This is a genomic window from Candidatus Poriferisocius sp. (assembly GCF_965208475.1).
Taxonomy (GTDB): domain Bacteria; phylum Actinomycetota; class Acidimicrobiia; order Acidimicrobiales; family Bin134; genus Poriferisocius.
Genome location: NZ_OZ242338.1, coordinates 2,225,988 through 2,282,716, shown reverse-complemented (window position 1 = coordinate 2,282,716; position 56,729 = coordinate 2,225,988). Strand labels below are relative to the sequence as shown.

The 56,729-nt window shown below is 65.4% G+C and carries 55 protein-coding genes and 1 riboswitch (2 of these 56 cut by a window edge); of the genes, 24 read left to right on the top strand and 31 right to left on the bottom strand.

Annotated features, from left to right (window positions below; translation table 11 throughout):
* Positions 1-996, bottom strand: the 5' portion of a protein-coding gene (locus ACOGXA_RS10715) for an ATP-binding protein (RefSeq protein WP_419923864.1). It extends 174 nt beyond the left edge of the window; the window shows 996 of its 1,170 coding nt (coding positions 1-996); the start codon lies at positions 994-996; the stop codon falls past the left edge of the window.
* 140 nt (positions 997-1,136) lie between these two features.
* Positions 1,137-1,574: a very short patch repair endonuclease gene (locus tag ACOGXA_RS10710; protein WP_419923863.1), complete on the bottom strand. Its 438-nt coding sequence runs from the start codon at positions 1,572-1,574 to the stop codon at positions 1,137-1,139.
* A 187-nt stretch (positions 1,575-1,761) separates the two neighbouring features.
* Between ACOGXA_RS10710 and ACOGXA_RS10705 the strand changes: the two genes are divergently transcribed.
* Genes ACOGXA_RS10705 through ACOGXA_RS10685 form a run of 5 tightly spaced genes read left to right on the top strand, consistent with a single transcriptional unit; the run spans position 1,762 to position 5,746 of the window.
* Complete coding sequence (locus ACOGXA_RS10705) at positions 1,762-2,484, top strand: DNA methyltransferase (RefSeq protein WP_419923862.1); 723 nt, start codon at positions 1,762-1,764, stop codon at positions 2,482-2,484.
* A complete protein-coding gene (locus ACOGXA_RS10700; protein WP_419923861.1) occupies positions 2,469-2,984 on the top strand; it encodes a hypothetical protein in 516 nt (171 codons plus the stop codon). The genes ACOGXA_RS10705 and ACOGXA_RS10700 overlap by 16 nt, the downstream gene beginning before the upstream one ends.
* The gene (locus ACOGXA_RS10695) at positions 2,959-4,161 is read left to right on the top strand and encodes a DNA cytosine methyltransferase (RefSeq protein WP_419923860.1); all 1,203 of its coding nucleotides are present in this window, start codon (positions 2,959-2,961) and stop codon (positions 4,159-4,161) included. Before ACOGXA_RS10700 ends, ACOGXA_RS10695 begins: the two co-directional genes overlap by 26 nt.
* Positions 4,158-4,370: a DUF4928 family protein gene (locus tag ACOGXA_RS10690; RefSeq protein WP_419923859.1), complete on the top strand. Its 213-nt coding sequence runs from the start codon at positions 4,158-4,160 to the stop codon at positions 4,368-4,370. The genes ACOGXA_RS10695 and ACOGXA_RS10690 overlap by 4 nt, the downstream gene beginning before the upstream one ends.
* A gap of 53 nt (positions 4,371-4,423) precedes the next feature.
* Positions 4,424-5,746, top strand: coding sequence for an ISL3 family transposase (locus ACOGXA_RS10685; RefSeq protein WP_419923858.1), 1,323 nt, complete (start codon positions 4,424-4,426; stop codon positions 5,744-5,746).
* Positions 5,747-5,865: 119 nt separating this feature from the next.
* Here ACOGXA_RS10685 and ACOGXA_RS10680 read toward each other — a convergent pair whose 3' ends face one another.
* Genes ACOGXA_RS10680 through ACOGXA_RS10670 form a run of 3 tightly spaced genes read right to left on the bottom strand, consistent with a single transcriptional unit; the run spans position 5,866 to position 9,022 of the window.
* Positions 5,866-6,984: a prenyltransferase gene (locus tag ACOGXA_RS10680; protein WP_419923857.1), complete on the bottom strand. Its 1,119-nt coding sequence runs from the start codon at positions 6,982-6,984 to the stop codon at positions 5,866-5,868.
* Entirely contained in the window at positions 6,971-7,723 is a 753-nt protein-coding gene (locus ACOGXA_RS10675; RefSeq protein ID WP_419923856.1) for a class I SAM-dependent methyltransferase, read from the bottom strand. The genes ACOGXA_RS10680 and ACOGXA_RS10675 overlap by 14 nt, the downstream gene beginning before the upstream one ends.
* A 33-nt stretch (positions 7,724-7,756) precedes the next feature.
* Complete coding sequence (locus ACOGXA_RS10670) at positions 7,757-9,022, bottom strand: glycosyltransferase family 4 protein (protein ID WP_419923855.1); 1,266 nt, start codon at positions 9,020-9,022, stop codon at positions 7,757-7,759.
* A gap of 74 nt (positions 9,023-9,096) precedes the next feature.
* Between ACOGXA_RS10670 and dtd the strand changes: the two genes are divergently transcribed.
* Positions 9,097-9,534, top strand: coding sequence for a D-aminoacyl-tRNA deacylase (dtd, locus tag ACOGXA_RS10665; RefSeq protein WP_419923854.1), 438 nt, complete (start codon positions 9,097-9,099; stop codon positions 9,532-9,534).
* Here dtd and lnt read toward each other — a convergent pair whose 3' ends face one another.
* Genes lnt through hemE form a run of 3 tightly spaced genes read right to left on the bottom strand, consistent with a single transcriptional unit; the run spans position 9,535 to position 13,544 of the window.
* The gene (gene lnt / locus ACOGXA_RS10660) at positions 9,535-11,022 is read right to left on the bottom strand and encodes an apolipoprotein N-acyltransferase (RefSeq protein ID WP_419923853.1); all 1,488 of its coding nucleotides are present in this window, start codon (positions 11,020-11,022) and stop codon (positions 9,535-9,537) included.
* Between the two features lie 37 nt (positions 11,023-11,059).
* Positions 11,060-12,394, bottom strand: coding sequence for a protoporphyrinogen oxidase (gene hemG / locus ACOGXA_RS10655; protein ID WP_419923852.1), 1,335 nt, complete (start codon positions 12,392-12,394; stop codon positions 11,060-11,062).
* 49 nt (positions 12,395-12,443) lie between these two features.
* Entirely contained in the window at positions 12,444-13,544 is a 1,101-nt protein-coding gene (gene hemE / locus ACOGXA_RS10650) for a uroporphyrinogen decarboxylase (protein ID WP_419923851.1), read from the bottom strand.
* A gap of 44 nt (positions 13,545-13,588) precedes the next feature.
* On the opposite strand from hemE, the gene ACOGXA_RS10645 reads away from it, so the two are divergent.
* Positions 13,589-13,909 carry a hypothetical protein gene (locus tag ACOGXA_RS10645; RefSeq protein ID WP_419923850.1) on the top strand — a complete coding sequence of 107 codons (321 nt, stop codon included), beginning with the start codon at positions 13,589-13,591 and terminating at the stop codon, positions 13,907-13,909.
* A gap of 10 nt (positions 13,910-13,919) precedes the next feature.
* On the opposite strand, the gene ACOGXA_RS10640 is transcribed toward ACOGXA_RS10645, so the two are convergent.
* Positions 13,920-15,086, bottom strand: a complete 1,167-nt coding sequence (locus tag ACOGXA_RS10640) for an HNH endonuclease (RefSeq protein ID WP_419923849.1) — start codon at positions 15,084-15,086, stop codon at positions 13,920-13,922.
* Between the two features lie 114 nt (positions 15,087-15,200).
* Between ACOGXA_RS10640 and ACOGXA_RS10635 the strand changes: the two genes are divergently transcribed.
* From ACOGXA_RS10635 to ACOGXA_RS10595, 9 genes are all read left to right on the top strand, one after another.
* Entirely contained in the window at positions 15,201-16,157 is a 957-nt protein-coding gene (locus tag ACOGXA_RS10635; RefSeq protein ID WP_419923848.1) for a phosphorothioated DNA-binding restriction endonuclease, read from the top strand.
* A 55-nt stretch (positions 16,158-16,212) separates the two neighbouring features.
* Positions 16,213-16,788 carry a hypothetical protein gene (locus ACOGXA_RS10630; protein WP_419923847.1) on the top strand — a complete coding sequence of 192 codons (576 nt, stop codon included), beginning with the start codon at positions 16,213-16,215 and terminating at the stop codon, positions 16,786-16,788.
* Positions 16,789-17,033: 245 nt separating this feature from the next.
* Complete coding sequence (locus ACOGXA_RS10625) at positions 17,034-17,498, top strand: hypothetical protein (protein WP_419923846.1); 465 nt, start codon at positions 17,034-17,036, stop codon at positions 17,496-17,498.
* A 2-nt stretch (positions 17,499-17,500) separates the two neighbouring features.
* Entirely contained in the window at positions 17,501-19,462 is a 1,962-nt protein-coding gene (locus ACOGXA_RS10620) for a hypothetical protein (protein ID WP_419923845.1), read from the top strand.
* Positions 19,459-20,256 (top strand): hypothetical protein, encoded by a 798-nt coding sequence (locus ACOGXA_RS10615; RefSeq protein WP_419923844.1) that lies wholly within the window; start codon positions 19,459-19,461, stop codon positions 20,254-20,256. Before ACOGXA_RS10620 ends, ACOGXA_RS10615 begins: the two co-directional genes overlap by 4 nt.
* Positions 20,253-21,170 (top strand): hypothetical protein, encoded by a 918-nt coding sequence (locus tag ACOGXA_RS10610; protein WP_419923843.1) that lies wholly within the window; start codon positions 20,253-20,255, stop codon positions 21,168-21,170. The genes ACOGXA_RS10615 and ACOGXA_RS10610 overlap by 4 nt, the downstream gene beginning before the upstream one ends.
* A gap of 196 nt (positions 21,171-21,366) precedes the next feature.
* Positions 21,367-23,415 (top strand): HelD family protein, encoded by a 2,049-nt coding sequence (locus ACOGXA_RS10605; protein ID WP_419923842.1) that lies wholly within the window; start codon positions 21,367-21,369, stop codon positions 23,413-23,415.
* Positions 23,416-23,419: 4 nt separating this feature from the next.
* A complete protein-coding gene (locus ACOGXA_RS10600) occupies positions 23,420-23,818 on the top strand; it encodes a pyridoxamine 5'-phosphate oxidase family protein (protein ID WP_419923841.1) in 399 nt (132 codons plus the stop codon).
* Positions 23,815-24,483 (top strand): O-methyltransferase, encoded by a 669-nt coding sequence (locus ACOGXA_RS10595; protein WP_419923840.1) that lies wholly within the window; start codon positions 23,815-23,817, stop codon positions 24,481-24,483. The genes ACOGXA_RS10600 and ACOGXA_RS10595 overlap by 4 nt, the downstream gene beginning before the upstream one ends.
* Here ACOGXA_RS10595 and thiD read toward each other — a convergent pair.
* From thiD to ACOGXA_RS10540, 11 genes are all read right to left on the bottom strand, one after another.
* Positions 24,464-25,294 carry a bifunctional hydroxymethylpyrimidine kinase/phosphomethylpyrimidine kinase gene (thiD, locus tag ACOGXA_RS10590; protein ID WP_419923839.1) on the bottom strand — a complete coding sequence of 277 codons (831 nt, stop codon included), beginning with the start codon at positions 25,292-25,294 and terminating at the stop codon, positions 24,464-24,466. The two genes, ACOGXA_RS10595 and thiD, sit on opposite strands and share 20 nt — an antisense overlap.
* Entirely contained in the window at positions 25,278-25,826 is a 549-nt protein-coding gene (locus ACOGXA_RS10585) for a thiamine phosphate synthase (RefSeq protein ID WP_419923838.1), read from the bottom strand. Before ACOGXA_RS10585 ends, thiD begins: the two co-directional genes overlap by 17 nt.
* A gap of 76 nt (positions 25,827-25,902) precedes the next feature.
* Positions 25,903-26,712 (bottom strand): thiazole synthase, encoded by an 810-nt coding sequence (locus ACOGXA_RS10580; protein WP_419923837.1) that lies wholly within the window; start codon positions 26,710-26,712, stop codon positions 25,903-25,905.
* Complete coding sequence (gene thiS, locus ACOGXA_RS10575; protein WP_419923836.1) at positions 26,709-26,897, bottom strand: sulfur carrier protein ThiS; 189 nt, start codon at positions 26,895-26,897, stop codon at positions 26,709-26,711. Before thiS ends, ACOGXA_RS10580 begins: the two co-directional genes overlap by 4 nt.
* 10 nt (positions 26,898-26,907) lie before the next feature.
* On the bottom strand, positions 26,908-28,080 hold the full coding sequence (gene thiO / locus ACOGXA_RS10570) for a glycine oxidase ThiO (protein WP_419923835.1): 1,173 nt from the start codon (positions 28,078-28,080) through the stop codon (positions 26,908-26,910).
* On the bottom strand, positions 28,073-28,675 hold the full coding sequence (thiE, locus tag ACOGXA_RS10565; protein WP_419923834.1) for a thiamine phosphate synthase: 603 nt from the start codon (positions 28,673-28,675) through the stop codon (positions 28,073-28,075). Before thiE ends, thiO begins: the two co-directional genes overlap by 8 nt.
* Positions 28,672-30,426, bottom strand: coding sequence for a phosphomethylpyrimidine synthase ThiC (gene thiC, locus ACOGXA_RS10560; protein ID WP_419923833.1), 1,755 nt, complete (start codon positions 30,424-30,426; stop codon positions 28,672-28,674). The genes thiE and thiC overlap by 4 nt, the downstream gene beginning before the upstream one ends.
* Positions 30,417-30,527: riboswitch (TPP riboswitch) on the bottom strand. Its footprint overlaps the gene before it by 10 nt.
* 3 nt (positions 30,528-30,530) lie before the next feature.
* A complete protein-coding gene (pgi, locus tag ACOGXA_RS10555; RefSeq protein ID WP_419923832.1) occupies positions 30,531-32,069 on the bottom strand; it encodes a glucose-6-phosphate isomerase in 1,539 nt (512 codons plus the stop codon).
* A gap of 39 nt (positions 32,070-32,108) precedes the next feature.
* Positions 32,109-34,829: an ABC transporter permease gene (locus ACOGXA_RS10550; protein WP_419923831.1), complete on the bottom strand. Its 2,721-nt coding sequence runs from the start codon at positions 34,827-34,829 to the stop codon at positions 32,109-32,111.
* Positions 34,830-34,890: 61 nt separating this feature from the next.
* Entirely contained in the window at positions 34,891-35,652 is a 762-nt protein-coding gene (locus ACOGXA_RS10545) for an ABC transporter ATP-binding protein (protein WP_419923830.1), read from the bottom strand.
* A 37-nt stretch (positions 35,653-35,689) separates the two neighbouring features.
* Entirely contained in the window at positions 35,690-36,319 is a 630-nt protein-coding gene (locus ACOGXA_RS10540; RefSeq protein WP_419923829.1) for a peroxiredoxin, read from the bottom strand.
* A 155-nt stretch (positions 36,320-36,474) separates the two neighbouring features.
* Here ACOGXA_RS10540 and ACOGXA_RS10535 point away from each other — a divergent pair, with 155 nt between their 5' ends.
* A complete protein-coding gene (locus ACOGXA_RS10535) occupies positions 36,475-38,442 on the top strand; it encodes a thiamine pyrophosphate-binding protein (protein WP_419923828.1) in 1,968 nt (655 codons plus the stop codon).
* Positions 38,443-38,518: 76 nt separating this feature from the next.
* Here the strand turns inward: ACOGXA_RS10535 and ACOGXA_RS10530 are convergent, their stop codons facing one another.
* From ACOGXA_RS10530 to ACOGXA_RS10520, 3 genes are all read right to left on the bottom strand, one after another.
* Positions 38,519-39,262, bottom strand: a complete 744-nt coding sequence (locus tag ACOGXA_RS10530) for a hypothetical protein (RefSeq protein ID WP_419923827.1) — start codon at positions 39,260-39,262, stop codon at positions 38,519-38,521.
* Positions 39,263-39,316: 54 nt separating this feature from the next.
* On the bottom strand, positions 39,317-40,219 hold the full coding sequence (locus tag ACOGXA_RS10525; protein ID WP_419923826.1) for a hypothetical protein: 903 nt from the start codon (positions 40,217-40,219) through the stop codon (positions 39,317-39,319).
* 344 nt (positions 40,220-40,563) lie between these two features.
* Entirely contained in the window at positions 40,564-41,073 is a 510-nt protein-coding gene (locus ACOGXA_RS10520; protein ID WP_419923825.1) for a LysM peptidoglycan-binding domain-containing protein, read from the bottom strand.
* 179 nt (positions 41,074-41,252) lie between these two features.
* Here ACOGXA_RS10520 and ACOGXA_RS10515 point away from each other — a divergent pair, with 179 nt between their 5' ends.
* The 3 genes from ACOGXA_RS10515 to ACOGXA_RS10505 all read left to right on the top strand — a co-directional run bounded on the left by ACOGXA_RS10515 (position 41,253) and on the right by ACOGXA_RS10505 (position 44,476).
* Positions 41,253-42,275, top strand: a complete 1,023-nt coding sequence (locus ACOGXA_RS10515; RefSeq protein ID WP_419923824.1) for an NAD(+)/NADH kinase — start codon at positions 41,253-41,255, stop codon at positions 42,273-42,275.
* Entirely contained in the window at positions 42,272-43,939 is a 1,668-nt protein-coding gene (locus ACOGXA_RS10510; RefSeq protein WP_419923823.1) for an N-acyl-D-amino-acid deacylase family protein, read from the top strand. Before ACOGXA_RS10515 ends, ACOGXA_RS10510 begins: the two co-directional genes overlap by 4 nt.
* 117 nt (positions 43,940-44,056) lie before the next feature.
* On the top strand, positions 44,057-44,476 hold the full coding sequence (locus ACOGXA_RS10505) for a hypothetical protein (RefSeq protein ID WP_419923822.1): 420 nt from the start codon (positions 44,057-44,059) through the stop codon (positions 44,474-44,476).
* Positions 44,477-44,579: 103 nt separating this feature from the next.
* Here ACOGXA_RS10505 and upp read toward each other — a convergent pair whose 3' ends face one another.
* On the bottom strand, positions 44,580-45,203 hold the full coding sequence (gene upp / locus ACOGXA_RS10500; protein WP_419923821.1) for a uracil phosphoribosyltransferase: 624 nt from the start codon (positions 45,201-45,203) through the stop codon (positions 44,580-44,582).
* A 77-nt stretch (positions 45,204-45,280) separates the two neighbouring features.
* Between upp and deoC the strand changes: the two genes are divergently transcribed.
* The 4 genes from deoC to ACOGXA_RS10480 are packed head-to-tail and all read left to right on the top strand — an operon-like array spanning position 45,281 to position 49,203.
* Positions 45,281-46,207, top strand: a complete 927-nt coding sequence (gene deoC / locus ACOGXA_RS10495) for a deoxyribose-phosphate aldolase (RefSeq protein WP_419926972.1) — start codon at positions 45,281-45,283, stop codon at positions 46,205-46,207.
* Between the two features lie 28 nt (positions 46,208-46,235).
* Positions 46,236-47,687, top strand: a complete 1,452-nt coding sequence (locus tag ACOGXA_RS10490) for an aldehyde dehydrogenase family protein (RefSeq protein WP_419926971.1) — start codon at positions 46,236-46,238, stop codon at positions 47,685-47,687.
* A complete protein-coding gene (locus ACOGXA_RS10485) occupies positions 47,684-48,559 on the top strand; it encodes an aldehyde dehydrogenase family protein (protein WP_419923820.1) in 876 nt (291 codons plus the stop codon). The genes ACOGXA_RS10490 and ACOGXA_RS10485 overlap by 4 nt, the downstream gene beginning before the upstream one ends.
* Positions 48,556-49,203 (top strand): 5' nucleotidase, NT5C type, encoded by a 648-nt coding sequence (locus tag ACOGXA_RS10480; RefSeq protein ID WP_419923819.1) that lies wholly within the window; start codon positions 48,556-48,558, stop codon positions 49,201-49,203. The genes ACOGXA_RS10485 and ACOGXA_RS10480 overlap by 4 nt, the downstream gene beginning before the upstream one ends.
* Before the next feature lie 5 nt (positions 49,204-49,208).
* Here ACOGXA_RS10480 and ACOGXA_RS10475 read toward each other — a convergent pair whose 3' ends face one another.
* The 7 genes from ACOGXA_RS10475 to ACOGXA_RS10445 all read right to left on the bottom strand — a co-directional run.
* Complete coding sequence (locus ACOGXA_RS10475; RefSeq protein WP_419923818.1) at positions 49,209-49,895, bottom strand: HAD family hydrolase; 687 nt, start codon at positions 49,893-49,895, stop codon at positions 49,209-49,211.
* A gap of 13 nt (positions 49,896-49,908) precedes the next feature.
* The gene (locus tag ACOGXA_RS10470; RefSeq protein WP_419923817.1) at positions 49,909-50,979 is read right to left on the bottom strand and encodes an adenosine deaminase; all 1,071 of its coding nucleotides are present in this window, start codon (positions 50,977-50,979) and stop codon (positions 49,909-49,911) included.
* Positions 50,980-50,989: 10 nt separating this feature from the next.
* Positions 50,990-52,258 (bottom strand): thymidine phosphorylase, encoded by a 1,269-nt coding sequence (locus ACOGXA_RS10465; protein ID WP_419923816.1) that lies wholly within the window; start codon positions 52,256-52,258, stop codon positions 50,990-50,992.
* 49 nt (positions 52,259-52,307) lie between these two features.
* Complete coding sequence (locus ACOGXA_RS10460) at positions 52,308-52,697, bottom strand: cytidine deaminase (RefSeq protein WP_419923815.1); 390 nt, start codon at positions 52,695-52,697, stop codon at positions 52,308-52,310.
* A 15-nt stretch (positions 52,698-52,712) separates the two neighbouring features.
* Positions 52,713-54,023: an ABC transporter permease gene (locus tag ACOGXA_RS10455; RefSeq protein WP_419923814.1), complete on the bottom strand. Its 1,311-nt coding sequence runs from the start codon at positions 54,021-54,023 to the stop codon at positions 52,713-52,715.
* A 67-nt stretch (positions 54,024-54,090) separates the two neighbouring features.
* On the bottom strand, positions 54,091-55,251 hold the full coding sequence (locus ACOGXA_RS10450) for an ABC transporter permease (protein WP_419923813.1): 1,161 nt from the start codon (positions 55,249-55,251) through the stop codon (positions 54,091-54,093).
* On the bottom strand, positions 55,248-56,729 hold the 3' portion of the coding sequence (locus ACOGXA_RS10445; RefSeq protein ID WP_419923812.1) for an ABC transporter ATP-binding protein. It continues 63 nt past the right edge of the window; only the last 1,482 of its 1,545 coding nucleotides appear in the window; the start codon falls outside the window, past its right edge; the stop codon is at positions 55,248-55,250. Before ACOGXA_RS10445 ends, ACOGXA_RS10450 begins: the two co-directional genes overlap by 4 nt.

The following is a 56,729-nucleotide window of genomic DNA, read 5'->3' as shown; positions in this document are numbered from 1 at the left end:
GATCTCGATGGCCCAGAGTTCTTGCCTGACGTTCAAGATCAGATCGATCTCGCGACCGTCAGCGGTGCGCAGGTGCGAAGCGCTGTAGCGCGTCCCGGATTGCTGCAAGGCTGTCAGCACTTGGTCGATTACATGTCCTTCCCAGCTCGCGCCCACCATCGGTTGCCCTGCCACTTCTGAGGCGTCGCCGACTCCCCACAGGCTGTGTAGCAGGCCGCTGTCGCGCCAGTACACCTTCGGCCGCTTGGTGAGTCGCTTGCGCGCATTGGCGTGGTAGGCCGGTAGGCGCCTGAGCAAGAACGCTCCTTCCAGGTAATCCACATAGGCGTTCACCGTGTGGTAGGAGAGGCCCAGGGCGCGGCCCGTCTCGCTGGCGTTCCACTGCTGGCCATGTGATGTGGCCAATAGCTCGAAGAGATGCTGGGTAGTCCGCGAAGTGGCCGGCAGTCCCCAGGACGGTAGATCGCGCTGGGCGAGCAGGCTCAGATAATCGTGCTGCCAGTCGGGAAAGCCCCTGCCGTCGAGCACTCCGCCGTCGGGAAAGCCGCCGTAGTGCCACAACCTCTCGCGGCATTCGCCGGGCAGCTCTAGCCACGACATCGGCGTCAGTTCCACCACGCTTAGACGGCCGGCGAGCGACTCCGAGACGTTCTTCATGAGTGACGGCGAGATTGACCCCAAAAGCAAAAAGCGCCCATTTCGGCGACGGTCTGCGTCGATGGTGCTGCGCAGGCGAGGGAAGATCTCCGGGGCTGCTTGGGCCTCGTCGATGACTACGAGATCTCCACCTTCGGCCATCTCCGCCCACTCGAGATCCAGCCTTAGGCGGTCGGATTCGAGCTCCATGTCGTAGTAGCGGGCTCCGAGCGGCCGAGCGAGTGTGGTCTTGCCGCACTGGCGAGGCCCTACCAGCGCAACCGCCGGGTAGGCGGCGAGGCGGCGCTCCAGCAGCGAGCCGTGTCGGACGTTTGCGATCCTCCGTTCCAGCACCGTCATGCAGGTTAGCGTGGAATTCTGTTTTGAAGAGGTTATTTTTCTATTTTGCAGGATGCTCACTTCTATTGTGACAGATGCCTCGGTGGGCCGGGGACAAGGATCTTCGGGCCAGGTTGGAACTCTTGCAGCGCATCTCGCGGCTAGCGCCGGTTTAGGGCGGCTCGTACCGACTGCTCCACTGCGTCGGCCACGGATTCCGGGCTCTCGTGCTCCCAGAAGCGCATAACCGTCCAGCCCGCATCGGCGAGGTGGGCGTCGGTGTCTTGGTCGCGGGCGATGTTGCCGGTGATCTTGGTTGACCAGTACTCGGGATTGGTGGCGGGCTGGGTGTGATGCTCAGGGCAGCCGTGCCAGTAGCAGCCGTCCACGAACACCGCGATCTTGGCCTTGCGAAACACCAGATCGGCTGTCCTCCGCAGCTCAGGCAACGGCCGAGCCGCCACCCGGTACCGCAGCCCCCGGCGGTGTACTGCAGAGCGCACCGCCAGTTCCGGTTTGGTATCCCGGCTGCGGTTCCCCTGCATCGACTTCCGAGTCGCCTCCGAAGAAGCCCAAGACCCCTCCGGCAGCCCACTCATGGCCCGATAGTAGCGACGTGGCCCTCGTTGTGGCGGTCCCCGCAACTGTCACTAGCCACGGCTATGGTCATTCTGTGCACTCGCATCGGCACTTGGCAGCTGCGGAGTTCTTTGCCGGGATTGGCCTGGTGAGGCCAGCTGATCTCAGACGGCCCGATGCTCGCAAAATGAAGGAGGAAATGGCAACATGAGCACTGTTCAGAGCGACAGCCTGTTTGTCCAGGAGGCGTCAGCACGTCGCGTGCGCAACGGAATGCCAACCAACGACCTAGTGTTCAGCGCATACGCCGAGGGAAACGACGACGTGTTCCCGCGGATAATGGACTTGTACGTGGCGCCGAGCAGTGTTGTCGCTGACGTGACTTTCGGTAAAGGCGTTTTTTGGCGGAACGTTCCAAATGGAATGTATCAATTACTGGCGACGGACATTCAGAACGGTATCGACTGTAGGGCGCTTCCCTACAGCGATGGCGAAATCGACTGTGTTGTGCTCGACCCGCCGTATATGCACTCACCGGGGGGGACAGCGCACACTGCGCACCAGGCGTTTGAGCGCCACTATCGGAACAATGGGACAGGCAACAGGACGAACAAGAAATATCACGAAGCCGTGCTCTCACTGTATGAGGATGCTGGCTCGGAAGCGCACAGAGTGCTCCGTGACAAGGGCGTGTTGATTGTGAAGTGTCAGGACGAAGTGTGCTCCAACCGGCAGCGGTTCACCCACGTCGAGATCATGCAGGCATACGAACAGATGGGTTTCGTAGCCGAAGACCTGTTCGTGGTGATGCGAAAGAATCGGCCCGGCGTGAGCCGTGCGGTCCAGCAAGTTCACGCACGGAAGAACCACTCGTACTTCTTGGTCTTCTGGAAGTCCGATGGCAGTAAGAGAATATGGGAAGCGCCCTGATGGACGCCGTAGAACTCCTGGCGAGCATCATACGCGAGCACAGCCCAGAGGACATCTGGGCGGACTCGCCGCTCATCGGATATCGGATGCTGGGCAACACCAACAGAGGCGAGATTGGTGAGGAGTTCGTCCGCAGATATCTGGGCAACGCAGGATTCAAGATCGGTAATGGCAGTCGAACATCGGAAATCGACATGGTTATCGAGGAGCAGCGAACCGAGGTCAAAACCGCTTCATTGGGCGCGAACGGCACTTTCCAGTTCAACCACGTCCGTTTAGACCGGACCTATTCCTTCTTGCTGTGTCTCGGGGTGTGCCCGGAGCAGGTCGTGTTCAACGTCTGGCACAAGGATGAAGTAATCGACGGCCTAGCGGGACGATTAGTCATGATGGCGCAGGATCAGGACGTCACATACAAGATCACCAAGAAACTTGACGACATGCGCCCTGTTGGCGAGATGATCGACACTCTTCTTGAACGACTGGCGGCATATGATTAGTTGGCTGGCCCCCGAGATCATCACTGGCCACGGCTATGGTCATTCTGTGCACTCGCATCGGCACTTGGCAGCAGCGGAGTTCTTTGCCGGGATTGGCCTGGTGAGGGCGGGTTTGGAGCGGGCGGGCATCGATGTAGTGTGGGCAAACGACATCGAGCCGGTCAAGCATGCGGTGTATGCGTCCAATTTTGATGATGCGCACTATGTCTTAGGGGACATTCGAGATGTACAGGGGTGCTCGGTTCCCAAAGTTGACATCGCGACGGCCAGCTTCCCCTGTGTGGACCTGTCGCTCGCGGGGAATCGGAAAGGGTTGGACGGCGAGCAGTCGGGGCTGTTCTTTGAATTCTCGCGAGTCCTGAGAGAGATGGGAGAGCGAATCCCGCCCGTGGTGATGATCGAGAACGTGTCATCGTTCGTGTCCTCCAGGGGAGGGGAAGACCTCCGAGTCTCGATAGGAGAACTCAACAAGTCGGGATACTTCTGTGACGTGCTGACCGTGGATGCAAGCTGGTTTGTTCCCCAGTCGAGACCCCGCTTGTTCATCATTGGCACTCTCGAACCACTTGGCGGTGAGGCTTCGGGTATGGCTGGACCGCTCCGCTCTGAGTCAGTGGCCGCGTTCGTGAGGGCCAATCAAGATCTGATGCTTCAAGAGCTTTCGGTTCCGATTCCCGTGCAGGCTGATCGCTGGCTCAATGATGTGGTGGAACGTCTCGACGCCAGCGACGAGCGGTGGTGGGACGGTAAGCGGTTTGGGAAGTTCATGGGATCGCTTTCTCCCCTCCATCAAGATCGATTAGCTCTACTTGGGCAGGACAGGATCACCCAGTGGCGCACCGCCTACCGTCGGACTCGCAATGGGATCCCTGTGTGGGAAATCCGCTCAGACGACATCTCCGGCTGTCTCCGCACAGCGCGAGGTGGCTCATCTCGACAGGCAGTTGTCGAAATCTCCCCAGATGGAGTACGAGCAAGATGGATGACGCCCCGCGAGTACGCCCGGCTTCAGGGGGTTCCAGATGGGTTTGACTATTCCGCAGTCACCGATGCCCAGGCGCTGTTTGGCCTCGGCGATGCAGTTTGTGTGCCAGTGATCAAATGGCTCGCTGAACATGCGCTGGTGCCAGCTGCTATGGCGATGGGACGTCAAGAAACCGAAAAGGCTGCTGTGTGAACGCTGAAAGTATTGCCGACGTGCTCGATGCAGACATTGAGCAGTGGTATGAGGCTCAGCGCAACGACGGGACGGTCAACCGCAACGTGATGGCAGTTGGCCTCATCATGTGTGAGCACATGAGCAGCCATTTCCCTCTTGATGAAGATAAGTGGCTCTTCGCGTGGAAGCGGGGACTGGGGTGTTTGTGGGGGTCCGCCACTGGGTAGGGGGCCTCGCCGATTCTTGTGACTGACACAGTCCAAGAGTCAGGAGGCCCCTGGTGGTTCAAGATAGTTCAGCGGTTGAGTTCGGCGCGCTCGGGTTGGAGGTGACCGGCGTTGAAGAGGTGGGCGGCGAGGTGGTTGTGCGGGTCCAGTCCCCGGACGGCCAGGCGGTGTTCTGCGATGGTTGCGGGCGCCGGGCCCGCTCCAAGGGGCGGCGGGAGGTGGTGTTGAGGGACGCTCCTTTCAGCGGCGGGCGCCCGCAGCAGGTGGTGTGGAACAAGCGGGTCTGGGTGTGCCCCGACGCCCACTGCGCGAAGGGGTCTTGGACCGAGCGGTCCGAGCTGGCGGGGCCGCGGCGGGTATTGACCGAAAGAGCCGCGAGGTGGGCTGTGGGCAGGCTGGCAGCTGTGGAGGGGTCGGTGGCGTCTTTGGCCCGCCAGCTCGGTGTCGCCTGGCACACGATGTGGTCCCACATCGCCTCTGCCGCCGAGCAGGCTGCGGCCAGCAGCAGACGGGTTGGGCCGGTTGCCAAGCTCGGATTCGACGAGACGGTGATGGCCTCGGCCTCGCGGCGCCGCCGCCGCCGGTTCATCACCGCCGCGGTTGATGCCGACACCGGGCGGGTCGTCGACGTGTTCGAGGGCCGAGACTCCGCTGACCTCCGTAAATGGGTGTCCAAGCAGGCGCGGGAATGGGTACGGGCCGTCGAGGTGGTTTGCATCGACCCCCACGAGGGCTACCGCAGCGCCATCAGGTCGCTGCGCGGTGATCGCCTGCGGGCCGGCACCCAGATCGCGGTGGATCCGTTCCACGTCGTGCGCTTGGCGAACCAGGCTGTTGACCGGTGCCGCCGCCGCACCCAAAACGACACAACCGGCCACCGGGGCCGCAAAGGCGACCCCCTCTACGGGGCCCGCAAACTGCTGTTGACGGGCCAAGAGCGCCTCGATGCCACCGGCTGGGACCGGCTGCGAGCAGCCCTCGACGCGGGCGACCCCTACGACGAGGTCGCCGACTGCTGGGAGGCCAAAGAAAAAGTCCGGGCCGTGTTCAAAACCGCCGGCCCCGACCAAGCCGCCGCCCGGCTAGATGACGCAATCTCCTGGTGCCAAGCCCCCGAAGCGGCCCCCGAGCTGCACCGCCTCGCCCGCACCCTCAAAAGCTGGCAAACAGAAATCCACACCAGCATCGCAACCCGAGCCCACAACGGGCGAACCGAAGCAGCCAACGCCAAAATCAAAGACATAAAACGCTCAGCCAGAGGCTTCCGCAACTTCACCAACTACCGGCTCAGAATCCTGCTGGCAGCCGGACAAAAACCACGCGAAACTCAACCCGCCACAAAAATCAGAACCCGACGTCCCAGCTTCAACGCGTAGAGCCAGATAAGTGGTTCACCGGTTCTCAAGTGAGCCTTCTCGGCGGTAATCGAATCAAGAACATCCTTGCCCGACACGGAGAGGTCTGATTCAGACCTGACCTTCGGCCCAACCGGCCCTCAGCCGATGGTGATTAGTTCGGGGAGGGTGCGGTGGTTGGAGAAGAGGGTGGAGGCGGGGGAGGCGCCGGATAGGGCGTCGGCGGCGAGGATGATGGCCGCCGCGGTGTAAGTGGTGCGCTCGTCGGCGGGGAAGTGGGTTCGCTCGGGGTGGACCATGCCGGTGAAGTATGAGCCGTCGTCGGCCCGCAGGTCTTGCACCCATTCGAACATCTCGGTGGCGAGGTCGCGTCGGCCCGCGCCGAGGTGGGCGATGATGCACTCGCAGGTCTCCGCGGCGGTCACCCAGGGTTTGTCGAACACGCAGCGCACCCCGAGGCCGTCCATCACGAACTGGTCGAAGCGGGAGGCCAGCATGGCCCGGCCCTCCTGCCCGGTGACCACGCCCGATAAAACCGGGTAGTACCAGTCCATGGCCCAGCGGTTCTTGGGGGCGAAGGCGTCGGGCTGGGTGCGGATCGCATCAGCTAGCCGGGCGGCGCTCAACTCCCAACCGGGGCGCTCTTGGCCCAGCTCTTCTCCGGTGGCGATGGCTGCTCGCAAGCTGTGACAGATGCTGGACGATCCGGTCAGCAGCGCGAACGACCACGGCGTGCCGTCGTTGTGGCGAGCCCAGCGGATCTCGCCTCGGGGGAGCTGCAAATCGAGCACGAAACCCACGGCCTGCTCCACCACCGGCCACATCGCCTCCAAAAAGCCCCGGTCGCCGGTACACAGGTAGTGGTGCCACACTCCGGTGGCCACGTAGGCCACGCAGTTGGCGTCCAGCTTGTCCTGTTCCACTCCATCGGCCAGGTAGTACTGGTGCCAAGCGCCGTCGGGCCGCTGATTGTCCACCAGCCACTGGTAGGCGCGCTCGGCTTCGGACCGGCGACCCGTCACCGCCAGGGCCATGGCCGCTTCTATGTGGTTCCACGGGTCGGCGTGGCCACCGGGGAACCAGGGGATCATCCCGTTGGGCAGTTGCCAGGCGGCGATGCTGTCGGCTGTTTGCTGTAGATCGGATGCCGACAGAACGCCGGCCACATGTGGCCCAGCAATTTTCGTGCCCTTGGGGGCGGGAGTGCCAGCATCGGCAAGCTCAGTCTCGCTGTGGTGATGGGATTCAGGCGACGACAAGCTCGGTCTCCCTTGGGCTATCTGATCCTGGCTTCCGGCTGTAAACGACCAGGCTTTTGCCCAGCACTGGACTCAGGACCCGTTCGGCTATTCGGGTGATTCTCGGTTGGCGAACAATATCCCATTCCAAGAGCCGGCGGTAAGCCGCCACCAGCCGGTGGTCGTCCCGGTTGGGGCCGACCGCGCACCGCAGCCACCAGTAGGGGCTGTGAAGCGCATGGGCATGGTGACCCGTGTAGGGGGCCAGACCGGCACGTCGGAGTCGGCGCCGGAGTTCGCCCCGCCGGTAGATCCGCACATGCCCGCCCACTGCTTTGGGGGCGTGGTATTCGTCTGAAAGCGCCCAGCACACCTTCTCGGGGAACCAGGTGGGCACGGTCACGGCCAGCACGCCGCCGGGGCGCAGGATCCGGGTCAGCTCGGCCAGCGCCGCATCGTCGGAGTCCACGTGCTCGAGCACCTCTGAGGCGATTACCCGATCGAACGATTGGTCGGGGAACGGCAAACGGGTGGCATCGCCCCGAACGGCCTGGCATGTTCCGTGGTGCTGCTCTCCAGCCTCGCTCATGGCCGCGAACGTGGCTCGCACCTGGGCCAGTTCGCCCGGCGCCAGGTCGCAGGCCACCACATGGGCGCCCCGCCGGGCGGCCTCATAGGCATGGCGCCCGAATCCGCACCCCAAATCCAGCAGCCGTTCTCCCGGCGCCAGCCCTAGGCGGTCGTAGTCAACAGTCAGCATGGTTGATGCAGAAACCGCTGAGGGGAGCCGCGCCTATCGGTTGGGGCGCCATTCGCCGAGCAGCGCCCGATAATGCTCTGCCGTCTGCTCCGCGGTGTGACGCCAGCTCCACCGGCTGATCACCCGCTCCCGCCCGGCGGCACCGATTCGAGCTGCCATTGCCGGATCGTCCAGCACCCGGCCCACCGCGGCGGCCAGCGCCTCGCTGTCGCCGGGAGGCACCGATATACAGGTCTGGCCGTCGGGGCCGGCCACCTCGGGCAGCGCCCCGCCGGTGGTGGCCACCAGCGGGGTGCCGGTACACATGGCCTCGATGGCCGGGAGTGAGAACCCCTCATACAGCGAGGGCACCACTGCCGCCGAGCTGGTGGCGTACAGCTCCACGATGCGCTCATCGGGCACACCCGAGATGAACTCCACCACCTGGCTTAGGCCCAAGCTGGCAATGGCTTCCGATGTGGCGCCTCCCTCACGGGGTTGGCCGATCACAACCAAGCGCACATCTCGCTCGGTGCGGAGCTTGGCCATTGCCTCCAGCAGATAGCGCAGGCCCTTCATGGGCACGTCGGCGCTGGCCGTGGTGATGATCTGCTCTGGGCGGCGGACCGCGTTGGCCAGAGGGCGGAATAGTTTGGGGTCCACCCCCACCGGGACCACGTGCATGAGGCGGCGCGGCACCTTCTGGTCTCGGGCAATGTCGTCGCGCGACGACTCCGACACGGTGATGATGCGGTGAAGCCGGCGGGCCACCCGGGCCTGCATCCGGGTGAAGGAATACCAGCGCCGCTTGCCCAGCCGCTCTACCAGGGTGCGGGCATGCTCGAGCTCAAGTTGGCGGTCGACGGTGATGGGGTGGTGGATGGTGCCCAATACCGGCAGCCCTTCGCGCTCGATGGCCAGCAGTCCATAGCCCAGCGACTGGTTGTCGTGTACCAGGTCGAAATCACCCATCCGAGAGCGCAACATCTGCCAGGCTCGGATGGAGAAGGCCAGGGGCTCCGAGAATGCCCCGGTCATAAACGAGCCCACTTCGGCGGCATCAGCCCACGACTTGATCTCCCAGAAACCGGGCATCCGCCCGGGATGGGCGTCGTTGAAGATGTCGAGGCTGGGGAGCTGGTGCAGCGGTACTCGGTCGTCCAACACGGGGTAAGGCTGTCCGCTCAGCACTTCCACGTGGTGGCCAAGCTCGGTCAGCGCCCGGCTGAGGTGGTGGACGTACACCCCCTGACCGCCGCAGTGGGGTTTGCCCCGGTACGAGAGCAGGGCGATCTTCAGGGGTTTTTCCGCCGAGACCATGAGCTACAAGGTTCTCGGAATCCGTGGTGTTTGGCAAATGCTCAGCCGGTTCGCTCAGTCGCTAACTTTGGCCCGTGCGAACACTGGTTCAAAGAGCTGCGGAGGCCCGGGTTCGGGTGGACGGCGAGGTCATCGGAGAGATCGGCCCCGGCCTGTGCTGTTTGGTGGGAGTGACCCACGACGACGATGCCGGCTCGGTGAAGAAGATGGCCTCCAAGTTGTGGAACCTGCGCATCTTCACCGACGAGAACGGCCACATGAACCTGTCGGTGGCCGACACCAGCGGCGAGCTGCTGGTGGTGAGCCAGTTCACCCTCTACGGCGACATCAGCCGCGGCCGCCGCCCCTCGTTCTTGGCCGCCGCCGCCCCAGACCAAGCCTCCGCCCTGATCGAGGAGCTGGTTGCCGAGCTCCGCACCCTAGGCGCCACCGTGGCCACCGGCGCCTTCGGCGCCATGATGGCAGTCGAGCTAGTCAACGACGGCCCCGTAACCCTCATGGTGGAGATTTAGTCAGCGGGTTCCGCGGCGACCCGGTGGGGTGGTGGTGCGCTGGCGGGCCAGCCAGGCGGCTAGCAGGGTGGCTGCGGCTAGGGCGAGCATGGGCCAGGGGCCGGCGCGGGTGGCGAGGGTTTGGCCGGTGCGGAGCTCGATTTCGGCTTGGATGACTTTGCGCTCGGAAACGGCGGTGCGCTGGTAGACGTTGCCATCGGGGTCGACGAAGGCGCTGAACCCGGTGGGGGCGGCCTGTACTACCCAACGCCCAGTTTCCATAGCCCGCAGTCGGGAGCTGGCGATTTGCTGGGTCTGCACGATGGTGAGCCAGTAGCTGGCTCCGTTGGTGGGGTTCAACAGCACCTCACCGCCGTTGCCGATGGCATCTCGGGCCCGGTCTTCGAAGAAGATCTCCCAGCTAATGGAGACCCCGAGGCGGCCTACGGGGGTGTCCAGCGCCGCTGGGGTGTCGCCCCGGCGCATGTCTCGGGCCGGCAGGTAGTCGGGGGCCAGCGGTTCGATTAGCGACCGCAGCGGGACGTACTCCCCGAACGGCACCAGCCGGACTTTGTCGTAGCGGCCCAGCATGGTTCCGTCGGCGGCGAATACCGCCGCGAAGTTGGCTGCCTCGGTGGCCGATACGTCCTCCACCACCCCGGCCACCAGGGTGGCGTCGAGCTCTTGGGCCAACCCGGCCAGCCGGACACGTTCTTCGCTGTTGGCAAACAGCCCATGAACGTCCACCACGTCTTCGGGCCACACCACCAAGTCCACCGGCTTCTGCACTAGTTGGCTGGTCTCTAGGTGCCGCTCAAACACCACCCCTGGCTCGGTGTTGGCGGCCCGGGTTCGCTGCGGCCCGCCCCCCTGCACCACGGCCACGTCGATGGCGCCGTTAGCCGAGCCCCGGGGGGCCAACGCGGCCCCGCCCCAGAACCCCAGCACCACCACCGCCAGAACCAGTGCTGCCTGCCACCGGCGCTCCAGCGCCGCGGCCACAGCCATGGCAATCGCCACGGTCACCCCTACGAGCAGCAATGGTCCCAACACCCTCACGGTGGTGGCCCATGGGGTGTCCACCTGGCTCATGGGCAAGGTGGCCAGCGGCACCCCGCCGAACGGCCACCGCCACCGGATGGCCCCGGCCAGCATGAACAGGCCGGGCAGCGCCACCCACCGACTGAGCCCCGGCGGACAAGCGGCACCGGTCAGGCCGTACAGCACCGAGAACACCACGCACACCGCCAAATAGCCGGGCAGGGTGAAGTCGACCATCCAGAACGTGGCCGGGAACAGCCAGCCCGCCCCGAAACCGAATCCCCGCCACGCCCGGGCCCCGATTGGTTGGTCGGCAATGAGACGTTCGAAAGCCACCAGGCCGACGAGTGCCAGCGGCCACCACCCCCATGGGGGCATCGACAGCGCCACCAGCCCGCCTGCCGCCAAGGAGCCCGCCGCCGTCCAACCGCTCTTGCGGGCCCATACGGCGAGTCGTGGGCTGCTCATCGGGCGATTGCGCCCTCTGCCGCCCGGGCGCAAGTCTTCATCGGGCGATTGCCCCCTCAGCCAGGCTGGCCTGGGCTGCTTGTCGGCCTTGGTGGATGCAAGCGGGAACCCCCAAGCCCCGGGCCCACGCTCCAGTCACCTGCAACCAGGGGGCGTCGTGGGCCAGCTCACGCTCGATGTCGGCTACCAGGTCCAGATGGCCGGGCCGGAACTGGGGTAGAGATCGCTCCCATCTGCTGATGCGCACGGTGTGGGGCCGGGCGTCGAGCCCCATGGTCGCGGTTAGGTCGGCCCTCACAGCCTCCACCAGAGCGTCGTCGTCCAGGGCCAATGCCCGGTCGTCGCCATATCGACCGGCTGAGACCCGAAGCACCACCGTCTCGTCCGTCCCGATGTGGGTCCATTTGCTAGATGCCCACGAGCAGGCCGTGATGGTGTGGCCCTCTACCGCCGGCACCAGATAGCCCGACCCCGCCATGGGGTGATCGACATCGGCTTTGTTGAAGGCCAGCGACACCAACACCACCGAGGCGTAGTCGATCCTGTGCAGCATCTTTGCCGCCGCCGCCGACACCGGGGCAACCAGAGCGCTGGCCGTGGGAGCGGGGAGGGTCACTATCACCCCGTCGGCATCCAAGTCATCCAAGTCGGCTACCGGGGACGACAGTTGCAGCTGGTCGCCCAGCCGGTGGGCTAGCTCGTCTGCCAGCCGTCCCAAGCCGTCGGGCAAGGTGTAGAACACCGGCGCGCTGGGGTCGGCCGTTGAAGAGGCGGCCAGCCGGCGTAGCTCTCGAACCAAACTTGGCCCGCGGGAGGCCGCTTCTGCTAGCTGGGGCACGGCTGCCCGCATGCTTAGGTCATCGATCGACGAGGCGTTGATGCCCCCGATCAGCGGGTCCACTAGCCGGTCGGCTACCTCGTCGCCCAGCCGCCGTCGCACCAAGCTGCCGACCGACTTATCCTCCGCCAGCGGCGACCCGGCCAAAGCAGGCTCCTGGCGAGCCCGATCTACTCCAGCCGCAGAAACAATCCCAGACGCAGCCAATGAGTCGAAATCTAGCGGCACCCCCATTACGTTGGGTTGCGGCAGCGCCCGCAGCGCACCTCGGGAGTACACAAACGCGGCGCGCTGGGCCGGTGGCACCAATTCGGTTGCCAATCCCAACTCTTGGCACAGCTCCACTGCCCACGGCACCCGGGCCAGAAAGGCATCGGGACCCTCGTCTACCGGTTGCCCGGCCAAATCCGAGGTCAGAATCCGTCCCCCGGCCCGACCGGCCGACTCATACACCACCACCTCGGCCCCGGCCTTGGCGGCCTCGTACCCCGCAGCCAGGCCAGTGATCCCAGCCCCGACCACCGCGAGCTTCATCGGCTGGCCTCAGCTGCGGCCTCGGGCGCTCTCCAATCCACCGCAATTCTCATGGAGCGGCCTGGTATCCGTGTACCAAATCCACCAACCGCTCCAGCATCTCAGGATCGGTCTCGGGCAGCACACCGTGGCCCAGGTTGAACACATGTCCCGGTCGCCCGGCGTTGCGATCCAAAACCTCCACCGCGCGCTCAGCCACCACCGGCCACGGGGCCAGCACCGCGGCTGGGTCCAAGTTGCCTTGAACAGCTACGTCGGGCCCCAACCGCTCCCGGGCGTCGTCCAAATGCACCCGCCAGTCCACTCCCACCACGTCGGCCCCCGCTTTGGCCAAAAGCTCCAGCAGTTCGCCAGTGCCTACCCCGAAGTGAATGCCCGGCGCTGTCTCCTGAGCCCCGACCCGACCCCGCCCTTCTGTTCCGCTTGATGCCCCCACGCCGCGACCGCGCAATTCAGCGAACACCCGTTGGCTGGCGGGCAGCACAAACCGCCGATACTCATCGGTGGCCAGCGCCCCAGCCCAAGAATCGAACAATTGGAACGCTGCGGCACCGGCTTCGAGTTGCGAGCCGATGGAGGCAATGGCCAGGTCAGCCAGGCGATCCAACAGTGCGGCCCACAAGCCGGGATCGCTGTGCATCAAGCGCTTGGTGAGGGCGTGGGAGCGAGACGGCCCTCCCTCTACCAAGTAGGAGGCCACGGTGAACGGCGCCCCAGCGAAGGCGATCAACGGCACGTCCAACTCCGCCACCAGGTTGCGCACCGTCTCCAGCACATAGCCGGTGTCGGTCTCAGGGTCGAGCGGCCGCAGCCGGTTCAGATCACGGGCTTCTCGAAACGGCTGCTCCACCACCGGCCCCACTCCGGGCACGATGTCTACCCCGAACCCGATGGCGTGGACGGGAACCACGATGTCGGAGTACAAGATGGCCGCGTCTACCCCATAACGGCGCACCGGCTGAAGGGTTATTTCGGTGGCCACCTCTGGGCGGGCCAGGGACTCCAGCATCGAGCCCTCCCCCCGAATGGCCCGGTATTCGGGCAGAGACCGCCCCGCCTGGCGCATGAACCAAACCGGAACCCGCTCGACGGGCAGGCCGCGACACGCCCGCAGAAAAGCATCGTTGGTGATGGCAGCACCGTCAGCCACGCCCAAACCGTACTGATATCTGTAGTGGCCGGTGTCATTGCAAGATGCGGGTGCTTATTGCCGCCGCCAACAATCTCAGTGGGCCTCCCGATACCATCGCCGGGGTGCGACGGTCTATCGACGACTACCCCTTCGACCCAGCCGACCTCCCCTGCGGTGACGACGATGAGTTCTCTCGAATCTCGTGGGCGGTGGCCATTGCCGACGACTACGAAGATGCCACTCCGCGGGTGGTCCTCACTATCGAAGAGGTGGGCCAGGCCGGCTACGGACTGGTGGCCCATCTGCCCCCTCACCTCGCCCGCCGCCTGCGCGCCGCCATCGGCGACGCCCTCAAAGAGATCGGCGAGCCCGTCACTTCTTAAGCGCGGCTAGTCAGCGTCTGGGCGGTGGTTCGGGGGGTTGTTGCCAGGGGGGTCGGAGGTAGGGGCGGTGGGTTTCGGGGTGTTGTTCTACTTGCCAGTTGCGGTGGTGGGCTTTGTGGTGGCAGGGGTGGCAGAGCAGGACCAAGTTGTCTTGTTGGGTGGGTCCGCCGTGTTGCCATTCGATGATGTGGTGGGAGACGCACCATTCGGGTTCGGTCCCGCAGCCGATGCAGCCTTGGTCGCGGGCGGTGATGGCGGCTCGGAGTTGGGGGCTGGGGTGGCGTTGGCGGCCTAGTGAGAGGCATTGGAGGTCGGCGTCGAAGATGCCGGTGAGGATCTCGGCGTCGCAGGCCAGTTTGCGGAACTCGCTCTGGGGAAGTGGCGCGCCGTCGGCCAGGCGGGGGTTGCCGAGCTGGTGGTCGATGGTGTCGTAGTCGGCCAGGATCAACAAGGTGGTGGGTTGGGGGCGATCACCCTCCCCATCGCTGGTTCGGGTGAGAAGCTCGGCGATGGCGTCGGCCCGCCGATGGCGGGCTTCGAGCCGCTCACGACCGGTGGTGGCGTGCCAGGCCATATCGGTCTTGTGGTTCAGTGCGGCCCGAATGCGTTGAGCGGTCACGGGATCGAACAGGGCGAACAGCCGCCACATGCCGTCATCGGTTTCGGTGAAGCTGGCGGTGCGGGCCTTCCGCTGGCGCTCCAGCCGCTTGGAACATTCATCATCGCCGGCGAGCTTGTCTTGGTGCTCGCGCACTGTGCGCCGCAACTGTTCAGGCGTCTCGCGCTCGGCGGCGGCCACCATCTTGTCCTCGTCCAGTGGGCCGTTCTGGGCAGCCGTGCCCAGGATACGGGCGTGCTCGGTGGTGATCCTGCTGTCAGAAAGCGCCCCCCGAGCAGTCGGCAACGCCTCTAGCTGGTCGGCCTCGCGCATTATGCGCTGGGCCTGTTGACCTGACTGACGCAACTCCGATTTCAGTGTGTTGGCAGTGTCATAAGAGGTCGTCCGTCGCTTTTTCTCCGCCACAACCTCGGCTAAGAACCCGTCAAGCCGATTGCGGGAGCGACCGATCAAACGCAGCCGTAAATCCAAGGAAGCATCATCTAGCCCGGCGACATCCACCGCATCAACACGGACACCAGTCCCGGCATTTACCCTGGTCAGAACCCCAGATTCCATGCCCACCAGTCTACTGACACCAGTGACATCTCCTATCTGCCGCCAACCGGACGGCATCTCCGCTTGCCATTGGTACTCTCCTCGTGGATTAGGAAGATCAGAAAGGGGGGGGCAATGACTGGAACCCAGGGCGACCTGGTCCAGAGCTGGCTGAATCGAATAAGCGGATTGAATCAGTGGAGGCAGAGTGGCCAGCGTGCCCCCAACAAGCCGTTATTGCTGCTGTATGCGCTAGGCAGACTCCACAACTACGGCAACTCTCGAGTTGTGTTTGAGTCGGATGAGATTTACCTCAAGAAGATGCTTGAAGACTTTGGACCGCCGCGACCGCATGGCCACAGCCCCGAATACGCATTCAGTCGGATGAACCGGGACAGAATTTGGCGGATTGACACACCGGACGGGATTCCCCCTGTGGTGGACAGCCGCCGCGCCCTGGTTGAGGCAGACGCGGTTGGCCGATTGCCAGACGAGGACGAGGAGCTACTTGTGGCTCGTCCCGAATTGTTCTCCCAAACTGTGCAAAAGCTCTTGCGTGGTAACTGGCCCGACAGCATGCATTCTGAGATATGCGAGAGGGTCGGGCTTGAATTGGAGTCGATCCTTGCAGGCGACGCGGGAGAAGCCGGTATGGCTGCCGATACCGCAGCGACCGGCAGACAGGCCGAGCAAAAGCGCGATCCAGACTTCAGACCCCAAGTCCTGAGGGCCTATGAGTATCAATGCGCAATGTGCGGATGGGATGCCCGACTGAGTGATTCCTCCGTCGCCCTAGAGGCCGCGCATATTCAGTGGAAGGCATATCAGGGTCCCGATGACACTCGGAACGGCCTTTGCCTTTGCGTGCTACACCACCGGCTTTTCGACCGGGGCGTGCTAGGTATCTCCCCTGACCTCAGAGTCGTGGTGTCACAAGACTTCAACGGCAGAGGCATGTCAGCCCAGCTAGTGATCGAACTCGCCAACCAACAGATCACTCCGCCACAAGCCCCCGACCAGCGCCCCGATGAGCAGTACATCGTCTGGCACCAAGAGCAAGTGTTCAAGTCTCCTGCCCGAGTGCCACATTGATTGGTGCCCGCTGTGAGAGCATAATCTTCCGGGCCGCATTCGAAGGAGGCGACGGGTGAGCATGTCAGCGTCGGCAAAGCACAAGAGCAAGGCGACGTTAGGTGGCATGTGCTATCGCCATCCTGCCCACGCCGACCTGCCCCACATAGTTAGCTTCTCGGGTGGTCGCTCTTCTGCGGCGCTGGCGTTCCTGGCCGCGGGGGAGGGTCTGCTGCGCTCTGAGCGGGGCGACGTCCTTCTGTTCGCCAACACCTCTGCGGAGCACCCAGGGACATATGAGTTTGCCGCCGAGTGCAAGGTGCGGCTGGAGAAGGAGTTCGGTCTCCCCTTCTTCTGGTTTGAGTTCTGCACCGTTGAAGACGCCTGGCGGGGCGAATATCGGCGCAAGGCCTCATATCGCCTAGTGAAGCCGGTGCCGGTGGAAGACGACCCCGACGGCTTCCGTTCGTCTGGAGAGCTCTTCGAGGAGATGGTGTCTCATCAGGGGATGCTGCCCAACCCTCACTCCCGCACCTGTACGGCCAAGCTGAAGCTTTACCCCTCCCACGAATTGTTGGCCGAGTGGCTGGGGGGCACTGATGGTCCGGCGCACTCCGGTCACCACTGGTCGGGGGGGGGGGGGGGGGGTTAGTTGACCCTTGCCGGGCAACGCAACAGTATTGGCTAAACGGCGGTACCGCGCCCGAACACTCGGTGCGTCGCCGCCACGAGTTCCTGGCGACACTTCCACCGGCACGCCCCGCGCAGCGCTGGCAAGAATTCACGAGAGTTCTGTTGCCTGCTGCCCGAGACGGCGCTCGGCCAGCCGCGATGCGCGGCCCTACGGCTGCCCAACACGTTCGACTCCTCGGACTGCGGGCCGATGAACCAAATCGCGTGCACAGGGTCTTGGCTCGAACAGTGTTCGCCGAAGGCGCGACCACGGCCCAGTGCACGGTGCGCACGCAGCCACCGGGAGAGCAGCCCTACTTCCCCCTCTACGACAGCGGCATAGAAGCCGCGGACGTAGCTTGCTTCTGGACTGCATGCGACTTCGACCTCGACATACCCGAGGGCGCGGGCAACTGCGTGTTCTGCTTCATGAAGGGCACCCGTCAACTCGTCGAGTTGTCCAACCGATCCGACCCGAAGCGAGAGCCAGGTTCTCCTACCGACATTGAGTGGTGGGCTCAATTCGAACGGCGCCATGCCCGGGAGGTGCAGAAACGAGACGGAGATGGCATGTCGAGATTCGGTTTTCACGGCGTCAACGCCAAAACGTTCGCGGAAATCGCCCAGGGCGACTTCGGCCCATCTAGCCGGTACGAGTACGGCACACCGGCCTGCGACTGCACCGATTAGCCATGACTAAGCAACAAGCCGACCTCTACTTTGGTCCGACCCACCAACCGTGCGGATTCACCAGCGGAGTCGTCGCCCAGTTCGACGGTTCCGAAGAGCCAGTCGTTCGAGAGCTGCTCCAGAACAGTTTGGATGCCGCCAGAGATGCCAAGAGAAGCGCGGAAGTGCGCTTCGTAATCGACGAGATTCCTAAATCAGCGCTTCCTGGTTGGACTGCATATCAAGGGGTATTCAACAAGGCGATTGCCGAGCGGCAGCGGTGGCACGACGGCAAACCGTCGCACGATGAGAAGACGGTCATCGACCACATAAGGGAAACCATCAAGAGCCCCATGGTTCCAGTAATGCTTTGCATCGACAACGGCCACGGCTTGAACGGGAAGAGAATGGACGCGCTGCTGACTCAGGGCAACACCAGCAAAGGGGAGCAGGGTGCTGGGTCATTCGGGCTTGGGCATCACGCCGCATTCGGAGCATCCAATCTCCGGTACGTCATCTACGCGTCGAAGTACCGCACAGACGACGACGAAGTGTCCACGATTGCTTCAGGCCACGCCATCTTGGCAAGTCATCGCAACCCTGATTCTCCCCAGGAACAGACACTCGCTGCCGACGGCTATTGGTTTCGCCGCGGTTTTGGTGAAACGGCGTTTGACGGTACATACAGAAGCTATCCCAAAGACCCCCCCGATCTGCTGATGCCGTATTTGGGTGACATGCAGGACACCGGCACAGTGGTCTGTGTAGCCGGTTTCAACGATTTTCGTCGGGATGAAGGTGATCCAGTGTCTGCCGAGTTGATCTGCCGGGTTGCGGCGGCCAATTTCTCCGCGGCTGTGCATGATGGCACCCTGACCGTTCGCGTTGAAGATGAGCGCGAGGGTGTGGAGCTATCTGTGGCTAGAGAGACTCTGGGCCGAGTTCTCGAGCCCATTTCTGGTCAGAGACGAGCACCCAGGCAGGGGCAGATTCGCGGCGAATTGTCCCACCAAGCCTGGAGAACAATCAGCGAGGGCTTGCTTGTCGAACTCTCTGAGGGTGAAAGGCTGTGCATCCGGCATCTGTCCCCCAGCGACCAGCCGACAACCCGGGTTCATGTTTTTCGTCGTGGCATGTGGATCGACTCGCAGGTGCAGGGCTTGCGCGAATCAGATTTTGCCAAGACGCTGCCCTTCGATGCGGTCCTCATGTTGGATCAAGGATCGGTTCTGGAAGAGCTGATTAGGAGCGCAGAGGGCCCCGAGCACAGGGGAGTGGATCGCAAACGTCTAGAGGAAGGTCAAAAGAGGGAGCTTGGAGAGCGCCTAGGGGAGATAGCACAGCGTTTGAGGTCGGAAGTTGGCGAGCGTGAAGATCGTGAGGAGTTCACCCCGACGGGTTTCGCCACCATTTCCGGACACGAACTGCGCGCTGCTGAAGCAGCGCCAAGACCCCGCCTTCCTTCTGGTGGAGGGAGAGATTCCAAGCCCGTTGAGGGAGGAAAGGCGGAGACCAAGGCGAGCGAGAAAAAGTCGCGTCGCTCCGGTGTTCCCCGGCCCGGGTTCGTGCCTCGCTATCGGTCGTCATCTCGGGCCGGAGGGGAGGCAAACACAGTCGAGTTTCATGTGATGGTGGATGAGGAGATCGCAGAAACATCCCAGGTGGGCATTCGGCTCAGGCTGGGTTCAGGCTCCGACGGGACCTGCGAGGAGCCCTTGCCGGACACTTGGGTGCCGCTGCTAGAGGTCAGCGACGGGAATGTCTCGCAGAGCTCACGAGGCTGTGACGGCGGAGAACTGGAATTGACCTTGCCCCTGGAATCGGGAGAGCAGTATCTGAGGATCACAACTATGGAGCCCATAGCCCAGCTTGAGCTTCTTGAACTTGATTTGGTGAGGCGCAAACCGACCTCTGAGCAGCAGCCTCCTGATCATGAGGAAGCCGAGTCTCGCCATATCCGAAGTCAGGGAAGCAGGGCAGGGTGAGATCCAAGCGCCTTCCAGTTTTGACCGAAGAGGGCACTAGCCTGGATTGGCCCAACGCCAGCTATGCGGCCAAGGTGACCATCAAGGGTTCGCAGGCCATCGTCGTCCACCATCTTAAGGGTGCGTGCCAGCTTGATCGCTTGATCAAATCTGGTGAAGCCCAGTGGGTGACAGAGTTTCGCTGTCCCCGAACCCTCGTTAGCCGCGAGACGCGGTCGCCAGAGCGCACCCAAAGGGTTGTCTGGACCGAGAATGAGACGGTCGGCCATATGTTCCTGGTGCCGGGATTGGTGGCGGTTACCGATCTTGTGCTTGATCCGTCTGGTCTCAATTCCTTCGGCTGGTCGTCTGGCACACCGGTGGAAATCCCGTCCGGGTGGTGGTTGGCTCGGGCTGAAGCTCGACGGGTGAATCCCTTGGTGGCTTCACTAGTGAGGTTTCGGCGAGACGTGAACCTCGAATCCGGCCGTATGGCGGTTGACGAGGACACTGATGGTGGCAACCCGTGCTTTGTAGTCCGAATGGCCTCAGACTTGTACGAGAAACGCAAGGACAACCGGGACATACAGATTGCGGGCCTAATCGGTGCCTGCGCGCGGTTACCTCGCAGCTCCATGGGCCGGGATTCGCTGGGCCAAGAAGCGGAGCACCATGACCATGCGTTGGCGCAGGAACTCCGCCGGCGTTTCGAAGAGGCAAACGTAGCTGACTGGGCCTCGGATCAGTTCGATCCGGCCCATGCCGCCACTCTCTTGGAGGCTTTCCATGTCCCACTAGCCGGAGAAGTTGAATGAGCCTTGAATCAGCACAGGGATTCATCGACCGAGACCGGTTTGATGATTGGCAGATTTCGCTCATCTACAGGGAAAAGGTCGCCTCATCGAACCAGGGAGTCGCGGAGAGGAATCAGCTGGAATTGGAAGGTGTGGTGGAAGCTGGCCCCCGCCCAGTGCGCGACTACTTGCTCAAGAACCTTGGAGTGGAAGATAGGCGCCAGGCTGAACGGGAAATTCCCCGGCTGCCGAATCCGTTGACTCCCGCGGAAATGCAAATGCTGACGGTTCATGCCGAACAAGAGCTTGCTGGTTGCTTGGGGGAGGTCTCACCAGCTCAAGCAGCTGATCCGGCATTTTGGACGCTGTGCCATGCGATCTGGATCGGCGACGGGATGTTCGAAGAAGATGTGGCAGCAGCCTTTATGGCAGGCAGCCGCAGTAAGACCCTAGATCAGCGGACTCGCAATTTCTTGCGTGGTATCGGGGGTTTGAATCGCGTGCGGGGGAACGTGTCCGTATTGGAGGACTGCCAGATTTCCGCTGCTTGGTGGCGGTGTCGGACTGCCGAGGCCGCAAGTGCCGCCGCTTCTGCCTGCGGCGAAATGCTGTCGTTTGCTGAGGCACATGAGGTTCTCTGGCGCAACGGAGTCTGGAAAGACAACCTTGCCCGCTGGTTGCTGAGGAGGGTGACTGCTCTATGTGCTCTGCAGGCGCTGGCTGCGGTGGTGACCGTGCTTGCCCGCCGGGATTTCGCTCCCAAGCAGGACGATGCCAAGAAGCAGGTGCGAGCTGTGCTGATGGCGGTGGCTCGGGTTAGTAACAACTACTGCATGCACTCGATCAACTGGGGCCAGCTTTTGGCCGCTGCCGAAGATGGCCTCGCCCATTCTGATCATGTCAATGTGATCGACGAGGCGGGCGAGGACGAGTAGCGCTCCAGTAGCCGTCAACTCCTCCATCTGCGTCTGGATTGGCAGCCCGCCCTGATGCGTCAGTGTTGTACTAGACTTGAATGTTCGCAGATTTTGAACTGAGTCTGAGGAGTCTCCGATTCATCCCGATCACACCGCGGAGCAGACCTACATAGATCAGGCCCACCAAGCCCTCGAATCGGCTCGGGAGAGAGCCATGTCGCTGAAAGACATGGTGGAGGTGGGCACCGGAGGCACCCACCAGGCCCGCTACGAGCGGGAGATCATCTGGGACTCCATCAGCACCCGCCTCAACGCACTCGACATCGGCAACTCCTCGCTGGTGTTCGGACGCCTCGACTGGGCCGAGGAACAGGGCGGCGATCAGCTTTATGTGGGCCGGGTGGCGGTGTGGGACGACGATCAGGAGCCGGTCACCATCGATTGGCGGGCCCCGGCGGCCGAGGCCTTCTACCGGGCCACCGGCGGCGACCCCATGGGCTTGTCCCGCCGCCGCCATTTTGCCACCCGGGGACAGGAGCTGCTGGGCGTCGAAGACGAGAGCTTCGGCGGGAACAACGGGCGCGGTCGCCTGCCCCTGGTGGGGGAGGCCACGTTGCGGGTCGGGTTGGAGGCCGGGCGCACTGGTCGCCTTGCCGACGCAGCAGCCACCATCCAGATCGAGCAGGACGCCATAATCAGATCCCCGCTGCCCGGCGTGCTAGTGGTGCAGGGCGGACCCGGCACGGGCAAGACGGTGGCTGCCCTCCACAGGGCCGCCTACCTGCTCTACACCCACCGCTTTCCCCTTGAAGGCCAGGGAATGCTGGTGCTCGGCCCCAACCGCCTGTTCCTCACCTACATCGAGCAGGTGCTGCCGTCGCTCGGCGAAGCCGGTGTGGAGGTGTCGATGCTGGCCGACCTCTTGCCCGGCATCCGGGTCAAAGGGCTCGACAACCCGCGGGTATCCCGCATCAAGGGCGACTTGCGCATGAACTCAGTCCTGCGCCGGGCTCGCCGCGACCGGCAGAGGCCGCTGCGTTGCGATCTGGTGGTGGGCTTGGGCCTTCGGCGGCTCCGGCTCACTGTGGATCAGAGCGCCGAGATCGTGCGCCAGGCCCGCAAGCGGTTCCGCACCCACAATCGGGCTCGCAAATTCGTCGAGGAGCAGGCATACCAGCACTTGGCCGACAGCGGTTCCCGAAGTGACACCCCGGGTCCCGACGTTGAGACGGTGCGCGAGCAGCTTCACGGCAGCCCCGAGCTGCGCGAGGCGCTGGAGTGGATGTGGCCGGTGCTCACCCCAGCCCATTTCCTCCACGATCTGTTCGGCTCGCCGGCGCTGCTCCGCTCGGCGGCCGGATCGGTGCTCACCCCCGCTGAAACCGACCTTTTGTACCGGCCCCGGTCTGCCCATGCCTCTGAGGTGGTGTGGACGGCCGACGACGCGCCCCTGCTGGATGAATCCTGGGCCCTGCTCGGCCCCCGCCCCGGCCACAAGCAAGCCGACTCGGTTCGCACCTACGGCCACATCGTGGTGGACGAGGCCCAAGACCTGTCGCCCATGCAGCTCAGGATGATCAGCCGCCGCTCGCTCAACGGGTCGATGACCGTGGTGGGCGACATCGCCCAGGCCACTTCGGCGTGGGGGCACGACTCATGGGACAGCGTGATCGATCACCTGCCCGCCAACAAGGAACCCCGATTTGTCGAGCTGACCATTGGCTATCGCCTGCCTGAGCCCATCATGAGGGTGGCTGCGGAGGTGCTTGATGCCGCTGTTCCCGGTCTGGTTCCACCCCGGTCGATTCGCACCGAGGGTCGGCCCCCCCGATTCATTTCCGTTGTGGGCCATCGAGCCGCTCACTCGGGCAACGGCCAGGGACAAGAAACCAGCCCCGGCAGCCTGGTGGCAGTCGTCGTGAACGAGGTGAAGGGCGAACTGGATCGGCTGGCCAACGGAAACCTGGCGGTGATCTGCCACTCTGGTCAGACCGATGTCATCTCTGAAGCGCTGGCCGCCGCTGAAGTCGACCATGGGCTGGTCTACGAGCGGGGCTTGGAGTCTCGGGTCACGATCGTGCCGGTGGAGTTGGTCAAGGGCTTGGAGGTGGACACGGCGGTGGTGGTAGAGCCCGCCGACATCTGCGAAAAACTCCCTCAGGGGATGCGAGCCCTCTATGTGGCCATGACCCGGGCCACTCAGCGTTTGATGGTGGTGCATTCCCGCCCGCTTCCCCAGCCCCTGCTCCCCAAGGAGGCATGAGACGATGGCCCTTGACCCCCGAAGCCTCAGCGAGGAGATGGCCGGCTTCCTGCGAGATCGCCACCTGGCGTCGCTCACCGTGCTCCGCCCCGACGGCACCCCCCATGTGACCCCGGTGGGGTTCACCTGGGATCCCGACACCGCCACCGCCCGCATTATCACCTGGTCGGGGGCCAAGAAAGTGCGCCTGCTGGAGGCGGCTCAGGGGGGGCGAGCCGCGCTGTGCCAGGTGGACGGCGGCCGATGGGCGACCCTGGAGGGTTTCGCCACCGTGACTGCCGATCCTGTGGAGTGCGCCGACGCCGTGGCCCGCTACGCCAGGCGCTACAGCCCGGCCAAAGACCGGGGTGCTGACCGCCGGGCCATTCTCATTGCCGTGGACTCTGTTCTGGGGCGGGCATGACTCCCAAAGGGATTGGCCTCAGCGCCAACGTGCAGGAGTACCTGGTGGCCCACGGCGCGGGCATCGACCCCATTGCCGGGGAGCTCATCAACGTCACCGCCGAGCTGGGCGGTGTTTCCCGGATGCAGATCGCCCCCGAGCAGGCCGCCTTCATGACCCTGCTCACCCGCCTGCTCGACGTGCGGTTCGCAGTGGAGGTGGGCACCTTCACCGGGTTCTCGGCCCTGGCCATCGCCCGCGGGCTCGCCCCGGGCGGGCGGCTGCTGTGTTGCGACGTAAGCGATGAGTGGGTGAACGTGGGCCGCCCATTTTGGGAGCGGGCCGGGGTGGCCGACCAGATCGAGGTGGTGATCGCTCCCGCGGCCGAGACCCTGGCTGCATTGCCTGAGAATCCACCCATAGATCTGGCCTTTATCGATGCCGACAAAGGCTCCTACCACATCTATTACGAGGAGATGCTTCGCCGGCTCAGCCCAAGGGGGGTCATTCTGGTGGACAACGTGCTGTGGGGCGGTCGGGTAGCCGACCCCGACGTCGATCTCGATGAGCAACCCGACACCGCCCACATCCGGGAATTCAACAGCCATGTAGTCGCCGACCCCCGCACCACCCAGGTGATGCTCCCCATCGCCGACGGCCTCACGCTTATAGCTCTGGCTCCATAAGGTGCGCCACCGGCCCACGGCCCGCGCCCAGGTCCCATTCAGCCGACCGCTCTAGGCAGTTGCGGACAAACATCTTGGCACTCACGATCGCATCCATGGGCGCCACCCCCGCCGCCAATGCCACGGCCACCACTGCTGAAAAAGTGCAGCCCGTGCCGTGGTCGTTGGCGGTATCGATCACCTCGCCGGGCAGCTCACTCCACCCACCGTCATGGTGTATCCACTCGGTGGCGGTGACTTGTCCAGTCATCACGAACCAACCAGGGCACAGGGCCGCCAGATGGGCCGGTTCGTCGAATTCGCCCACCTCACCGAGCACCATGGTCTCCCGGGCATTGGGAGTGGCAACGGTGGCGTACTGGAGCAGCTCCAGGTAGAGGGCTTCGGTCCCCGCGTCTAGCAGCCGGGCGCCGGTAGACGACACCATCACCGGATCGACCACCAGGTTGGGCAGCCGTCCGGCCGCGGCGTATTCGCCAACCACGGCAATGATCTCCCCGTTGGCCAGCATGCCGGTTTTGACTGCGGCCACCGGGAGGTCGTCGAGCACCGAATCGAGTTGCCGGGCCACAAAATCAGCCGGGATGGGATGCACCCCCTGCACCCCCACCGTGTTCTGGGCGGTCACCGCGGTTATAACCGCAGTTCCGTGTACTCCGAGGGCGGCAAACGTGGTCAGATCGGCGGCAATTCCGGCGCCGCCCGAAGGGTCCGAACCAGCCACGGTCAACGCCACTGGGGGATTCATGGCCTGCTCTGCGGGAGCAATGTCTTTGAGGTGCTGCCCAGGTACATCACGAGTGCCATTCATCCAACAGGGCGGCAATGGTATCGGCCGGATCGCGGCTGCGGGCCACCGCCCCTTGCACGGCAACGCCCGCCGCCCCGGCATCCCGGCAGGCGGCCACCCGGCCCTGGTCGATCCCCCCCAGGGCGTACACCGGCACATGGGCCTGTCGAGCGATCCGGCCCAACCCGGCCAGCCCCAGCGGCGGCCCATAGCCCGGCTTCGATTCGGTCTTGAAAACGGGGGAGACGGTCACATAGTCCACCCCGTCGAGTTCGGCTTGGCGAACCTCGTCCAACCCGTGGCACGACCGCCCGACGATCCCGGAGTATGTCTTCGGATACCGGTCCAACCCGGCCAGATGCACCCCGTCTGCCACCGGGTCAATCATAGACGCCAGGATGAGGCAATCGGTGTGGTCTCTCATGAGCTTGGCCAGCTCGCGCCGGATTTGAGGAGGGCGGCCCTTGGCCCGGAAGATCACCGCCGGGGCGCTCACCACCACATCGGTGAGCACGAGCAACTCGGAGGCCAGCGCCCGCTTCGGGCTGAACATCCGGCGGTGTTCAGAACTCGGCCGGCGCGGGCGCACAGGGCGCAATTGGCCTTCCGCGCGGCCCCGGCGAGGCGGGTCAGAACTGGGCACGGCCCTGGCTCGAGGTCGAGGCTTCGGCGCTGAACTGTTTGGGAATCCGCCCGGCCTGCCGGGCCCGCCGCCCGCCCTCCACAGCCAGCCGCATGGCGGCGGCCATTCGCTCGGGATCTCGGGCTCGGGTGATGGCCGAGGCCACCATCACCGCGTCGCAGCCCAACTCCATGGCCAGTGCGGCGTCGGAGGCGGTGCCGATGCCGGCATCCAGCACCACCGGCACCGACGACTGCTCCACGATCATCTCGATGTTGTGGGGGTTTCGGATTCCCAGACCCGACCCGATGGGCGCCCCCAGCGGCATGACCGATGCGCACCCCAAGGCTTCCAAGCGGCGGGCCAGCACTGGATCGTCGTTGGTGTAGGCCATGACGGCGAAGCCGTCGTCTACCAGGGTCTCAGCCGCCTCCACCAACTCGATGCCCTCGGGCAGCAGGGTGTAGTCGTCGGCGATCACCTCGAGTTTCACCCAATTGGTTTCGAACGCCTCCCGGGCCAGTTTGGCGGTTAGCACGGCGTCGGCCGCGGTGTGGCATCCGGCGGTGTTGGGCAGCACCTCTAGGCCGAGGCGGTCGATCACATCCAGCACCGAGCCAGCGGCATCGGGCGAAACCCGGCGCAACGCCACCGTGACCAGCTCGCACTCCGATGCGGCCAATGCCCGCTCCAGCACGGCCAGGTTGGGCGCTCCCCCGGTGCCGGTGATCAGCCGGCTGGTGAAGCTCCGCTCAGCCACAGTCCACCCGCCGCCCGCTATGGCATTGCGATCGAGCGTTTCCCGGCTGCCCATCATCCCCCCTTGGCCGCCTCAAGGATTTCGATCCGGTCGCCCTCGGCCAATAGGGCTTCGCTCCACCGGCTGCGGGGCACGATCTCCCGGTTGACCGCCACCGCCACACCACGCTGGTCGGGCGCCAGGCGGCCCACGGTGCAGTCGGGGGACACTTCCCGGGCCTCGCCGTTCACGATGACAATCATGCTGGAACGATCACGCCGACACCTCGCTGAGCTTCCCAGGGGTCCGGTCGAAGGGGTCGAGTCCATCAGACGAAGCGGCGAAACGGCCGGGGCTGAACGGTGTCAGGTCTACCGGCGGCTCGCGGCCCTGTATCAGGGCGGCTACCGCGGCTGCGGTGATGGGGGCGGTGAGTATGCCGTTGCGGTAGTGGCCTGAGGCGTAAACGATGCCGTCGTCGCCGGTCCCGATTATCGGGGCGTTGTCGGGGGCGCCGGGGCGCAGGCCGGCCCACGTCTCCACCAGATCGATCTCGCTCAGTCCCGGCAGCAGGGCCAGCACATCACGAAGCAGTTCGTAGACGCCGCCCGCGGTTACCCGGGTGTCAAAGCCCTGCTCCTCCTGGGTGGCGCCCACCACGATCTCGCCGTCGCTGCGGGGCACCGCGTACACGCTCGACCCCCGCACCACCCCCCTCACCGGCAGCCGCAGCAGGCCCTCTGGGCCGATCAAGCGAAGGATTTGTCCCTTGACGGGCCGAATGGGCACCCCCAGCAGCAGGCCGGTCCACGCTCCCGCGGCCACCACCACCTGCCCACAGCTCATCACTGCGCCGTCGTCGGTTGCCACTTGGCTGCGAGCCACCTCGGTGGCCGACACTGGGATGGTGGCCACCCGGCTCAACAGCTTGGCCACCACCCGGCGGGGGTTCACCTGGTGGTCGAGCGGGGAGTACACCCCTGCCCGGACACCGGGAGCGAGCAGTGGTTCGCGAAGCCGGCACTCTCGGCTGCGGAGCCGCTCTACCGGCAGCCCCTCTTGTTCGTGCAGATCGCCCAGGTTGTCGAGCAGCGCCTTGTCGTCGGCATCGTAGGCCGCCATAAGCATCCCGGTGCGGCGGTAGTCCACTGCGTCTACCCCCAAGGCGTCGGCGAAGGCAGGCCACTGCTGACTGGAGGCCAAGTTCAGCCCCAAGATGTGGCTCTCGCCCCAGTAGGCCTCGTGGATGGGGGCCAGCATTCCGGCCGCTGCGTGGCTCGCCCCGGTGCCCGGCGCGGGGTCGAGCACCACCACGTCGGCGCCTTCTCGCTGAAGCTGCCAGGCGGTCGCCAACCCGATGATGCCGCCGCCCACGATGATGACATCAGGCTTGGAGGAGGCAGCGGGCCCGGGGGCCCCGCCGGCGTTGGAAAGTCGCTCAGCCACCGAGGGCCTCCAAGAGCTCGGAGGTGGCCGCGGCCGGGTCGGTGGCGTGGGCCACCGCGCCTATAACCGCTACCCCGTGGGCGCCCGCATCCAACAACTCTGGCACTCGGGCAGCGGTGATGCCGGCAATGGCGATCACCGGAATGTCAACCGAAGCAGCCACCCTCTCCACCCCGGCCGGTCCCAAGGGGTCGGGCAGCCCGGTTTTGGAGGCGGAGGCGTACACCGGGCCCACTCCCACATAGGAGGCGCCATCGGCTTGGTGGCGACGGGCGGTGTCGGGGTCTCGGGCTGTGCCCCCCACCAGCCGGTCGGGGCCCACCAAGCCACGCAACACCGCCACCGGCAGGTCTTCGGCGCCGCCGTGGACCCCATCGGCCCCGGCGGCTAAGGCGATGTCGGCCCGGTCGTTCACGATCACCGTGGCATTGGCACGCTGAGCAGCAGCCACTATGCGCTCGCATTCGGCCAAAACAGCGGCGTCGTCGGCCTCCTTGATCCGCACCTGCACCGCGGGCGCACCGCCCCTTAGCGCGGCAGCGGCCAACCGGGCCCCATCCGCGATGACGTGCAGTCGGGGCACGACCAAGCTCAAGACCCGGCCGAGTAGATCTCGGCGCCCTGGTCCCGGAACTCGACCGACTTGGACTTCAGCCCCAACTCGATGGCCGTCGACTCGTCCACGCCCTGGCGGGCGGCGTAGTCCCGCACGTCCTGGGTGATCTTCATGGAGCAGAACTTGGGTCCGCACATGGAGCAGAAGTGGGCCGTCTTGGCCGGCTCGGCCGGAAGGGTCTCGTCGTGGTACTTCAACGCGGTCTCGGGGTCGAGCGACAGGTTGAACTGGTCGGCCCAGCGGAACTCGAACCGGGCCTTCGACAGGGCGTCGTCCCACGCCTGCGCCCCCGGATGGCCCTTGGCCACATCGGCGGCGTGGGCCGCGATCTTGTAGGCGATCACCCCGTCTTTCACGTCGGCCCGGTTGGGCAGGCCCAAGTGCTCTTTGGGGGTCACGTAGCAGAGCATGGCGGTGCCGTACCAGCCGATGTTGGCCGCCCCGATGGCCGAGGTGATGTGGTCATAGCCCGGCGCCACATCGGTGGTGAGGGGTCCCAGTGTGTAGAAGGGGGCATCCTGGCACCACTCCCGCTCCAGGGTCACGTTCTCTTTGATCTTGTTGAGCGGCACATGGCCCGGCCCTTCGATCATCACCTGCACGTCGTGGGCCCAGGCCCGTGCGGTCAGTTCGCCCAGGGTCTCCAACTCAGCCATCTGGGCGGTGTCGTTGGCATCGGCGATAGACCCCGGTCGCAGCCCGTCGCCCAGCGAGAAAGCCACGTCGTAGGCCGCGAAGATCTCGCACAGTTCCTCGAAGTGGGTGTAGAGGAAGTTCTCCTGGTGGTGGGCCAGGCACCACGCGGCCAATATCGAGCCGCCTCGGCTGACGATCCCGGTGGTGCGCTGGGCGGTGAGCGGCACGTACCGCAGAAGCACCCCGGCGTGGACGGTCATGTAGTCCACCCCCTGCTCGGCCTGTTCGACAACCGTGTCGCGGTATATCTCCCAGGTGAGCTCTTCGGGTTGTCCGTTGGTCTTCTCCAGGGCCTGGTAGATGGGCACCGTGCCGATGGGCACCGGCGAGTTGCGGATGATCCACTCCCGAGTGGTGTGGATGTCGGCGCCGGTGGACAGATCCATCACCGTGTCGGCACCCCAGCGGGTGGCCCAGGCCATTTTCTCCACCTCCTCGGCGATCGACGAGGTGACCGCCGAGTTGCCGATGTTGGCGTTGACCTTGGTCAAGAACTTGCGCCCTATGATCATGGGCTCCGATTCGGGGTGGTTCACATTGGCCGGGATGATGGCCCGGCCCCGGGCCACCTCAGAGCGCACCAGCTCGGCGTCGAGCCGCTCGCGGGTGGCTATGAACTCCATCTCAGGGGTGGTCTCGCCTCGGCGGGCATAGGCCATCTGGGTCACTGCCCGGTCGGTGGCCCGACGCACCGGAAGTCGCTCGCCCAAGAACGGGTCGGAGGCTTGGCCGGTGCGGGCCGCCCGGCGACCGTCGTCGCGCACATCGGCCATTCGACCCCCGATCTCGATGGTGTCGCCCCGCTCGGTGATCCACCCCAGCCGCAGCGGCGGCAGCCCCACGCTGGGGTTGGAACCCGGTCCGCTGGTGTCGTACAGCAGAAACGGCGGCTCCGGTTCGGTGAGGTTCACCTGGGTGAACGGCACTCGCACATCGGGCCGGGAACCGGCTACGTATACCTTCTCCCGGGCGGTCATTTGGCTGGGCACCGTGCCTTCCTGGGTAGGCGCGCTGCCATTGGCGCTCTCGCTCATCGTCATCTCCCTTCGCCGGCGTTATCCGGATCAGGTTCAGCGGTCGGCGCCAGCGGACGCCCTCTCAGCCCGACGATCCTCGAGCTCCCGCGTGGTTGTCGCCCCTATCTTGCCACAGGCCGACGAAGCGTGACGTAGCGGTTGATGAGAGATCGGGTGGAGGAATCGCGGGCCGGGTGGGGGGTGGCTGCGCCGGTGAGCTCGGCAGCGATGGCGGTGGCCAGGGTCTTGCCCAGCTCAACCCCCCATTGGTCGAAGGGGTTGATGCCCCAGATGGTGGCCTGGGTGAACACCTTGTGCTCGTAGAGGGCTACGAACTGGCCTAGCGATTGGGGGGTGAGTTGGTCGGCGAGGATGACGGTGCTGGGCCGGTTGCCGGGAAAGGCTCGGTGGGGGTCGTCGGTGCCGGCCGCGCCGAAGGCCAGGGCCTCGGCTTGGGCGAACAGGTTGGCCATGAGCAGATCGTGGTGCTCGGCGAGCCCGTGATTGGGGCGGCAGAAGCCGATGAAGTCCACCGGGACGATGTCGGTGCCCTGATGAAGCAATTGGTGAAAGGCGTGCTGGCCGTTGGTTCCCGGCTGGCCCCACACCACCGGCCCGGTGGCGATGCCCGTCGGCGTGCCATCGGTCCGCACCGACTTGCCGCTGCTCTCCATGTCGAGCTGCTGGATATAGGCCGGGAACAACGCGAGCTCCTGGGCGTAGGGGAGCACCGCGTAAGTGGGCCAGTCCCAGAAGTTGCGGTTCCAGATGCCGATGAGCCCGAGCAGGGCGGGCAGGTTCTCGGCCCATCGGGCGGTGCGGAAGTGCTCGTCGATGTGGTGCATCCCGGCCAAGAACTCGGCGAAGGCATCGGGGCCCACGGCGATCATGAGGCTGAGCCCCACCGCCGATCCCAGCGAATAGCGGCCGCCCACCCAGTCCCACATGGCGAAGACGGCCCCAGCGTCGATGCCGAAGCCCTGAGCCTTGCCGGGGTTGGCGGTGACCGCGGCAAAGTGGCTGCTGGCATCGTGCTCGCCCACCGCCTCGGCGACCCAGGCCCGGGCGGTACGGGCGTTGGCCAGGGTCTCGGTGGTGGTGAACGTCTTGGATACCACGATGAACAGGGTCTGGGCTGGGTCCAGGTCATTGGTGAGGGCTTGGAAGTGGGCGCCGTCGACGTTGGACAAGAACCGCACATCGACCTCGGTGTCGGCGTGGGCGCAGAGGGCCGCGGTGGCCATGGCCGGGCCCAAGTCCGATCCGCCGATGCCGATGTTCACCACCGAGTTCCAGCGCCCGGCGCGAGCCTTTTCGGCAAACGCGGCCATCCGCACCAGTTCTTCTCGCACCTCAGGGGGTGGGTCGCCCCGCCGGAGGGCGGTGTGCAGGGCAGGGCGATTCTCGGTGGTGTTCACCGCTTCGCCGCTCATCATGGCTTCGATCCGCCCAGCCAGCCCGGCCCGGTCGGCCAAGGCCCCCAATAGCTCCACCGTCTCAGCGGTCAGACGGTTCTTGGAGTAGTCCAGAAGCAGCCCGCCGGTCTCCGCGCCCAGAAGCTCACCGCGGTCGGGGTCCCGGTCGAAAAGCTCTCTCAAATGCACATCGGCCAGCGACTGCCGGTGGGCGCTGAGCGCCTGCCACTCGTCTGTGCGGTACACGCTGGCAGCGTATCCCGACTGCTCGGGGAATCCGGGGGGCTACTCGTAGGCGATGGCCTCGAGCACGTTGAGGCGGCTGGCCCGGATGGCCGGGAAAGTAGCGGCTATCAGCCCGGCCACGGCGGCCACTACCAAATAGATGATCAGGGTTGCCCAAGGAACCGACAACGCCGAGATGAACCCGCTGGGAATCACGATCACGGCGGCCCAGGCGAACAGCACGCCGATGACAATTCCCATGAGCCCTCCGAAGGCGGCCACAATGGCGCCCTCCCAGCGGATCATCCGCCGAGTCTGGCGGCGAATCATGCCCACGGCCCGCAAGAGCCCGATTTCGCGGGTGCGCTCAAACACCGAGAGGGCCAGCGTGTTGGCTATGCCCATGAGGGCGATCACCAGCGAGACGCCCAAGAACACATTCACCACGGCCAGGAATGTATCGATCTGGCTCTCTTGGTTGGCCCGGAACTCGGCCTGATCGCGCACTTCCAGCTGCGGATAGTCGATCGTGACGGTCTCCAATGCAGCCCGGGCTTGATCCGATGAGTACCCCGGCGCGGTCACCGCGGAGATGAATTGGTCTTGGCTGCCGGCCAAGAAGCGATCCCAATCGGCGCGGTCTATCACCAAAGAGCCCAAAATGGTGTTGTCGGAGTACACCGCGGCAACCTGGAAAGCGGCCCGGTCCCCGCCGGCGAACTCCATCTCGACTTGATCGCCAACACCGACGCCCAAATCTTCGGCTTTGTCCTCATGAACCAGTAGCTGGCCCGGCGCCAAGCCGGACAGGCTTCCCTCGGACACGTCGGGGTCGATGTGCAGGACAAGTGCTTCGAGGTCGGTGGACAAGATGTCCTGGGTGTCGCCATCGAGCGTGGTTCGGGCGGCCTCGCTGCGGAACCGGTAGGAGATCACCGAGTCCAGCTCGGGCCGGGCCGCCATCGTCTCGGCGGCGAGCGGGCTGAACGCGGCGAACTCGTTGTTGCAGCTTCCAACGCAGATGAGCCAGTCGGCGCTGACCGAGTCCTCCAGCGTGTCGGCCAGGGTCTGCTTGAATGATTGGCCCAACACGGTGACCATCGACACCAGCGCCAATCCGATCATCAGCGCCGAAGCGGTGCTGGCCGTGCGGCGGGGGCTGCGGGCGGCATTCTGCTGGGACAGCTCTCCGCTGATGCCGAAAACCCTGGCGGGAAGCCATCCGAGGCCGCGGGCCAAAGGAGCGGCGAACAAGGGGCTCACCAGGTTCATGCCCACGAACACAAAGAGCGCACCGGTGCCCAAGAGCACCAAGATGTCGCCGGTGGAGTAGTCGACCATCAGGGCGACCACCAGCAGCGCCACACCCAGCAGCAATACCAAGACGCGCCCGGCCAGAGGGTGGACGCGGCTCCCGCCGGCATAGAGGAGCACCGAGCCGATGATCGCGGCCAGCACGGTTGGGTTCGTCGATTGCGAGACGATGCCCAGCACCGCGATCACCGCCCCGGCCACGGCCAACAGCGCTCCCAGCAAAGGAGTGCGGCGGACGTCGGAAGACCGGGCAGAGGGGTCATCTACGATGGCGGCCATCGGGGCGATCCGGCGAGCCCGCAAGGCTGGTCCCACAGCCGACACGACCGTGACCCCGACGCCTATGGCGATGGCCGAGATAACCGTATTGGCGCCGATGACGATGGGAGAGTCGGGCAAGTCGGCGCCTATGGCTGTGAACAAGGCCCTCAAAGCCAGGGCCAGCAGCACCCCTAAGCCGAGTCCCAGCCCGGTGGACACCAGGCCCACCACGACGGCCTCGCCCACCACCGTTTGGGTGATCTGGCGTCCGGTGGCCCCCAGTGCCCGCAGCAGCCCGAGCTCGCGGATCCTCTGGCCCACGATGATGGTGAACGTGTTGTAGATGATGAACGCCGACACCACCAAGATGACGATGGCGAACGCCAGCAAGAAGTTCTGGAAGAAGCCGATGAACTCGTTGAAGTCGTCGGCCTGCTCCTCGACGAGCTGCTCGTTGGCAACCACTTCGACGTTCTCGGGGATGGCCGCGCTCATGGCGGCGGCCGCCTCCTCGGGCGAAGCACCGGGCAGGAGTCGGATGTCGATGCTGTCGTAGCCCTCACCGCCGTGGAGCACTTCTTGGGCGGTGTCGGCGTCCCAAGCGGTGATCTGGGCGCCTACGGTGGCGTCCTCGCCGCTGCCGAATCGGAACAACCCCACCAGGGTGAACTCTCGGGTGCCGGTGGGGGTGATCACCCGGTAGCGCTCGCCCACCCGGAACCCGTTGTCTGCCGCAGTGTCGGCGTCCATGGCAAACTCTTCGGATCCGCTCGGTGGGCGGCTGACGCCGTCGGGCCAGACGCTCACCTGGCTGAGCTGCTGGTCTTGGGGCCAGCTGACCCCCATCTGCGGCGGGCCGAAGCTCTCCAGCGATTCGCCGTCGGAGTCGATGGCGATCACGTTGAACTCGAACACGCCGCCCTCCGCCGCGGCCACCCCCTCAATCGACCTGACCGTCTCCAGGAGGGACGGGGGCACGAGCGGTGCGCTGAGGTCGCGGTCGCCGAACTCGACCTCGGAGCGCACCGACAGGTCGACTCCCTCGTAGATGTCCTGAGACAGGTCGTCGAAAGTGGAGCGGAGCCCGTCGGTGGTTACGAACACCCCCACGGTGAAGGCCACCCCGATCACCACGGCCAGGGTGGTGAGCAGGAACCTGATCTTGGCGCCTGCGATGCTCTTCAGGGTGTAGCGGAGAAGGGTCAACGAAGGCTCACTCGGGTTGCGGGTTCGCCGGACAAGGGTTGCATCTGGGCCAGGCGGACGGTTAGTCGCCGAGCTCTTTCATATAGTCCAGCACCCGCTCGGCCGTGGGGGCTGGAATCTCGCCGTGAATGCGCCCGTCTACGAGGAACACCGCGGTGTCGGCGTGAGAGGCGGCCACCGGATCGTGGGTGACCATCACTATGGTCTGGCCGAACCTGTCTACCGCTTGGCGCATGAACTCCAAGATGCCTGCGCCGGTGCGGGAGTCCAGGTTGCCGGTGGGCTCGTCGGCGAAGATTATCTCCGGTTTGGCGGCCATAGCCCGAGACACCGCCACCCGCTGCTGTTGGCCGCCCGACAGTTCGCTGGGCCTATGCGAGAGGCGGTCGCCCAGTCCCACGGTTGACACCACGGTGTCCAGCCAATCATGGTCGGGATCGCGTCGGGCCAGGCTCATGGGCAGGGTGATGTTCTCGATGGCCGTAAGCGTCGGCACCAGGTTGAAGGCCTGGAAGACGAATCCCAACCGGTCTCGACGCAGTTGGGTCAGCTCCCGGTCGCTCAGCGAGCTCAGCACTGTCTCGCCGATCAGTACTTGGCCGCTGGTAAGGGTGTCGAGGGCGGCCATGCAGTGCATCAAGGTCGATTTGCCCGACCCCGAAGGGCCCATGATGGCGGTGAATCGGCCCCGCTTGAAGCCTATGTCCACGCCGTCGAGTGCTCGGACCTCGGTGTCGTCGGCGCCGTAGACCTTCACCGCGGCCACTGCTCGGGCCGCCAAATGGGTTTTGACCGCGGCTGTCTCTTCGTCTGTGATGGTCAATGGAACGCTTTCCGCTGAATTCCGAGTAGGGGATGGGTCAGGGCTGGGCCACAACCCGCAGGTAGGGCTTTTGCTCGTCCCATCCGCCGGGGAACAGCTCGGAAGCCTCCTCATTGGAAAGGGCGGGCACGATGATCACGTCGTCGCCCTGCTGCCAGTTTACCGGGGTGGCCACCATCTTGGCCGATGTGAGCTGAAGCGAGTCGATCACCCGCAACACCTCGTCGAAGTTCCGGCCCGTGCTGGCCGGATAGGTGATGGTGAGCTTGACTGTGTTGTCGGGGTCGATCACGAACACCGAGCGCACCGTCATGGTGTCGCTGGCGTTGGGGTGGATCATGTCGTAGAGATCGGCCACCGTGCGGTCGGCGTCGCCGATCATCGGGAAGTTGGGGCGGATTCCCTGGGTGTCCTCGATGTCTTGCGACCAGGAGACGTGGTCGTCCACTGAGTCGCACGACAGTCCGATGACCTTCACATCGCGGGCTGTGAACTCCTCGGCCAACCTGGCCGTGTAGCCCAGCTCGGTGGTGCAAACCGGGGTGAAGTCCTTGGGATGGGAGAAAAGAACCGCCCAGGAGTCTCCCTTCCACTCGTGGAAGGAGATGGTTCCCTCAGTGGTGTCGGCGGTGAAATCAGGGGCGGTGTCGCCCAGTCGAATAGCCATTTGAGGCTCCTTGTTGGACTGCGACTCGTTGGAATGGGTCTCGGATTCGTTGGAATGAGTCTCGTACACTTTATCCGCTGTGGCCATACCTGACTAAGTAGGTCTGGATTATTTCCCCATTTAATTTCCCCAGACATAGGCGTAGGGTTCCATTGATGGACCAAGAGAACTCAGACCAGGGACCCACTGGCGGATGGCACAAGATCCTTGAGCCCGGCGAACTGCCCGATGGGCGGGTTCGCACCGTTACCGTGGGTCGCCACAGCTTGGCGGTCACCTGCCATCAGGGTGTCTTCGGCGCTTTGGACAACCGCTGCCCCCATCAGGGCGGGCCGTTGGGAGAAGGTTCGATAGAGAACGGCTGGCTGCGTTGTCCGTGGCACGGCTACGACTACAACCCCACAGATGGATCCCCTCCAAGGGGATTCGACGACGCCCCGGCTTGCTACCCGGTGCAGGAGCGCGACGACGGCGTGTACGTGGCGCTGCCCGCTGAGACGGCCCGGGTGCGCACGGTGTCGGACGTGATGGTCGAGACTTTGGTGAGCTGGGGAGTGAGGGCCGTGTTCGGGATGGTCGGCCACTCCAACCTGGGGTTCGCCGACGCGCTGCGGGAAGCCGAGCAGCGGGGCGATCTGCGCTTCTACGGCATCCGCCACGAGGGGGCGGCCTCGTTTGCCGCCACCGCCTACGGCAAGCTCACCGGAGGACTGGCCGCGTGCTTCGCCATCGCGGGGCCAGGGTCTACCAACTTGATGACCGGCCTCTACGACGCCAAGGTCGACCGGGCCCCAGTGCTGGCCCTGTGCGGCCAGGTGCCGTCGTCGGTTAGGGGAAGGGGCGCATTCCAAGATGTGGACTTGGAGGGTGCGTTTGCCGACGTGGCCGCGTACAACCAGACGGTGTCGGCCCGGTCAGACCACGCCGAACTTGTGAACCTGGCCTGCAAGACCGCGCTGGTGCAGCGCGACGTGGCTCTTTTGGTTATGCCCGATGAGGTGCAGGTGCAGCCGGCGGCCGATGGCGCCGCGTCGGGCGGCCCTGGGGGGAGGCTGGCTCGTCCCGAGATGCCCCCGTCCCCCGCGGCGCTGGACGCCGCAGTGGCTCGTGTCTCGGCCGCTGAGCGTCCCCTGTTCGTGCTGGGGGCGGGGGCTCGATTCGACGCGGCCGAGGTGGTGGGGCTGGCCGAGCAGCTTGGTGCGCCGATGGCCACCACGTTCAAGGCCAAGGGCCAGATCAGCGACCATCATGCGCTGGGATGCGGGGTGCTGGGCCGCTCGGGCACGCCCATCGCCAGCTGGTTCATGAACGAGAGCGACCTGATCGTGGCCTTCGGGGCGTCGTTCTCCAACCACACCGGCATAGCCCCCTACAAGCCCATCGTGCAGGTGGACTACGACCCGATGGCGCTGGGCCGGTTCCACCCGGTGGATGTGCCGGTGCTGGGCCATGTCGGGGTGACCGCCCGAGCGCTGGCCGAGCGGCTGGCCGCGGGGGCTTCGTGCGGCGACCACCGAGCCGAGGTGGCTGAGCGGTGGGCCATTTGGCGGCAGGAGAAGGCGTCCCGGCTGGCCGACAACCAGGGCCGGGGGGTCAGCTCCGCCGCGGTGTTCGACTCGCTGAGCCGGCTGTGCCCAGCCGATGCGGTGATCGCCGTGGACGTGGGCAACAACACCTACTCCTTCGGACGGTATTTCGAGACCCGGGCCCAGTCGGTGCTCATGTCGGGCTATCTGGGCTCGATCGGTTTCGGCTTCCCGGCGGCCATGGGAGCGTGGGCCGCAGTGGGGGACAGTCGTCCGATCATCAGCGTCAGCGGCGACGGCGGGTTCGGCCAATACGCCATGGAGCTGACCACCGCGGTGAAGTACAACATGGACATAACCCATGTGCTGCTGAACAACTCGCAGTTGGGCAAGATCTCCAAAGAGCAGCGGGCCGGCCGCTGGGATGTGTGGCAGACCGCCCTCCACAACCCCGATTTCGCCGACTACGCCAACCTCTGCGGTGCCCTCGGCCTCCGAGTCACCTCCGCTGGACAACTAGACGACACCCTGCAAACCGCCCTCTCCCACCCCGACCCCGCCCTAGTCGAGATCATCTGCGACCCCGACCTGGTTTAGGCCCTTTGCGGGGTCTTTGTGTTGGAGCAGGGAGTGGGGGATTCCAGAGGAAAAGGCGGCTGGCTTGAGGGCAGGATTACCTGTTCTCCCACCAGCAGAGTTCTTCGATTTCAATTGTAATTGCCTTGGACTCGCCGGTATCGGGGTCGACCCATGTCGTCTCGACAGTGCGGGCTGGGTCGCAGACCATGAATGGCTCGCCTGATTCTTTTTGGTTCTCGTAAGCCCGGTGCCAGTTCTCCCAGTTCTCAGCGTGGCCTTCGTCAGAGGTGTCGCTGGTGGGGTTGTTGATCACTACCGTGGCCCCGTCATCTGCCGGCTCATTGCCATTTTCAGCTGCCTCTTGGACCGCATTAGCCCACTCGTTGATCTTGTCCACATCTTCGTGGCTTTCCGCCCAAGCCGGGGCTTCGTGGGTCTGGGACTCGGAATCACCGTCGGTGGTTGTGGTCTCAATCGTTATGCTGTCGCCTGCTGGCGAAATGGTGACGACGTTGTCGCCGGTCGGACGCTCATCTATGACGTCTTGGGCCTCCTTTTCGGCAGAATCCTGAGACTGTCCGGCTTGGGGATCCTCGGCGGTTTGACCCTCTTGGGACTGGCTTGTTTGTTGCGGGGAAGTATCGGCAGGGGCAGGTTGTCCATTGGAGCAGCCGCCGGGCACCACTGGGGCGTCGATATTGAAGTGGCAGCGGTAGAAGTTGAGCAGCGACTCCTGTTGATGGATGAGATGGTCGCGCACGGATATGGGGTTCTGGGTTTCCTGGGCATTTGCATTTGCGCCCGCGAGAGCAACTAGCGCCAGGCTGATTGCCGCCATGGTTGCCAGAGCGCGGAAAGTCTATGTCGAATTGCCCATTCCCATGTTGACATCTCATCCCGGTTTTTTTCGTATCCAAAAACTTGTGGGGGTGCCGAGGCGTTTGAGGAGCCGGGGGATTCGGCCGTCTTCTAGCTCGGAGGTGGTGTCCTCTGGAGTGCCTACGGCTGCTTCCAGGACATCGTCTGGTTGGTCATCAATGTCGAATACCAGCGTCGAGTTTTCTCTCACCATGATCGGGGCCTCGAAGTCGGGTTCATCTTCATCGGGCTCTTCGGTCTCGATCAGTGCAGACTCCAGTGCGGCTCGAATCTCCTCCAACTCGAACTCGGTGGTGGTCAAGACCGACCGCAGCTTGCCCATTGGATTCTCGGAGAACTGCCGCAGCCGCTCGATCCACTCGTCCCGGTATTGCACATAAACGAGGTGCTGGCGGCGGGCGGTCTCGTAGTCGCTCTTGATCACCGCGAATACGGTCGCCTCTCCGGCCACGTGCATGGCGCTCAGCTCTGCTCTCATCACTGGCGAGGGGTGGCTGGCTATGGCCTCGCGCATCTTGGGGGCCAGCTCTTCGTGCCCGGCCATGAGTTCGTCGCGGCTGCCCAAGTCGATCTGGAGGCCGGAGGCATTAATAGTGCCTAGCACCTTCTGGTGGTTCTCGATCCAGGCCGACACCGTCAGCTCATATAGCCGATGCCAGGCAGCCAGACCTTCTTGGTTGGGCCAGGATATGTCGGCCTCGGGGGGAGCTTCCTCCGCCGGATACTCGACCAACTCGAGCCCGTGGGTACCGCTGTCGGCACGGTTGTCGCTTAGATCATCGTCGGCAGGCGGGGGCTCAGCTCGGCTGTCGAGCCGATCGGGCACGTTGCCCTGGGTCTCCGCATTTTCCTCTGGAACTGGGCCGGGGAAGATGTCCCACAACGCCCGCTTCTTTCGGGTGGCGAAGGCAACCACGGCACCAAGGAGACCGCAGCCCAGGATGATCAGTGCCGGAATCGCAAGCCCGGCGTTCACGGCTCGCCGACTGCGCTAGTAGCCAGCAGGCGTACTTGGGCGGTCGGCGCCGGGGTTGTGGCGGTGTGCTGGCGGCATGCCCAACAGGTGTCGCGCGCCGTCCCCCACCAGGTGACATCGCAACGGGGACACCACATGGTGGCCTTCCGTCGTGCCTTTGGCGCGAAAAGCCGAGTACGAGCCAGAACGGCCATGTCGTCCACACTAGGAGCGCGGCCAGCCGAGAATGTGGATATCCCGGATGTGCCCCCTGGCTCGTCGACCTGTCTAGCTCAAATCCGGGATTACGGGGCGGGTTCTTCCTCTGTGGCGGGGATGGTCAGCTCTTGGCCGACCTGGAGCAGATCGGCCACGATGATGTTGTTGGCCGCCTTGACCTCGTCGAGGGTCTTGCCGTACTGACTGGCAATCCCCAGCAGGGTTTCGCCCGCCGCCACGATGTGGGTGCGGTCGCCCGGCCGCACGGTGCCGTCGCTGTTGAGCACAACCGGCACATCCTGGGGGATCTCGATCTGCTGGCCAATGCTCAAGACATTGGGATTCTCCAAGTCGTTGACGGCGATGACCGCATTGAGGTCGGTGCCGAACTCGGAGGCGATGCTGGCCAGCGTGTCGCCCTCCTTGACCACGTAGATGAACGCCTCCGGCGTCGAGGTGGGTGTGGGGGTCGGGGGCGGAGTGGGGGTCAGGGCCTCGATGGTGGGCACGGCTGCGTCGTCGGAGTCCAATCCCAATGGGCGCTCTTCGGTGGAAGTCCCCCCTCCGCCGCCGCAGGCTGCCCCCACGACAGCCATCAGCAGTACCATCCAAAACATCCGTGTCTGGCGCATGGCGACACCTCCTCAACTGCCAGTGCCCGTCAACTTTACGCAACTTGACCCCAAAACCTAAAAAGCACTTCCTAGCGGGTCACAGCGGAGTGCTCGACACTGCGGCTAACCACGAGGCGAGCCGATGCTGGCAACATGGAGAAATGTCGGCAGTCGGCATTCTGGTCAATCCGCGTTCGGGCAGCGACGTGCGCCGCCTGCTCACCAGCGCGGGATCGTCGACCGTCGAGGACAAAGTCAGCATCTTGCGACGGCTCCTCCATGGAGCGGCCGAGGCGGGGGCAGAGCAGGCGGTGCTGACCCGGGATCCATTCTCCATCACCCGGCGGGCCACCGAGAACCTTCAGCTTTCCCTGAAGGTGACGTTTCTCGACCTGCCCCTGCACCACGACGAGCGTGATTCGGCGGATGCGGCTCAGGCCATGCGAGACGGGGGGTGCGGCTCGGTGGTCAGCCTGGGCGGAGACGGCACCAATCGGGCGCTGGCTTCAGGATGGCCCGACGCCCCGCTCATCCCGGTGTCCACCGGTACCAACAACGCCTTTCCCTTCCACATTGAGCCCACCGTGGCCGGTATGGCCGCGGGGCTCATCGCCACCGGAGCGGTGGACCTTGATGCTCACTCGTCTCGGGCCAAGGTGGTGGCGGTGGAGGTGAACGGTGGCGACTCCGACGCCGAAACCGACCTGGCCCTCGTCGATGCCATCGCGGTGGATGACCCCTATGTGGGTTCTCTGGAACTGTTCGATCCCGAAACCATGATGCTTGGCGTGTTGACCCGGGCCGACCCCGCCGCCATCGGATTCAGCGGCTTGGCGGGCACAGTGCTGCCCTGTGCCCCCGAAGAGGACCGGGGGGTGGTGCTGGAGTTCATTCCGCCGAGCCGGAATCCTGCTCGGCTGATTCGGGGAGCGCTGGCACCGGGTTGGTTCGCCTCGGTTGGTCTGGCCGCGAGCCGGTTCTTGGAACTCGATGTGTCCGTCGATGTGGCCGGGCCTTGTCTTTTGGCCTTCGACGGAGAGCGCAGCCGCCGCCTGCATCCCGACCAGACCGCTTCGCTGCGGGTGGTGCGCCAGGGGCCCCGAGTGATCGATGTGGGTTCAGTGGTGCTTTCTGGAGCTCGGGCAGGCGCGTTTGAGCGAGGCATGGGAGACTTGGGGGCATGAGTGCAGACATTGTCATCCGTGGGGGAACCGTGGTGGACGGAACAGGCGAGCCGGGTCGGGAGGCCGATGTCGCCATCACCGGGAACCGCATCAGCGATATCGGATCGGGGCTGTCGGGCCAGGTCGAGTTGGACGCCGGCGGCCAGGTGGTGGCCCCTGGATTCATCGACATCCATACCCACTATGACGCCCAAGTGTTCTGGGATCCGGCGCTGAGCCCGTCGTGCTACCACGGGGTTACCTCGGTGATCGCCGGCAACTGCGGCTTTTCGATAGCTCCCACCCGGCCCAATCACCAGGATCTCATCGCCCGCACCTTGGAGAACGTCGAGGACATGAACGTGGACAGCCTGGCTGAGGGCATCCCCTGGGATTTCGAGACGTTCCCCGAGTATCTGGACTCCATCTCCCGTCGGGGCATCGCCCTCAACTTCGGGGCCTACATCGGCCACACCGCCCTAAGGCTGTTCGTGGTGGGCGATGAAGCCTACGAGCGTGCCGCCACCGACGAAGAAGTGGCCCGCATGGTGGAGGTGGTGGCCGAGGCCATCGACGCCGGTGCGGCCGGGTTGGCCACCAGCTTTGCCATGACCCACCGCGGCGCCGACGGACTGCCCATACCCAGCCGATTCGCCACCCGGGATGAATTCGAGGCCCTCATCGGCGTGCTCGGCCAGAAGCGCCGGGGTGTGGTGTCGGTAGCTCCCGGCGAGCAGGTGGGCATCGACGATCTGTACACCTTGCAGCCCCAGGTGGGAGTGCCGTTCACCTACGGCGCGCTGCTGACGTTCCCCAACGGCAATCACAACAAGAGCGCGGCCCGCAACCGGGAAGCGTGGGAAGAGGGGATCCAGGTGTGGCCCCAGGTAACCCCCCGCCCGCTCACCTTCCAGATGGTGATGGCCGATCCGTTCACCCTCAACGTGAACCCCGAATTCGCCGCCCTGATGAGCGAGGACCGAGACACCCGGCTCAAGGCCTACGACGACCAGGACTGGCGCAACCGCACCGCCGAGGCCTTCGAGCACCAAAAGGCCATGCGGCCCCGGTGGGAGACGTTCCAGATCGCCGAGACATCCTCTAGGCCCGAGCTGATCGGGCGCCGGCTGACCGACGTGGCCGCCGAGCAGGGGGTGCGCCCCCTCGACGTGCTGCTCGACACCGCGGTGGCCGACAACCTGGCCACCCGGATCAGCTGCATCATCGCCAACGACGATCCCGAAGGGGTGGCCATGCTCTTGCAACAGGACGGCTGCACGCTGGGTTTGTCCGACGCCGGCGCCCACGTAGGCCAGCTTTGCGACGCCCCCCAAGCCACCGACTTCTTGGGCAATTGGGTGCGCGACCGCGAGCTCATGCCCGTGGAGAAGGCGGTGAGGAAGCTCTCCGCGGTGCAAGCCGAGCTGTTCAACCTGGTGGATCGGGGCTATCTGCGGGAGGGGGCCTATGCCGATGTGGTGGTGTTCGACCCCGACACGGTGGCGCCGGGGCCGCTGCGCCGTATCCGGGACTTCCCGGCCAACGCCGAGCGGCTCACCGCCGACGCCTCCGTGGGCATTACCCATGTGCTGGTAAACGGCACCCCCATCCGCCGCGACGGCGAAGCGGACCAGAGCGGTGTGGCCGCCCACCCCGGCGACATCCTGCGCCCCTCGGCCCGCTAGGCGTTCACCAAGAAATTGCCGAAACCCTCTGGCGCAGCCTGGGGGAGTGTGCCTAAGCTGGCACCGAACGCAAGAGCGACAGCGTGGTCGTTCCCACATGATGACGAGGAGATCGCCATGAGGGAAAGCACAGACTGGCGCGTCGAGCTGAACAGAGCAGGAGCAAGCCTGCAAGAGCTCTTGTCTGAGGGCATGCCCGCCGACAATCCCGAGCGCTGGGTGCAGCGCCTCGAAGACAAGCTCGGAGCGGTGAGCCGGGCGCTCACCGGGTTCTGCTCGGATTGCGATCTCGGCTTGTACGACGACTGCATCGAACTGGCCCCTCGGCTGGTGCCCCAGGTGAACAAGATCCGCTCCGAGCAGGTGCAGCTCCAAGCTTCAGTGCAAGAGCAGATCAAGCTGCTGCACACCCAACAGCCGGGTCCCGGCCTGCAACGGTCGATGAGGGCCATCGTCTTCAAGGTGGATCAGCTCAATCACCACGCCGTCGACTTGGTGTACAGCGCCTACGACACCGACCTCGGAGGACCGGGCTGACCCTTCCCCGGTGGGGAAAGTGCTGTTTCGCTGGGCGCTGACCCTTCCCCGGTGGGGAAAGTGCTGTTTCGCTGGGCGCTGACCCTCCCCCGGTGGGGAATCCTCAGAGCTGTCCGAACTGTCGGTCGCCGGCGTCGCCTAGTCCGGGCACGATGTAGGCCCGCTCGTTCAGACCCTCGTCGACCGCTGCGGTGAACAGGCGCACGTTGGGGGCGGCAGCTTCGAGTGCCGCTACTCCCTCGGGGGCGGCCAGCACGCACACCGCGGTGATGAGCCCCGCGTTGGCTGCGGCCATTCGCCCGCAGACATAGGCCAGAGATCCGCCGGTGGCCAACATCGGTTCGAGCACCAGCACGGCCTGGCCACCGAGATCATCGGGCACAGTGTTGAGATAGGGCTCAGGTTGGAGCGTCTCATCATTGCGCCGCACTCCAAGAAATCCCACTGCGGACTCAGGAAGCAGCTTCCGGGCCGCATTCAGCATTCCCAGTCCGGCCCGCAACACAGGCACAAGCAACGGGGGATCGTCGATTCGCACCCCGGAGGTCGGCGCCAGCGGGGTATCGACTTCTATGGCTGTTGTGGGAAGGTCGCGCCCGGATTCGTAGACCAGCAGCCCGCTCAACTCGTCAAGGGCCTGACGGAACACAGGTGAGGGGGTGTCGGCTCGGCGCAGTTCGGCCAGTCGGGCCTGCACCAACGGGTGTCTGACAACCGCAACCTCCATGGCCTCACCTTAGGCTTGTTCCGCCGGGTGTCCGGTTGTCGTGGCTCGGCCCTATCCTTTAGCGGGTGAGCGATCTGTTGGCTGCCGAACCCCCGAGCGAGGTTGCCGATGCCGTGGCCGGAGTACACATCACACCCGTAGACGAGGTGGGGCTGGAGCAGCGGGCCGCGGCCCTGTGTACCCGTTCGATCAAATCCACCTCCAAGGCGGCCGCTCTGGAATTGGCCATCCGGGTCATGGATCTCACCACCTTGGAAGGCGCCGACACCCCTGAGCGGGTCCAAGCCCTATGCGCCCGAGCCCGTCGCCCCGACGCCGCTGACTGGTCGGTGCCGCCGGTGGCCGCGGTGTGCGTATACCCAGAGCTCGTTCCAGTGGCCGCAGAGGCGCTGGCCGAGAGCCCGGTGGCGGTGGCCAGTGTGGCCGGGGGGTTTCCCGCCGGATTGGCCCCGCTGGAATCTCGTCTGGCCGAGGTCGCCTGGGCGGTAGCCGCCGGCGCCGACGAGGTGGACATAGTGTTGAATCGCTCGGCATTCCTGTCCGGGCAGTATCAGAAGGCCTACGACGAGATAGCCGCGGCCAAGAAAGCCTGCGGGTCGGCCCACCTCAAGGTGATCTTGGAAACCGGAGAGCTGGGCGCCTACGACCAGATCAAGCGGGCGTCCATGCTGGCCATGGTGGCCGGGGCCGACTTCATCAAGACCTCGACGGGCAAGATCGGCACCTCGGCCACCCCGCCAACCGCCCTGTGCATGGCCGAGGCCATCCGGGACATGGCCGAGCAAACGGGAAGGGCCGTGGGGCTCAAGCTGGCCGGGGGCATCCGCACCGCCAAGCAGGCCTGGCACTATCTGGTGATCGTGGGCGAGACGCTGGGACCGGGGTGGCTGACCCCGGAGCGGTTCCGGTTGGGGGCGTCCAGCCTGCTCAACGATGTGCTCATGCAGCGGGCCAAGCTGCGCGACGGCCGCTACCAGCGGCGGGAGGATTTGAGCGTTGACTGATTCATCTACCCCGGGCGCCAAGGTGGAGCTGGCCGGCAATTTCAACCTTGACTACGCGCCCGCTCCTGAGTCGACTGCTCCGGTGCGCGTGGACTCGCAGTACGGCCTGTTCGTGGGAGGCGAGATGGTGGCGCCGGTCACCGAACGGCTGGTTCCCACCATGAACCCGGCGACCGGCCAGAAGCTGTCCGAAGTCAGCGTGGCCGATGCCGTCGATGTGGATCGGGCGGTAGGCGCCGCCCGATCGGCCTGGGAGGGGGGCTGGCGCGACCTGCCCGGCGCCGAGCGGGCCAAGTACCTGTACCGGGTGGCCCGGCTGCTCCAGGAGCGGGCTCGGGAGTTCGCGGTGTTGGAGACCATGGACGGGGGGAAGCCCATCCGGGAGTCCCGCGACCTCGACATTCCGCTGGCCGCCGCCCACTTCTTCCACTACGCCGGTTGGGCCGACAAGCTCGACTACGCCTTCAGCGGCCGCCGGGCCGTGTCGCTGGGAGTGGCCGCCCAGATAATTCCGTGGAACTTCCCCCTGCTGATGGCGGCCTGGAAGCTGGCGCCCGCACTGGCCTGCGGAAACACCGTCGTTCTCAAACCGGCGCCAACCACCCCGCTGACCGCGCTGCTGCTAACCGAGGTGCTCCGCGACGCCGAGCTGCCTCCCGGCGTGGTAAATGTCGTGACCGGCGACGACGCCACCGGAGCAGCCCTGGTAGACCATCCCGGCGTGGACAAAGTGGCGTTTACCGGTTCGACGGAGGCGGGCCGGACCATCGGCGCCGCGTTGGCCGGGACCGGCAAGCGGCTCACGCTGGAGTTGGGGGGCAAGGCGGCCAACATTGTGTTCGACGACGCTGCCCTCGACCAGGTGACCGAGGGCATAGTCAACGGCATATATTTCAACGGCGGCCAGGTGTGCTGTGCCGGATCCCGCCTGCTGGTGCAGGAGAACGTGGCCGATGCTGTGGTCGGCAAGCTCCAACGGCGTATGGACACCCTGCGGGTGGGCGACCCGCTGGACAAGAACACCGACATCGGGGCCATCAACTCCCAGGCCCAGCTCAACCGGATCCGGGAATTGGTGGCCCACGGCGTGGCCGAGGGGGCCGATCTCTACACTCCGCCGTGCGTGTTGCCCGACCAGGGCTTCTTCCACCCGCCTGCCTTGTTCACCAACGTGTCCACCGCCCACCGCATCGCCCAGGAGGAGATCTTCGGCCCGGTGCTGTCGGTGCTCACCTTTCGCACCGCCTCCGAGGCGGTGGTCAAGGCCAACAACACGCCGTATGGATTGTCGGCCGGCATCTGGACGGAGAAGGGGTCGCGCATCTTGTGGATGGCCGACAAGATGAAGGCCGGGGTGGTGTGGGCCAACACCTTCAACCGGTTCGACCCGACCAGCCCGTTCGGCGGCTATCGGGAGAGCGGCTATGGCCGTGAGGGGGGCCGGGCGGGGCTGTTGCCCTATGTGGAGCTGGTGGCATGAGCGACCGGCTCGCGGTCAACAAGACCTACAAGCAGTTCATCGGCGGCGCATTCGAGCGATCGGAATCAGGCCGGTCGTATCCGGTGGTCGGGGCTGGGGGGCAGCTCTTGGCCTACGCCGTTCAAGGATCCCGCAAAGACGTTCGGGACGCAGTTGCGGCGGCCCGGTCGGCCCAGGAGGGCTGGGCGGGTCGCACGGCCTACAACCGGGGTCAGATCTTGTACCGAGTGGCCGAGGTCATGGAATCTCGCCGGGACGAGTTCTGCGCCGAGATTCTCAGGGCTGCCGATGGCTGCTCGCAGGCCGCCGCCGCCGAGGAGACGGCCTCGGCCGTAGACCGCTGGGTGTGGTACGCGGGCTGGGCCGACAAGTTCGCCACCGTGCTGGGCGGGGCGAACCCGGTAGCCGGCCCCTACTTCAACCTGAGCGTGCCCGAGCCGGTGGGCGTGGTGGGGATCGTGGCCGCCGACGAGCCGCCCCTGATCCCGCTGGTGTCCCGGCTGGCCCCGGTGATCGTGTCGGGCAATACCGCAGTGGTTCTGGCTTCGGAGCGCTGCCCGCTGGTGGCCGTCACCTTGGCTGAGGCACTGGCGCTGAGCGACGTCCCCGCCGGGGTGGTCAACATCATCACCGGCCGCCGCGACGAGTTGGTGCCCCCGCTGGCCGGTCATAGGGCGGTGGATGCGTTGGACCTCACCGGCTGCGGCTCAGAATTGGCCGTCGAAGCGGGCCGTCAAGCCGCGGCCAGCATCACCCGGGCGGTGAGCGCAGCGGTGGCCGAGCAGCAGTGGGCCGACGAGGCCGCCCAGAGCCCCTACCTCATCGACGCCTTCTGCGAGACCAAGACCGTCTGGCACCCCAAGGGAAGATGAACTCCACCCCGTTTGTGCTTGGCGTAGACCTCGACGGAGTGTGCGCCCAGCACACCAGGGCTTTCCGCAAGGTCGTGGCCCAGGAGCGGGGCGTGTCAGAGGAGTCGCTGACCCTGGAGTGCGGGTGGGGATTTCAGGAATGGGGGTTCGACGAAGGCGACTTCGAGACCTACCACCGGCGGGCGGTGGCGGAATACCGGATGCTGGCCGACATGCCGGCCATGCCCGGCGCCTCCCGAGCACTGTGGCGCTTGTCGGAGGCCGGGGTATGGATCCGCATCATCACCCATCGCCTGTACACCAACTGGGATCACGCCATCGCCGCGGGCGACACCGCAGAGTGGCTCGACAAGGCCAAGATCCCCTACCGCGACTTGTGCTTCGTGGGCGGCAAGACCGCGGTGGACGCCCATGTCTACATCGAAGACGCCCCCCACAACGTCGAGGCTCTCAGGTCCGAAGGGCGAACCGTGATCGTGTTCGAGCAGCCCTACAACCGAGATTTGGACCCGCCCCGGGCCGCATCGTGGGAAGAGGTGGAGGCCGCGGTGTACCACGAACTGGCCGCCCACCAGGGTTCGGTGCAGCACCAGCTCCCCACCTTCGACCCCAGCACCGACCGCCTCGGCGACCGCACTGCCTGATTTCGCTACTGGCCGGCCAGCCAGTCCGGGAGTTGGCGGATGTCGGTGAGCTCCACCCAACTGTCGTGGGGGGAGATGGCGGCGTGCTCCAGGTCCCAGGTGAGGTGGTAGGGGATGTGTACGCCCCGGCCGCCGAGGGCGACCACCGGCTCGATGTCGGAGCGCACCGAGTTGCCCACCATGGCGAAGCGGTTGATGTCGATGTCGTGGCGCTCGAACAGCCGGGCATAGGTGCCCTGGTCTTTCTCGGCCACGATCTCCACGGCGTCGAAGTGATCGGCCAGGCCCGAGGCCGCGATCTTGGCCTCCTGGTTCCATAAGTCGCCCTTGGTAATGAGCACCAGCCGGTAGTGGTGCTCCAGTTCGCGGATGGTGTCGGCCACCCCGTCGAGCAGTTCCACCGGGTGGGCGTGCATCTCCTTGGCCCAGCCAATGATGGTGTGGATCTCCTCTGCGGTGATCTGTCCCCCGGTGGCCTCGATGGCGGTCTCGATCATCGAAAGCACGAACCCCTTGATGCCGTAGCCGAAAATGGCCACGTTGTGGCGCTCTAGTTCGATCAGCCGCTCGTGGAAGTCCACATCGGGCAGGTAGCGGGCCACCAGGCGGGCCATCCGATCCTCGTAGTCGGCAAAGATCGACTCGTTGTGCCACAGAGTGTCGTCGGCGTCCAGGCCGACGGTGTCGATCATGTCCGGCTTGCCCCTAGAGGGCCAGGGGCCCGTACGCCGGCTTGATGACCTTGTTGATGATGTCCAGCCGCTCATCGAACGGGATGAAGGCGCTCTTCATGGCGTTGATGGTCAGCCACTGGATGTCAGACCAGTTGAAGCCGAACTCATCCACCAATTGCGCTACCTCTTGGGTCATGGAGGTTGCGCTCATCAGGCGGTTGTCGGTGTTGACCGTGATCCGGAACCGCAAGTCGCTCAGCACCTTGACGGGGTGTTCGGCGATGGACGGCGCCGCCCCGGTGTGGACGTTGGACGTGGGGCACAGCTCGAGCGGAATGCGCCGGTCTCGCACGAAGGCGGCCAGGCGGCCCAGGCGAGGGGTGCCCTCGGCGGCGAATTCGATGTCGTCCACGATGCGGACCCCGTGGCCGAGGCGCTCGGTGCCGCAGTACTGCACTGCCTCCCAGATGGACGGCGGGCCGTACGCCTCCCCAGCGTGGATGGTGAAGTGGAAGTTCTCCCGCTGGATCAGGTGGAAGGCGTCCAGGTGGCGGGTGGGCGGGTTGCCGGCCTCGGCGCCGGCGATGTCGAAGCCGACGACGCCGTTGTCGCGGTGGCGGATGGCCAGCTGCGCGATCTCCAGCGACCGGGCCGCGGTGCGCATGGCGGTGAGCAGGGTGCCGATGCGTATGGCCCGGTTGGCGCTGCCCGCCTCGAAGCCGGCGACCACGGCCTCCACCACCTCGTCCAGGCTGAGGCCGGCCTCGGTGTGCAACTCGGGGGCGAACCGGACCTCGGCGTAGACCACGCCATCGTCGGCGAGGTCTTCGGCGCACTCAGCCGCCACCCGCTCCAAGGCGTCGTGGGTCTGCATGACCCCCACGGTGTGGGCGAACGTCTCCAAGTAGAGGGTGAGGTCGAGGCGGCTGGCCCCTCGAACCATCCAGCGGGCCAGCTCGTCGGCGTCGGTGGTGGGGAGGTTGGGGTAGCCGGTTTCCCCAGCCAGCTCGACCACAGTCTGCGGCCGCAGGCCTCCGTCCAGGTGGTCGTGCAGCAACACCTTGGGGGCTGCCCGTACTTCTTCGACTGTCGGGTGTATCACTGGCTCAAGGCTACGCAATCCGGCTGGCGATCAGGCGGCGAGGCTCAGGAGCGGTGTCGGATATGGACAAGGCCGACGAAAGGGCCTCGTGGGCGGCGAGCAGGCGAGAAGGGTCGTCGGTGTGTAGTTCGGCGATGACCTCGCCGGCGGACACCCGGTCGCCATGCACGCGCCGCAGTCGCACTCCGGCCACCGCCGACACATCGTCCTCCTTGCGGGCCCGACCGGCGCCCAGCCGCCAGGCGGCCACCCCGACAGCCAAGGCGTCTATGCGGCTGATGTGCCCACTGGCCGGCGCCGTCCAGTGATCCACCTCCGGGGCCATGGGCAAGGGGGCGCGGGGATCGCCGTCTTGGGCCTCAACCATCTTCCGCCAGAAGTCCATGGCCCGACCAGAGGCCAGCACCGCCTCAGGATCGGCGTCGAGTCCGGCGACGTCGACCATTTCTCCGGCCAGGGCCAAAGTCACCTCCACCAAGTCGGCAGGACCGCCGCCGGCCAGCGTTTCAACCGACTCGGAAACTTCTAGGGCGTTGCCCGCGGCCAGTCCGAGCGGCTGGTCCATTTCGGTGAGCAGCGCCACGGTGCTCACCCCGTGGGAGCGGCCCAAGCCCACCATGGTTCGGGCCAGTTCCTCTCCGTCGGCCGGGTCGGGCAAGAAGGCCCCCGAGCCGAACTTCACGTCCAGCACCAGCCCGGCGGTGCCCTCCGCGATTTTCTTGGACATGATCGAGCTGGCGATAAGCGGAATCGACGCCACCGTGCCGGTCACATCCCGCAGGGCGTACATCACCCGGTCGGCCGGGGCCAGATCAGCGGTGGCCGCCGCGATCACCGCCCCCACTTCGGCTAGCTGGGCTAGGAACTGGTCGTGGCTCAGGGTGGCCCGCCAGCCGGCGATGGCCTCCATCTTGTCGAGCGTGCCGCCGGTGTGGCCCAGGCCCCGGCCGGAGAGCTGCGGCACTGCGGCGCCGCAGGCCGCCACCAGCGGGCACAGCACCAGCGACACCTTGTCTCCCACCCCGCCGGTGGAGTGCTTGTCGACCGTGGGGCGCCCCAGGCCTGACAGGTTGAGCCGTTGCCCGCTTTGGATCATGGCCGCGGTCCAGGTGGCCAGCTCGCGAGGTGCCATGCCCCGCCACACAATGGCCATGAGCAGGGCGGCGGCCTGTTCGGCGGGGATGGACCCTGAGGTGACCCCGTCGATGAACCAGTTGATCTCCTCGTCGCTCAGCTCACCGCCGTCGCGCTTGGCGACGATGAGATCGACGGCGTTCACGCTGGCTCCTGGAAGCGAAGTGTCTGTGCGAAACTCAAGTCAGAACAGTTCACGGCAGGTCGTCGGGGCCGAAGGCGCCGGGGAGCAGGCGGCCCACGGTGTGGGTCTCGTTTACCAGGCAGCTTGCCCCGCCCGCCTCATAGAGCAGTTGGCGGCAGCGTCCGCACGGGGTGAGCGGGTTCCCGTCGCCGTCGGTCACCGCCACCGCCACCAGGCGGCCGCCTCCGCTGCGGTGCAGGTCGCCCACCAGGCCGCATTCCGCGCACAGCGTGAGGCCGTAGGAGGCATTCTCCACGTTGCACCCCGACACCATCCGGCCGTCGTCGGCCAGGGCGGCCGCTCCCACCGACAGGTTCGAGTACGGGGCATAGGCTCCCGCCGAAGCCTGTCGGGCCGCGGCCCATAGCTCGTCCCAAGGGATCTCCTGCGTTGCGCTCATCTGGCCTCTTTCCGGCTACCTGCTCCGGTGGAAGGGTTGGCCTGCGGCCGCCGGTGGGATCGACCGGCCCACCGCCCCGGCCACCACCACCAAAGTGACCACGAACGGTAGGGCCTGGAGGAATTCGCTGGGAATCTCGAAACCGCTCACCTCAACCCCCAGTAACTGGAGGCGGGTGCCCAGCGCTCGGGAGAACCCAAACAGCAGCGCCCCGCCGAACGCCCCCCACGGGGTCCACTTTCCGAAGATCAGTGCCGCCAAAGCGATGAACCCGGCGGCGTTGGTTATGTTGTCCTCGAACCGGGCCTGCGACTCCATCGAGAACCACGCTCCGGCCAGGCCAGCGATCAACCCGCCGAGGATCACCGACTGGTAGCGGATCCGCACCACATTCACTCCCAGGGTCTCTGCCGCGTGGGGGTTCTCGCCGCATGATCGCACCCTCAGCCCCCAGGGCGTGCGGAACATCACCACCCAGGTGCCGATCACCACCAAATACATCATCCAGTAGATGGGTTTGCCCCGGAAGAGCTGGTCGCCGATCACCGGGATCTGCGACAGCAGGGGCAAGCCGAATTCGGAGGTGCCCACGCCGGTGGTGATGCCGGTCTTGACGATCACCTGTGAGCGCAGGAAACCGGTCAGCCCCAAGGCGAACAGGTTTATCACCACCCCACCCACGATCTGATTTACTCCGAAGCGGATGGACAGCACGGCGAGGAGGGCGGCCACCAGGCCGCCGGCCAGCACCGAGATGAGGATCGAGAACCACAGCCATCCGGTGGACTGGGCATCTCCGATGGTGGCGTAGGTCATGTAGCCGATGCCTGCGCCGGCCAACATGGTGCCCTCGATGCCGATGTTGATGATGCCTGAGCGCTCGCACCACAAACCGGTCATCGCCCCCAATGCCAGCGGGGTGGCCAGCACCAGCGACTCGTTGAACAAGTTCACGATGTTGGTGCTGGGGTTGTCGGACAAGGCCAGGCTGAGCACCAGCACCAGCGGAACCAGGGCCACCGCGCTCAACAGCCGGGCCGGGCTGGCCCACCGCCGGGCCGCGGGCGGAGCGAATCCCAGCACCGCAGTGAGCACCAGCAGCACGCCGATGGCCGTCACCCATGTCGGGGCATGGAAACCGATTCCGGCCGGGTCGGGGGGGGGCTCGAAATTGAATCTCCGGTCGGCGCCGCTGATAGCGGGGGCCACGCCGGCGATCAGCGCCACGCCCAGGAGCCCGAACACCAGCCCTGACACCGACTGGCGATTCAGGCCAACCCGCTCCGAAGCGCCGGTCGCGCCCGCGGCGTGCTCCACGGTGGTCACAGGCTTCTCCGGGGTTGACCCGGCAAGTCCGGCATCAGAACAGTGCTCAATATGGGCCCGAACATGGTCACACCGCCCCCTCTATGGATGTGGCCTTGAACGGGCTCTGGTCGAGTTCGCGCACCCGGAACAGGTAGCGGACGATGGCGTCAGCGGCCACGAACAGCAGCACCATGGCCTGAATGATCCGCACCACGTCGATGGACACGTCGGCCTCCTGCTGCATCAGCGGCGCCCCCGACAGCATCGACCCCCAGAGCAGGGCGGCGGCGATTATGGCCACCGGGTTGGTGCGGGCCAACAGGGCGATGGCGATGCCGTCAAACCCCATAAGGAAGAACGTGCCCGGCTGGAAGAAGCCGTTGGTGCCCGAGATCTCCGAGGCGGCGGCCAGCCCGGCGAACGCCCCCGACGCGGCCATGGAGGCCACGATGACCCGATTCACGTTGATTCCCGCGTAGTGGGAGGCATGGGGGTTCAATCCCACTGTGCCCACCTCGAATCCGAACGTGGTGCGGTTCAGCACGAAGGCGACCACGAAGCAGACCCCTATCAAGGCGAACAGGCCGACATGGAGAGTGGGCTGGCTGTCCACCAACTCGGGCAGGACTGCGGTGTCGGAGATGGGTTCGGTGCGGGGAACGGTGCTGTCGGTGTCCCGCAGCACCACCGGATCGCGGGAGTTGACCATCCAGCGGACTCCGAATAGCACCAAGGAGTTGAGCATGATGGTGCTGATCACCTCATGGGCCCCGGTCTTGGCCCGCAGCACGCCGGGGATCCCGCCCCAGATGGCGCCGCCCAGCGTGCCGGCGATGAGGATCAGCGGAATGGCCACGATTCCGGGCAGGTCAGACATCCATGACAGCGCGCCGACAAAGGCCGCGGTAACCCCACCGGCCAGCAACTGTCCCTCGGCGCCGATGTTGAACAGACCGGCCCTGAAGGCGAAGGCCAAGGCCAGGGCCGACCCGATGAACGGCACTGATCGGGCCACCGACCCCGCGATCTGGTCGCCTCCCCCCACCATGCCCCGCAGCAGGGCCCAATAGGCCTCAAAGGGGTTGACGCCGATGATCGAGATGAGCACTCCGCCGACCACGAACGACAACAAGATGGCGTAGAGCGACACATACAGCGGCTGGAGCCGCCATGCCTCGGTGAGGAAGCGGTGGAGCCGCCCGGCCGCCCGGCCGACCCCGTCGTTGGCGTTGCCGACGCCGCTCACGACTGGTCTCCTGCTGTTCCAGTGGCCATGAGCAGGCCGAGCTCCTCCCGGGTGGCGTCTGCTGCCTCCACCGTTCCGGCCAGCCGGCCCCGATAGAGCACGCCAATCCGGTCGGACAGCGACAAGATCTCGTCCAACTCGGCCGAAACCAAAAGCACCGCCACTCCTCGGTCGCGCAACTCGATGATCTTGCGGTGTATGAACTCAATCGAGCCCACATCAAGGCCTCGGGTGGGCTGGGCCACTACCAGAGCCCGCAGGTTGCCGGTGAGCTCCCGGGCCACGATCACCTTTTGCTGGTTGCCCCCCGACAGGGTGTCGATGGCGACGTCCACCCCCGGGGTGCGAACGTCAAACTGCTCCACCAACTCTGCCGCCTCTGCATTGATGGCCGCGGAGTTCCGCACCCCGTGGCGGGCGAACTGGCGGTGGTGGTATCGATTCAGCACCATGTTGTCGGCGATGGTGTATTGGGCCACCACACCGTGCTTGCTGCGGTTCTCAGGCACGTGGGCCACACCCAGCTCGTTGATCTTCCGGGGGCTCCAGGCTGTGGTGTTCTTGCCGAGGATCTCAATACGGCCCCCGGTGGCCGGACGCATTCCGCAGACGGCCTCAACCAGCTCCCGCTGTCCGTTGCCCTCCACCCCGGCGATTCCGAAGATCTCACCGGCCCTGACCTCCGCAGCGAAGCCGCTGACTGTTTCCACCCCCCGGTCGTCGGAAACCCGGAGACCTTCAATCCGCATCACCGACTCGCCTGGATTGGGCTCGTCCTTCTCCACCCGGAACACCACGTCCCGGCCCACCATCAGATTGGCCAGCGACTGCTGGGTGGCGCCATCGGCGGTGGTAGTTCCCACCACCCGGCCGGCCCGCAACACGGTTATGCGGTCGGCGACGGCTAGCACCTCGCGCAGCTTGTGGGTGATGAAGATGATCGACTTGCCCTGGCCGGTAAGGCTCTCCACCACCCCGAAGAAGTCGTCCACCTCGCCCGGGGTGAGCACGGCGGTGGGCTCGTCGAGGATCAAGATGTCGGCGTCGCGGAACAGGGCCTTGACCAACTCCACACGCTGCTGCTCGCCCACTGACAGGTCGCCCACGGTGGCGTCGGGGTCCACGGCCAGTCCATAGCGCTCGGCCAAGCTGTCGATTCTGCGGCGGGCGGTGTCCAGATCGAGGAACGCACCCCGGGTGACCTCGTTGCCCAGGATGATGTTCTCGGCCACGGTGAACACCGGGATGAGCTGGAAGTGCTGGTGGACCATGCCGATGCCCTGGGCAATAGCCTCGCCCGAATCCGCGAAGGACACCTCTTGTCCCCGGACGCGGATCGTGCCCCGGTCGGGCCGGTGCAGCCCGAAGACCATGTTCATCAGAGTGCTCTTGCCCGCGCCGTTCTCGCCGAGCAGGCAGTGGATCTCACCTTGGTTCAGGGTGAGGCTGACGTCGTCGTTGGCAATCACCCCCGGGAA

Coding starts and splice junctions, on each gene's coding strand:
- ACOGXA_RS10710 (WP_419923863.1), bottom strand. CDS start 1,574: ATGAGTGGGCTGCCGGAGGGGTCTTGGGCTTCTTCGGAGGCGACTCGG.
- ACOGXA_RS10705 (WP_419923862.1), top strand. CDS start 1,762: ATGAGCACTGTTCAGAGCGACAGCCTGTTTGTCCAGGAGGCGTCAGCA.
- ACOGXA_RS10700 (WP_419923861.1), top strand. CDS start 2,469: ATGGGAAGCGCCCTGATGGACGCCGTAGAACTCCTGGCGAGCATCATA.
- ACOGXA_RS10675 (WP_419923856.1), bottom strand. CDS start 7,723: ATGCTGACTGTTGACTACGACCGCCTAGGGCTGGCGCCGGGAGAACGG.
- ACOGXA_RS10670 (WP_419923855.1), bottom strand. CDS start 9,022: ATGGTCTCGGCGGAAAAACCCCTGAAGATCGCCCTGCTCTCGTACCGG.
- lnt (WP_419923853.1), bottom strand. CDS start 11,022: ATGAGCAGCCCACGACTCGCCGTATGGGCCCGCAAGAGCGGTTGGACG.
- hemG (WP_419923852.1), bottom strand. CDS start 12,394: ATGAAGCTCGCGGTGGTCGGGGCTGGGATCACTGGCCTGGCTGCGGGG.
- ACOGXA_RS10645 (WP_419923850.1), top strand. CDS start 13,589: ATGCGGGTGCTTATTGCCGCCGCCAACAATCTCAGTGGGCCTCCCGAT.
- ACOGXA_RS10640 (WP_419923849.1), bottom strand. CDS start 15,086: ATGGAATCTGGGGTTCTGACCAGGGTAAATGCCGGGACTGGTGTCCGT.
- ACOGXA_RS10635 (WP_419923848.1), top strand. CDS start 15,201: ATGACTGGAACCCAGGGCGACCTGGTCCAGAGCTGGCTGAATCGAATA.
- ACOGXA_RS10620 (WP_419923845.1), top strand. CDS start 17,501: ATGACTAAGCAACAAGCCGACCTCTACTTTGGTCCGACCCACCAACCG.
- ACOGXA_RS10610 (WP_419923843.1), top strand. CDS start 20,253: ATGAGCCTTGAATCAGCACAGGGATTCATCGACCGAGACCGGTTTGAT.
- ACOGXA_RS10605 (WP_419923842.1), top strand. CDS start 21,367: ATGTCGCTGAAAGACATGGTGGAGGTGGGCACCGGAGGCACCCACCAG.
- ACOGXA_RS10600 (WP_419923841.1), top strand. CDS start 23,420: ATGGCCCTTGACCCCCGAAGCCTCAGCGAGGAGATGGCCGGCTTCCTG.
- ACOGXA_RS10595 (WP_419923840.1), top strand. CDS start 23,815: ATGACTCCCAAAGGGATTGGCCTCAGCGCCAACGTGCAGGAGTACCTG.
- thiD (WP_419923839.1), bottom strand. CDS start 25,294: ATGAATGGCACTCGTGATGTACCTGGGCAGCACCTCAAAGACATTGCT.
- ACOGXA_RS10585 (WP_419923838.1), bottom strand. CDS start 25,826: ATGTTCAGCCCGAAGCGGGCGCTGGCCTCCGAGTTGCTCGTGCTCACC.
- ACOGXA_RS10580 (WP_419923837.1), bottom strand. CDS start 26,712: ATGATGGGCAGCCGGGAAACGCTCGATCGCAATGCCATAGCGGGCGGC.
- thiS (WP_419923836.1), bottom strand. CDS start 26,897: ATGATTGTCATCGTGAACGGCGAGGCCCGGGAAGTGTCCCCCGACTGC.
- thiC (WP_419923833.1), bottom strand. CDS start 30,426: ATGAGCGAGAGCGCCAATGGCAGCGCGCCTACCCAGGAAGGCACGGTG.
- ACOGXA_RS10540 (WP_419923829.1), bottom strand. CDS start 36,319: ATGGCTATTCGACTGGGCGACACCGCCCCTGATTTCACCGCCGACACC.
- ACOGXA_RS10535 (WP_419923828.1), top strand. CDS start 36,475: ATGGACCAAGAGAACTCAGACCAGGGACCCACTGGCGGATGGCACAAG.
- ACOGXA_RS10530 (WP_419923827.1), bottom strand. CDS start 39,262: ATGGCGGCAATCAGCCTGGCGCTAGTTGCTCTCGCGGGCGCAAATGCA.
- ACOGXA_RS10520 (WP_419923825.1), bottom strand. CDS start 41,073: ATGGCTGTCGTGGGGGCAGCCTGCGGCGGCGGAGGGGGGACTTCCACC.
- ACOGXA_RS10515 (WP_419923824.1), top strand. CDS start 41,253: ATGTCGGCAGTCGGCATTCTGGTCAATCCGCGTTCGGGCAGCGACGTG.
- ACOGXA_RS10510 (WP_419923823.1), top strand. CDS start 42,272: ATGAGTGCAGACATTGTCATCCGTGGGGGAACCGTGGTGGACGGAACA.
- ACOGXA_RS10505 (WP_419923822.1), top strand. CDS start 44,057: ATGAGGGAAAGCACAGACTGGCGCGTCGAGCTGAACAGAGCAGGAGCA.
- upp (WP_419923821.1), bottom strand. CDS start 45,203: ATGGAGGTTGCGGTTGTCAGACACCCGTTGGTGCAGGCCCGACTGGCC.
- ACOGXA_RS10485 (WP_419923820.1), top strand. CDS start 47,684: ATGAGCGACCGGCTCGCGGTCAACAAGACCTACAAGCAGTTCATCGGC.
- ACOGXA_RS10480 (WP_419923819.1), top strand. CDS start 48,556: ATGAACTCCACCCCGTTTGTGCTTGGCGTAGACCTCGACGGAGTGTGC.
- ACOGXA_RS10475 (WP_419923818.1), bottom strand. CDS start 49,895: ATGATCGACACCGTCGGCCTGGACGCCGACGACACTCTGTGGCACAAC.
- ACOGXA_RS10460 (WP_419923815.1), bottom strand. CDS start 52,697: ATGAGCGCAACGCAGGAGATCCCTTGGGACGAGCTATGGGCCGCGGCC.